Consider the following 57,671-nt stretch of genomic DNA (forward strand, 5'->3'; position numbering starts at 1 on the left):
GTGCCTTATATGGTAAAACAGGGAAAGGGAAAGATCATCAATACCTCTTCCGTAAGCGGAGTGTATGGAAATGTTGGTCAAACCAATTATGCTGCTTCAAAAGCAGCTGTCGTTGGAATGACCAAGACATGGGCAAAAGAATTGGGTGGCAAAGGCATAAATGTGAATGCAGTGGTTCCGGGCTTTACTGAAACAACTATGGTTGCGGCAGTGCCAGAGAAAGTAATCGAAAAAATGGTTGCGATGGTGCCTGTAAAGCGACTTGGTAAACCAGAGGACATCGCAAATGCATATTTGTTTCTAGCAAGTGAAGAAGCGGATTACATTAATGGAACGGCGCTTCACGTAGATGGTGGTATTATGATGTAATGTCTCATGCTTACGGTTGGGAGGGATGAAACGAAGTGGAATTGGATTGGATGGAACGACGAGCGAATCTATTCCCAAATGATTGCGCGTTAATCGATGGTGTTTCACGTGAAGAATGGACGTATAAGCAGTTGAATGATAAAGCTATACAGTTAGCGGCGTTTTTACAAAAGAACGATGTAGGGAAAGGTGATCGGGTTCTGGTGCTCGCTCATAATTCTCTCGACATGTTTGCATTGTTATTTGCGTGTAAAAAAACTGGCTCGGTAATTGTTCCAATAAACTGGCGTCTTTCTAATAAGGAAATAGCTGAGTTGGTCGAGGATTCTGACCCTTCCCTACTTATTTTTGATCGTCATACGAATGAACTTGCAAAGATATGTGTAGATCATATGCTGCTATGCGTCTCATTTGAGCAAGCGATGGTAAAGGATGGAATATGCCCCTTATCTCTCACAGAAGTGACTGAAGATGACCCGTGGATGATGATCTATACAGGTGGAACCACAGGAAAGTCAAAAGGTGCTGTCTTATCATATCGGTCGGTTAACTGGAATGCATTCAATACCGTGATGAGTTGGGGGTTAACGCAAAAAGAAACGACGTTAACCTATCTGCCTATGTTTCATACAGGAGGACTGAACGCACTCTCGATCCCGATATTAATGGCAGGAGGCACCGTGATCGTTGCAGACAAGTTTTCACCAGATGCTGCAATAACCTTATTGCATGACTTCAAGTGCACGATTGTTCTATTTGTTCCTACTATGTACCATATGATCGTGACAGATCCTATATTTGATCGTGTATCTTTTGATTCAGTCGATGTCTTCTTGTCAGGTGGAGCTCCTTGCCCGGAGTATATTTACGAAAAGTTTTCTGAGCGGGGACTCGCGTTTAAAGAAGGCTACGGATTAACGGAAGCAGGTCCTAACAACTTTTATATTCATCCAAGAGATTCTGCTGCTAAAAGAGGTTCAGTTGGAAAACCGATGTTATTTAACGAAGTGAAAATCGTTACTGAAAAAGGTGAGGAAGCCGGCTTTGGAGAAGTCGGAGAATTACTTATAAGGGGAAACCATATGTTTAAAGAGTATTTTCGTAATGAAGATGCTACGAGAAAAGCGGTACAAAATGGTTGGCTTCATACTGGAGATATGGCGAAGCGGGATCAAGATGGCGATTATTACATTGTTGGCAGAAAAAAAGAAATGATCATTTCAGGTGGTGAAAACATCTATCCAGTTGAAATCGAGAATGCCTTGCTTCGATACCCAGCAGTCGATGAAGCCGCAGTCATAGGCATAGAAGATGAAAAATGGGGACAAAAATCAGTTGCCTATATTTCATCACATTCACTAGTAGATATCGATCTTCTAAAGGCATTCTTAAAGCAATCACTCGCTGCCTATAAAGTTCCTATGGATATTCACGTGACAAAAGAGCTGCCTAAAACGTCTGTAGGTAAGATCGATCGAGTTAAGCTCGTGCAACAAGCCTGTAATCAAGTGAACGTCACAAACATGGACGTGTGATAAATAACATATATGAAGCGGACCCAAATTGGGTTCGTTTTCTTTGGTTGACTGCATAGACTCGTATAGCGAAAGGAGGAGAAGCGTGAAGAAAATAGCGTTTTTAATCATGATGCTCGGTTTACTTATGAATCTAGTTCCTGAAAACACTGCATTTGCATGTTCTTGTGCAAAGCCCAGTGTGGAAGAAGTTTTGGAAGACCCTAATACCGTCATTTTTTCTGGAGTGGTGAAAGGAATTGATGAAAGCAAAGGGTTGTTTACGGCGTCCACTGCAGATCCGGTTTCAGTTTCATTTCAAGTAGAAAAAACGTATAAAAATCTCGATCGATCGAGGGTACTCGTCTCAACAGCAAGAAGTTCGGCAAGCTGCGGATATGAGTTTGAAGAGGGGAAAGGATATTTAGTATACGGATATGAACGAGAAGGGTCCATCGAAACGAATTTCTGCACTCGGACAGTATCGTTATCTGAAGCAGGGGAAGATCTATTGGCTATAGGTGGAGGAGCCAATTCATCAGTCAAGGTTGAAGAGCCATTGGGCGAGAAAGACAGCGATTGGATCATCTGGATGATTTCTACACTCATCGTTATCATACTTGTGTTATACATACTAAAACGACGCATAAATCGAAAATAATTATCTACTAAAAAGTAATCTCTACCATGCATAGAGTTGCTTTTTTTTTATGGAAAAACCCTAGTTTCCCGGGTGGTTTTTATGTTTTCTTTCCTATGATATAGTTTGTGAGGTTTGATAGTTTGATAACGAAATTGAAAGGAGGAACCCTCATGCGTGAGCGATTGATAAGGTGGAGCTTTTTCTTTATAGGATTAGCTATTCTTGGGTTAGGGATTGCGATGACGATCAAAGGGAAAGCTTTTGGCATTGGTCCATGGGACGTTTTCCATTATGGGTTATATACGCAATTTGGATTAACGATTGGAACATGGTCCATCATCACAGGGTTCATCCTATTAGGCTTCACTTCTTTATATACGAGGAAATTACCAAAGTCAGGCGCTTTACTCAATATGCTTCTTCTAGGTATCTTTATAGACCTTTTCCTATTCATATTACCTGATCCTGTATCTCTTCTTTCTCAAGCAATATTCTTCTTGATTGGTTTACTTGTGCTTGGCTATGGAATTGGAGTTTATGTTGCGTCTGGATTAGGTGCCGGTCCAAGGGATGGAATCATGCTGCTTCTTGTTGAAAAAACAGGATGGCGAATTGACTGGGTACGAAATGGAATAGAAGTGACTGTCCTATTAGCAGGTTGGGCATTAGGTGGACCTGTGGGGATTGGAAGTATTGTGATCGCCCTATTATTGGGTAAAGTCATCGGCTATGCATTGCCACAATGTAAGTGGCTTCTCGCGGCTATCCTTTCATACGACAGTAATAGAGGAACACCATTCGTAAAGGAATCATCGCATTAACATGAAACTAGAATTCTTAATTGGATTCTAGTTTTTTTGATAGTGTTAAATCTGAATATTCTTTACTTTTGTAATCGTGCTTACAGTTATCGATTTCTAATTGTTTTATGATAAAAGTATCAAATGAAAGGATGTGAGGTTCAATGTCTGAAGTAGCAACGGCTAAAACTGTCTCCGAAGTCAGACCAACTTTCGCAAAATCATTAAAAGCATCATTGGTCGGTGGAATTGTAGCTGGAATTATTTTCGGTCTTCTTATGCAAATGATGGGTCGTATGGGCATGGTCGCAGGATTGATGGGAAGTGAGAGTGTAGCAGTGGGTTGGATCGTTCACATGGCGATCAGTATCGTCTTTGCCCTAGGATTTGGTGCAGCTGCAGTATTCACTTCGAAAACCTATCTTCTCGGTGTTGTTCATGGTATTGCGATTTGGATTATTGGTCCTCTTCTCGTAATGCCAGCGATGATGGGAATGGGAACGATGATCGGACAGGCGTTTACATCCGGGCAAATGATGAATCTAGGAACACATCTTATGTTTTCGCTTATTCTCGCATTCGTTTATAAGAAGGCTAGATAAGTTAAAAAATGTATTTAAGATCAAGCTAAGAAATCACACCTCATTCACAGGTGTGATTTTTTCGTGTCTAACCTTTTTGATAGTGTGTTTAAAGTGATTTTATTAAGTTAGTGTAAATTCTAAGGGGTGAAATTGCTTATTCAAAGTGGATGATTTATAATGATTCCGAAAATCAATATCGATTTTCGATATTGGGATTCTTGATGAGGAGGTATTACTTGGATAATAAAGTATTGAGAAAACTTTTCTTAGGCTTCATACAAATTCATATCTTGCACCATGCGAAAGAAGAAGCGATTTATGGGTCTTGGATGTTGGAAGAGCTGCATGAACACGGGTATGAAATTAGTGCTGGCACCCTATATCCTATCCTGCACAATATGGAAAAGGACCTGCTGCTGGATCGGGAAGATGTCAACGTGAATGGAAAGATTAGAAAGTACTATCGGATTACTGACAAGGGAGATTCTGTCCTTCAGGAAGCTCGAGCTAAAGCCTTTGAACTCTTTAAAGAAATTAAATGATTAGGAGAGAACGAATTGAGTCAAAAGAAGAATAAGATACAAACTCTTATAGAAATCTTATTTACATCTACAAAACTAGGATTAACTTCATTTGGTGGGCCGGTCGCGCACCTTGCTTATTTTAAGGATGAATATATCGATCGACGAAAGTGGTTAAATGAGAAAACCTATGCAGACTTGATCGCGTTATGTCAATTCCTTCCTGGTCCCGCAAGTAGTCAGGTTGGAATTTCTATAGGAATATTACGTGGGGGAATCCTTGGTGGAATTACTTCCTTTTTAGGTTTTACGCTTCCTTCCGTTATTGTTCTTGTCATTTTCGCATTACTATATCAAAACTTCACTTTGGCTGATGCGGGCTTTATTCATAGTCTTAAAATAGTAGCAGCCGCTGTTGTCCTACATGCCCTAATTGGCTTAGGTAAAAAACTTACACCAGATAAAAGCAGAATGGCCATTGCACTTGCTGCTGCCCTCATTATGTTGCTGTATCCTTCTGCATGGATTCAGATCATCATCATCCTATCAGCTGGAATGGTAGGCTTGACTTTGTTTAAAAATAAAGCAGAATCAAAGATTGAGCCTTTCCCCGTTAATATCTCGAAGAAGACAGGTATTATTTCGTTAACTGTTTTAGCAATTTCTCTTATTTCACTGCCTATCCTTGCAAAAGCAGTTAACAATCCGTTACTGGATATTTTTGATATCTTCTTCAGAGTAGGTTCCTTAGTCTTTGGTGGCGGTCATGTAGTATTGCCTATGATCGAACGAGAGCTTGTCCCTCATGGCCTTCTGTCTCCAGATGAGTTCTTAGCGGGATATGGTATGGCACAGGCCGTTCCGGGCCCATTGTTTACTTTTTCTAGTTATCTCGGGACGATGATGGAAGGGGTAACGGGAGCAGTTGTCGCTACCATAGCTATTTTCCTACCATCTTTTCTACTTATTATTGGAGCATTACCGTTCTTAAGTGAATTACGTAAGCGGGCTTCTTTCCAAGGCATATTAATGGGAGTTAACGCCAGTGTGGTAGGGATTCTATTGGCGGCTTTCTATGATCCAGTCATTGAAAGTTCCATCTTTGACGGTTCTGATTTTGCTTTAGGTGCTATCCTATTTGCTTTGTTAACGATTTGGAAAGTGCCAGCGTGGCTTATCGTTATTTTAGGTGTAGTTGGAGGAGTTATTCTGAATTTATTAGGTTTCTAAATAGATCAAAAAGTCGAGCCCTCATCTTTTTAGTGAGGGCGTTTATCTTTATAGGGGTATATATTGATGAAGGAGGAAAACAGAATGAATGAACTACTGTTAGTCTCCCTTTTTGTGTTTATATTATCTATTTTCTATAAGTCTCTCGTTTCCTTTTATTTATGGAGTACCCTGGATAGCTTGATAAAGATAAAATAACTCATCGTTCTTCAAAAGTTTTGGTACAGGGTATAAAGGAATTGTTTCAGCTTGTGCATGCTTTATCATTTTAGGAAAATCTTGATCTAGAATTCCCTCAATTTTATTCGGAATATCCATCTTCGCATTCATTTCTTCAATCGCTTCAATAAACAAGTTGGCTTTTCGCTGTAAGGATTCTCCTTTACCGATTCCGACTACATCTGCAAGCTCTGCTAACGAATGTTGCACTGCTTCTCCATAATATCTAAGCACATGTGGCATAATGACTGCGTTAGCTAATCCATGTGGTACATCGTAAAATCCACTTAGCGTATGTGCGATGGAGTGAACATACCCTACATAAGAGCGCGTAAATGCGAGGCCAGCAAAATAAGATGCTTGCTGCATTTGTTTACGTGCTTCTACATTGCTTCCATTCTCGTACGCTTCATATAAATTCTCGAAAATCAGCTTCACTGCTTTTGTGCAATAGCTACGCGTTTCAGCTGTTGTACTTTTCCCAATATACGCTTCAACAGCGTGCGTCAATGCATCCATCCCAGTCATAGATGTTATATGTTTTGGCAGTCCAATCGTTAACAGCGGATCTAACACGGCTACGTGTGGAATGAGGGAATGATCATTAATCGCAAACTTCTCTTGTGTTTTTTTATTTGAGATGACAGCCGCTAACGTTCCTTCACTACCTGTACCTGAAGTCGTTGGTACTGCATATAATGGAGGAATTTTCTTTCGTACTTTAAGGACGCCTTTAAGTTGTGTGACTGACTTATTTGGACGTGAAATACGCGCAGCAATGGCTTTTGCACAATCAATAGGAGAACCACCACCAAAGGCAATTATGCCTTCACATCCTTTAATTTCATAAACTTCGCGTGCTTCTTCCACATTTTCTATCGTTGGATTTGGGACGGTTTTGTCATAGATTGTATAAAGAATGCCTGCTTCATTCAACTTTTGTAGTAGAGGCTCCATCAAACCAATTTTTGTAATTCCAGCATCCGTTACAATGAGTACATTTTTAACCCCTTTTTCTGTTAACTTAGGAGGAAGGTCAAGTACACTATCTTCTCCTTCTAATAGATCCGGTACTCGCCAGGGCATAGCAGGTGATAGGATTCGAAGAACTCGTTGATAACTACGAGCATAAAGTTTTATCATTTGAAAAACCCCTCTTCATTGTTTTCCTTTTGATTTTAGCTCTTTCTTCTTATAATAGAATTCTTTTAGAGATATCTGAGAATTACTGCTGTAGTTGAAGAATAAACGAAACTATTGGTCTTTTTCATACTTGAGCCAATTAATACGATAGATGAGATACTGAACGGTAGCTTAGGTATTTAATAGAGTAAGTTTAGTACATGGCAGTTTACTTATAAAATATAAGGGGTTTTTGCATTGAAGAAGTTGGTGAAATCTGATGTTGTAAGCTTGATTGCCGCACTTTTGTTTTTGGTGAGCTTGTTTATTTATGAACGATCGTAATCAGCAGTTCGTTAGAAGTCCTTTGAAGGGAATCATCCAGTATTACTTCTTACATTGCTCATAGCGACTTTTAAGGATTTATTCAAAGAAAGAAGATAGATCCTAACTGAATTTTTCCTGCACTTCTAAGTAAACATTAATCCCTCTATATTCGTTTAACAAGAGAACGGTTGATCTATGATGAAAAACTAACAAGTTTGTTTTAAATAGGGAGGTAAAGTGTTTATGGTCTACATTATACAGTACATTTTCTCAGTTTTTATGGTTTTCTTTTCTGGTTTTGTAACGTGGTATGAAGGTAGCGAACTTAGGGATAAGCCATGGGAATGGGGTTATTCAGCAATTTTTTCGAAAATAATGAATGGCAAAGTAACAGTGGAAAATGATATTTCAGGTTTAGATCATTTTATTTATGCTGCTAAATTTAAACCAGTGTTTCCATTACTATTTACTATAAGTCTTCTTTACTTATTGATAGTAATCGCTTGGAATTTACTCCGATCTAATATGAATTTATTGGTAATCTTTCATAGTGCTCTAGGTGGAAGTTTATTAGTGTTGAGTCTGTTAATCGTTGAATCGCCAACAATGGGGCTTAACTTGTTTACATGGTTTTTTGTCGTGACTGGAATCTTAAACTTTTTTATTGCAGTTATTCTAAGGGTGAGAGTAAATTATGTCTCAATGGCCTAATTGCAACTTTGGTTAGAAACTAGTTCAAAAGAATTAGTTAGAGGGAATTTTTTATCTGTATCGAAAATATAAGAATAAGTGTATTTCACAGGTAAACCTTTTGGCTTAATCAGGTTCTATTAAAAAGATTCTAGTTTAACAAAAGGTGCTACTCATTAAGGAGAGGAAGGTAAACAGCAGGAGTAAACATCTCAACATTCATACATCGCTTCCTCTTTTGGAAATCAAAATTAATCGAGGAGGAGATGCTAAATGCAAGCGCTCACATATAAAGATTCATTTCAATTCCTAGATTTCTTTGAAGCAAACAGTCAATCCTTCACAGAAACGCTACTCCAAGAAGCGGTTAATGTTAAAGATAAAATTAATGAAATACTTAGAGTAGGCAATATTGACCTTGTTTCAAATGCTCACACACTCGTTGTTTATATCATTGAGCAAAATGATCAGGATCTTCATGCTTTTGCGGTAAAAGAAGGAATTGCCTGGGCAACGCATTCTCTTGCGATCTCGTTTAAATTAGAATGGGTGCAAGCAATACGACGAACATTATGGGTGTATTTTCAAAAGTATACGGAATTAGAACGTAATGATACTGGCATTCATTTTTTTGAAATGGAGAAACAAATAAACAACCGAGTGGACCATTTTCTGAATTCCTTCTTTATTAGTTATACAGAATACAAAGATTCACTTATAAGGGCACAAAAGGAACAAGTTGAAAATCTATCAGTGCCAATCATTCCGATCAACGATTCAGTAAGCATTCTCCCTTTAATCGGAACAATGGATGCGCAGCGAACCGAAATCCTTGAGGAGAAAGTATTAACTGCAATAAGCGAGATGCGTATCCACACATTGATTATGGACTTATCTGGAATTGCTGATATCAATCGTGATGATATTTACCGTTTGGTTCAAATTGTTGATGGAGCTTCACTGATGGGATGTACCACTGTTATAACCGGATTAAGAAAGCTAGTTGTAATGAAAATAACAGAGCTTGGGATTAAGTTAAATGAGGAAATTAAAACATTAGGAACTTTACAGCAGGCATTGAGACAATATTTTACTGCTTAATGGTAGCTTTAAGGTCTGATTTGATACAGGCGAATTCTTATGTAATCCTACTTTTCCAAGAGGTTGAAATGGTAGTCTTCAAGCACTAGTGGAGCAAAAAATCATGCTTGTTTAATTTTTACGTTAATGTAGTTAATTCGTTGTAATCAATAAAAATCCTATATGGAGAGTCATTAAATTGGAAAATATCATTCGTGAATTTAGTTGGGTTGGAAGTCAGTCTAATTTTGTAGATAACATTACTGTTAGTAGTATTGAGCACATATCCTTAGGGCGTTTTGGTGGAAATTCTGAAGCAGGTCAGTATAAGAACGAAGATGGTTGTTTGATCTGGGTAGATAAAGAAGCTGGGTGGGAGTTTACTGTCATTTTAGATGCGCATAATTCAGCCGAAAGTGCAGAATTAGTAGTAGAGCAATTTTTGAAGTGGAAGGCAGAACTACAGCAGATTTTATCGCTTCCATCCGAACAAACTATGAAAAGGCTACATGATACAATGCTAAATCTATTCCAAGAGGAAACGTTTCTAAAGGATTGTAAAAACGTGCAAGGTGAAACAGCCTGTTTGATCGTTTTAAGAAAAGAAAAGTATGTATGGTGGTTTTCAATCGGTGATTGCCTTTCGTTTGTGTTTCATCCTGAACTTGCTCGTCTTGGTCAGTATCAACTAAACCAACGTCAATTTTATGAGTGGATTGGCCAGGTTAATACATTTGATCAAGTTATTCCTTGTTATAGTAGCGGTGTAAGAGAATTAAGAAAAGGTGTAAATCGTATATTCTTAACAACTGACGGTCTGCTTGAATGCCCTAACGAACCATTCTCTGTTCCTAAAAATATTTATGATATGATGAGCGATTCACAGGTTGATGAGGGAATGACAAGATTATTGGAAGTCATCAAGAAGAATCATGTTAGAGATAGTACAACCATTATTTCTTGGGATGTAAAGATTACTGATGAAGTAACAAATCCAAGTGATCTGTGAACACCTTTATCTTGTAGATAACGAGAGCTCATTCTTTAATAGGAGGAGCTCTCTTACTTATGAATTCACAGGTTAATAAAAAGACTAATCGTAGTGAGTGAAAGGATACGCTTTAGAGCTTTACTTAGAATCAATACAAAATTTTGGAACCACTCCCAATCTCAAACGTAAGTATTGTAAAAGGTCAAGTATTGGGAGGCATATGTATGAGTCAGCTTTATATTAAACAGAAGGTATTCAGTCTTGGAGGGGAATTTACAGTAAAAGATCAACAGGAGAGGGATGTTTATTACGTGGAGGGAAGTTTTATGCAAGTTCCAAAAACTTTCTCCATTATGAATACTGAAAGGGATGAAGTAGCACTCATTACAAAAGAAGTGTTCAGCTTTCTACCAAAGTTCTTAGTAGAGGTGTATGGGCAAGAGGTAGTAACAATTAAAAAGGAATTGTCCTTTTTAAAGTCACGATATTCGATTGACTCGGGAGGTATTGACGTCCAAGGTGATTGGTGGAATATGGACTTTCACGTTTTACGACATGGTGAAATCATAGGAGAAGTGAGCAAAGAATGGTTCACTTGGGGTGATAGCTACAAGGTTAAAGTAATAGATGGAGAGATGGAAACCATTATGATTGCACTCGTTGTAGCGATCGATTGTGTGAAGGCAGATCAAGCAGCTGCTTCAGGAGCATCGATTTAAAAAGCATAAGATTATTACATACTACGAAAAACGTCAACTGAACAGTGGTGCAAATACACTGAAACACTCGATTTCCAAACTTATTCTTCGACTATAGGAAGAGTATATGGACTTTCATATTAAAATGATGATGTAGTAGATTCAGAAGATAGTGAAGCGGATCATCTATTCATCATAAAACATGATGAAGTTGCCTCTGTCATCAGAGATATCGTTCGTTCACATCTCTTCAATATAGGTAAGAAGGGCGCATGTATGAGCATGCGTCTTTTGGTACTTAGTTTCCTTCAGTCTATAAAAGTTTAGTTACAAAACTATTAACTGAAAGAAGGGAAAGTCTATAGATGTATTGAATACTTTTTTAGGTAATACCTTTTCATTTACTGCGCGTGAATGTTTTGTTACTTAAATAAAATACGAGAGAGGAGCCTTTATGATGAATGAGAGTATCCTGTCACGTAACAATGTGAATATTTATGGACAAGGAAAGATTCCCATGCTCTTTGCCCCAGGGTTTGGTTGTGACCAGAATGTGTGGAAGCAAGTAGCGGAATCTTTTGAAAAAGAGTATAAAGTTATACTTTTTGATTACGTTGGATCAGGAAATTCTGATATAGGTGCCTATGATGAGACGAGGTATAGCACTTTGGAAGGCTACGCTCAAGATGTCCTCGATGTTTGTGCTGCACTAGATTTAAGGGATGCGATCTTTGTTGGGCATTCGGTAGGGGGGACGATCGGTATGCTTGCTTCATTAAAACATCCTGAGTATTTTTCCGAACTTATTATGGTAGGGCCATCACCTTGTTATTTAAATGATCCACCTTACTATGGTGGGTTTGAGATGGAAGAGCTGCTAGGTTTAATAGAATTGATGGAAAAAAATTATATAGGATGGGCCAATGCTTTTGCGGTGACTGCTATGAGTAACACCGATCGCCCTGAACTTGCTCGAGATCTCGAATCTCGCTTTTGTTCGACAGACCCAATCATCGCTCTGCAATTTGCCCAAGCTACCTTTTTTACTGATAATCGAAAAGATTTACCGAATGTAAAGGTTCCTTCTCTTATTCTCCAATGTTCAGAAGACATTATTGCCCCAGTGCAAGTTGGAGAATATCTGCACGGACAACTTTCTGCAAGTACTTATAAGCTCATGAAGGCAACTGGCCATTGTCCACATATGAGTTATCCTGAAGAAACCACTCACTACATTCGTGAATACCTGATGGAGAAGTCTGGAAAGATTTCTGAACTCAATCAAATTGGTGAACTACCCTGATGGAAGATCGCTTTAATTATGCACCATGTGGATTTCTTACACTCTCAAATGAAGGAACAATATTAGCTATAAATCAAACCTTACTTCAGCTTCTTGGGTATAAGAGAGAAAAGTTGAAGGGTGAGAATGTGAATTGCATCTTAACAATCCCTGCCCGAGTTTTTTATCAATTTTATTTTGTTCCTATTATTAAAGCGGGCAAACCTGTTGAAGAAATGTACATTTCTCTTAAATCTTTAGATGGTGGAGAGGTTCCCGTTCTCATCAATGCAGTGATAAGAAAAGAAACGAACGAAATTGACTGTGTACTTGTGCCAATGCACAAAAGAGACGAATATGAAAATGAGTTGTTGATTGCACGAAAAAAAGCAGAGACGGCTTTGGTAGAAAAACGAAAGACGAATGAAAAGCTAGAAATTACTCTGAGGGAGCTAGAAAGAAAGCAAGATGAGTTGATTCATCTTAACGATGAAAATCAGACGTTCAAAACAGAAACGAAGAAAGAGTTGCACCTTGCGAAAATAATCCAGGAGGCTTCGCTAACTAGTCCTATTGAGAATGATTTTATACAGATTGAATCTTATTATGAAGCTTCTAGTGACCTGTCAGGTGATATGTATGGATTCTATCAAATTAATCCTCATCAATATGGAGTAATTATACTCGATGTAATGGGCCACGGGATTTCTTCCTCACTCATTACGATGTCTCTTCAATCTGTCTTTCAAAGGTTGATTTCGAAAGGAGTTCCTCCTGATTTATTAATGAAAGAATTAGATACTCATCTGCATGGGCTATTTCACAATAACGAGGAAACATGGCATTATTGTACAGCGATTTATCTGTTGATCGATACCTTTAATCAAACGGTCAACTATATAAATGCAGGACATCCTCCTGCAGTCTGGCAGCATAATACAGTTGAACAATATGAACTCTCATCTACATGTCCCCCGATTGGAACGTTTCCAAACATGAACTTTGATTATGAGACTTTCAATTATGAGAAAGGGGATCGAATTCTTCTCTATACGGATGGCGTGATCGATCCTTATGATTCACACTATCTTACCACTATATTGAAAAGGTATCCTACTGTTCCTTTAATTATATTGAAAGAGAAATTCTTACAGTTAATACAAGAAAAATCGATAAATGAACAACACGATGATAAATGTTTTCTTTTGATCGACTTGAAGGACGGAGTAACGAATGAAGCTGGTCACAAAAGTAGATAAAAAATTCCCCTCCAAAAAGGAGAGGAACTGTTGTTAGGCTTTGACTAAATCCATTTCGATCTCATGGTCTTTAATATAGGCAATAGGCAGAAGCGTGCTTTCAAAGTCAAATAACTTTAATTCTTCACCTTTAGCCAAACGGTTAGGGTAATCTGGATTTGCAAGTGCGCTAGTACCTAGACTCACAAAGTCCGCGTCTTTCTCTGCGATCAGTTTGCTCGCCTTTTCTGGATCACCAAGCTGGCCATTTGCGATGATCGGAAGGTCAGAGAAAGCTTTCGCTGCAGCAGTTAAGGTTTTCGTTCCTTCACCGAAAGCTGGTTGAACAGCATTACCATCAGTAACGTGGATGTAGTCAAGATCAGTCTCGTTTAGGGTAGAGAAGATCAGTTGAGCTGAGCTTTCTCCATCTGGCCATTTATAAGCAGGATCCGCAACTTTTATTTGAGAAATACGAATACCTACAGTGAAATCTTCACTTACAGCTTCTTTCACATCTTTGATTACTTCTGTTATTAGTTTCAAACGGTTTTCTAATGAACCGCCATATTCATCCGTGCGGTGGTTTGTATAATCAGTTAAAAACTGATCAAGAAGATAGCCGTTCGCCCCGTGAATTTCTACTCCATCAAATCCAGCTTCCTCAGCATAGCGAGCAGATTGAACGAAAGATTCACGAATCTGCACAATATCTTCTTTCGTAAGCGATTTTGGTTTTTCAAAGGGACCTGAACCACCGTAAAAACCAAGTTGCTCTCCTTTAGGAGCGATGTCTGAAGGAGCTACAGTAGTATTTGTGTAAACATTCCCCTGGCTTTGTCCACCAGCGTGCATAAGCTGGGCAATGATCGCTGTATCATGGTTATGCACTGTATCCACAATCTCTTTCCAAGCGTTCACATGGTTGTCGTTCGTGAGACCAGGCTGGTTTAAATACCCTTGACTGTAGAGCTGGTCTGTATAAATTCCTTCTGTAATGATTGCACCAAATCCACCTTTAGCATATCGTTCATAGTAATCACGCATTTTATTCGTTGCGCTACCATCATCAGTTGCAGTAATTCTTGTCATTGGAGCGACAATGAATCTGTTCGATAGATGAAGTTTCCCAAGGTTTTGTTCAGTATATAGATTTTCGTAATTCATTTCTTTCATCCTTTCGAATTAAAGATATCTTAATTCATTATAAATGGAGTTCGTTATTTTCTCGAAACATATGCTCACATCAGTAGGCTGTTCATCTCTTCTAAGTTCATACACAAAAAAAGATAACCCCTTGTTAAGGAGTTATCTTTGCTTAAAGGTTTATCGAATTTGACCTGTTCCTGTCATGCAATACTTAATCGTTGTAAGTGCTGGTAGACCCATTGGTCCTCTTGCATGAAGTTTTTGTGTTGAAATTCCGATCTCTGCACCGAAACCAAGAGCTGATCCATCTGTAAAACGAGTAGATGCATTGTGATAGACTGCAGCTGCATCAACAAGGTTACGGAAAAGGGAAGCTGATTCTTTATCTTCTGTGATGATGGCTTCTGAGTGTTTAGTTCCGTAAGTTTCAATATGATCGATCGCTTCTTGCGTACTATCTACTGATTTAATTGCGATTTCAAGTCCAAGGTACTCATTGCTCCAATCGTCTTCATCAGCAAGTACTGCATCTTCAAACGTATTCACGATGTGCTCGTCCCCGTGAATCTTAACATTGTTATCTTTAAGAGCTTTCGCAAGAAGATCTTTGTTTTCATTTAACCATTCTTTGTGCACGATAAGCGTTTCAGCAGCGTTACACACAGCTGGGCGGTCTGTTTTTGCATTGATCAAGATGTTGATCGCTTTTTCAGCGTCAGCGTGCTTATCGAAATAGATGTGGCAGTTACCAACACCTGTTTCAAGCACAGGTACAGTAGCATTGTTTACTACCGTATTGATCAACGCACCACCGCCACGTGGGATCAATACATCGATATGCTCTTTCATCGTAAATAGTTCGCTAGTCGCTTTACGATCTGTTGTAGCGATTAGTTGTACTGCTTCAACAGGGATCTTCGTTTTAGGCAGCGCATCATGAATAACTTTTACGATACCTTTGTTTGAGTTCAGCGCGTTAGAGCCGCCTTTTAGAACAATCGCATTTCCTGACTTAAGAGCAAGTCCAGTTGCATCGACCGTTACGTTTGGGCGAGCTTCATAAATCATGCCGATTACACCAAGAGGTACGCGAACTTGTTCGACTTGCATACCGTTATCTAAATTCCAGTCAGAAAGTACTTCACCAACAGGATCCTCAAGCTGTGCTACTTCACGAAGTCCGTTCGCAAAATCTTTCACACGGTCTTCCGTTAAGCGTAAGCGATCCATAAATGCATCTGTAAATTCTTTTTCTTTCCCTCGTTCAAGGTCTTTATTATTCTCTTGTAGGATATAATCCGTATTTTGTTCAAGCACGTCCGCAATAATGTTGAGCGCTTCGTTTTTCTCTTCCGTCGTAAGCAGCGAAAGCTTTTTAGAAGCTTTCTGTGCTAGCTTCGCCTGTTCTTTTACATTTACTTCTACCGTTGTATTTAGAGTAGTCATCAAACGCCTCCTGTGAAATTAATGTTCTCGTGTTGGTTGTTCAAGTTATCTTTTATGAGCCTAGTGGAATTGCAAGCTGATCTTGTGATACAAAATCATTGATATGAACAGCTTCTTTTACAGATACATCGATCAATTCTGAAATCTCATCAGATGTGAGACCCTTAATCATCTTAAGGTGTTTAGAAGAGTAGTTTGTCACACCAAGACCGATTTCTTCGCCATCCATGTCCGTTACCTTAACGACTGCACCAGGCTTAAAGTGACCGTGTACATAATGAACGCCAATAGGCTGTAGGCTTCGTTCTTGATCTGAAATTTCATCTCTTGCTTTGTCTGTAACGATTACTTCACCTTCAGGGCCTGAGTTAAATGCGATCCATTGCTTCTTATTGTCAAGCTCTGCGTCGCCCTCTGGTTCGAAATAAGTTCCTCTTGCTGTTTCTTGAACAGCGTTATAAATAATGCCTTTCGTTGAAGCATTACCAAGGAATGAATTTGTTCCTGAAGCCATAGCAATTTTCACAGCATCGATCTTAGATCTCATTCCACCTGTTCCAACAGAGCTCGATGGCTCTCCAGCAGATTCTTCGATTTCAGGTGTGATTTCTGTAACATGCTCAAGAAGTTCAGCGTCTGGGTTCTTTCTTGGGTCGTCACTGAACAGTCCATCTATATCTGAAAGGATAATAAGTTGATCTGCATCGACTAAAGCACCAACTTTAGCTGATAGCGTATCGTTATCACCAAACTTCAATCGTTCAACTGTTACTGTGTCATTTTCATTTACGATCGGTACAATACCGCGTTCTAACAATACATTGATGGTATTGCGTGCGTTGTTATATCTTTTTCGATCGGAAAAGTCACTTCTCGTAATCAAGATCTGTGAAGCTGTATAGCCATGGGAGATGAAACGCTCTGAGTAAGCTTCCATTAATAGTCCCTGGCCAATCGACGCGGCCGCCTGTTTTTCAGAAAGAGATGTAGGACGCTCAAGGCAACCGAGTCTGCGATAGCCAGCAGCTACTGCACCTGAAGATACGAGAAGTACTTCGTGTCCTTCATCTTTTAACATTACGATGTCATCAACTAATCGTTCTAGTTTTCTGCGGCTGATGTCTCCGAGTCTGCTCGTTAATGAGCTGCTTCCAATTTTTATTACGATTCGCTTTTTTCCATCGTCTAGATTCATCATTTCACTCCTATTAACTTGCCGTTAAATGTGTTTTTTTCTTCTGTGACTGGACAATTTGCTGTGATCAATTCGACTATTCGAGTATAACAAACCGTCATTTCCTTACAATACCAGCTTCCCAAATAGTGCGGATAAATGGAGAATAACTAAGAAAATGGACGATAGACGTTCTAATCTCCTCTTATATTCTCTTAGAAGATGAGACGCTGTCACAACCTTATATATAACTACTATCCGCGACGACTAATTACCAAATAACCCCAAATTATGCGGAAAGGTGTATATAAGCATCCCTCCAATTTTGCTTAATGTAAGGGCTTACATTTACTCAGGTGTATAAATTCCCGGAATTATACATTTATAAACCTTTGGTTCATTTGTACCCTTCAAACTCTGGTATACTGCTTATAACAAGTCTAGAAAAGGGGGCTGAGGAAATGAATGTATGGGAAATAATCTTTTTCATTTTGACCGCTTTTTGGATTGGGGAATTCGTATTAAAGCGTGGAAAGGACCAAAACAAACCGACGAATATTGAGAAGAAATCGTTCCGACTAATCCTCATCATGACGTTATCAACGATTCTTTTGACGGTTATTTTTAGTGGTTTAAACTTATTTAATTTTGAAGAGTCCGCTTGGTCAAAAAGTATTGGAATAGTAATTTACGGAGGAGGTATATTACTACGGTACTGGGGAATTAGAGAGCTTGGACAGTTTTTTTCTAGAGATGTAATCGTTGAAGAGGAGCTTGAGTTAGTCAGCTCAGGTCCTTATCGTAAACTAAGACATCCGCTTTATACTGGATTATTATTGATTACGATTGGTTTTCCCATCTATATGGGAGTGTGGATCGGTGTGTTCGTAGCGTTGTTGTTACTCATACCGTCATTGTTGTACCGGATAAAAATTGAAGAAGAGCTATTATCAAAGTCGATTGGAATAGGGTATGAGGAGTGGGGGAGAACACGTAATCGTCTGATCCCTTATATATATTAACGGTTTATTCATACCAATAACCGTAGAAAGAGGTACCTGATGAATGACTCTAAAACAATGATTAAATTACGTAACAGCTTTTGGTTTTTACCCGTTATTTACGGAATTCTTTCTGTAGTCGTAGTTGGTATAAGTACTTGGATCGATATCGCTTATATGTCACAGCTTGATGGTACATATTCGAAGCTATTCTTAGCTTCTGAGAAAATAGCACAGTCCCTGTATGGACCTCTCATTACTGCGATCTTAACGATGACTACCATTTCTTTTTCTTCTATTATGGTTGTGTTAACGACTTATTCTTCACAGTTTTCACCTAGAACACTGCAGGATTTTATATCTGATCGTTTCACTCAACATGTACTAGGTATTTTCGTGGCTGGCTTTGTTTTTGCTTTGTTCAACATGCTGTTCTTGACAGGGAAAGACGAAAGGCTCTTGTTATCCCCAGTTCTAACGGTAGTGATCGCTGTTGTTTGCTTATTGTTCTTTGTTTTATTTATTCATCACTCTTCTTCTTTTGTACAAGTTAGCAACTTGATCGAGAAAATCACAAGAGAAACGTTGGCATTGCTCGATACGAAAGAAGAATTGATTGCAGGAGAGAAGTTCGAGGATTGGGATGGTTGGGAGAAGCTTGAACTTAGAGAAGGTGATGGCATTCCGATCTATAGTGAGAAAATGGGGTACATCCAACAGATTCAATATGAAAATCTTGTTGAACAGTCAAAACAAGATGACCTCATCATTAGGTTGAATGCCGTAGTAGGTCAATATGTGAGACGAGGCTCTTTACTTGGGACGGTATGGGTGAATGGTAATGATACTTTTAAAAAGAATACTGTATTAAATGTAATAAAAATCGGTTCAGAGCGGATCAACACTCAAGATCTTGAGTTTTCAATTCAAAAACTTGTTGAAATCTCATTACGAGCAATTTCTCCTTCTGTTAATGATCCTCATACTGCAATCAACTGTACTAATCGTCTTGGATCGATCTTACATCGTATAGGTGAAGTATATCGACCGAAAGAAGTCTTTTTTGATTCAAATAGAAATTTGCGGGTTATGACCTCTCCAAAATCTTTTTTTCACTATCTCTATAAGTCCTTTTATTTAATAAGACATTATGGCAAAGGTGATGTTTCGGTTATAAACGGTGTTCTCGAAGCGTTGATCTTAACAGCTGAAGGACAAAGAGAAGAAATCAAAAGTGATATACGTAAATTTCATGCTTATATTATGGAAGGAATCGATTTCGAACAATATCCTGAGCTAGATAAAGAATTGATAACAACTACCTCAGACTATTTAACAGAGATTTGTAAGAAGTGATAGAGAAGAGCGCTAGAAAGGATGAAAATATGGGGAAAGAACTAGCACCCGTTTCGGGAAGCGAGAGGATCCATTCAATAGATGCGATGAGGGGATTTGCACTGTTGGGCATTTTTTTAGTGAATATGATTGATTTTCACTCTCCCTATATCTATATCGACAACCTTAATTATTGGGGAAATCAGCTTAATCAATGGTCTATGATCTTTGTTGATTTCTTCGCTCAAGCAAGCTTTTACCCACTTTTTTCATTTTTGTTCGGGTACGGCTTCATTCTATTCCGAAGTCGTGTACTGGAGAGAAGTGCTGCATTTTATCCATTGATGCTAAGACGCCTCCTGTTCTTAATGTTGTTAGGAGTCATTCATTTCACTCTTATTTGGCATGGTGATATTTTATTTACATACAGTTTATGCGGTTTAGTCCTTCTTTTATTTATCCGATTGAGAGGGACGAGACTACTCCAAATCGGAATTGTTCTTTGGCTTATCTATGCCATTTTCTTGTTTTTATTGATGTTACCACTAAGTGCTGTTGAATTTTCGAGTCATCAGCCAATTGCGATCCAGCAATCGATCGAAGTATATGGATCTGGTAGTTTAGTAGAAATCATGCAACAAAGAATCGAGGACTGGGCTTATGTGAACGGGGGCTGGAACGCACTCTTTCTATTATTTGTGATTTTGCCTTTCTTCTTATTCGGCGCAGGGTTTGCGAAAAAGGGATGGCTGAACAGTGATGTTGCTAACTCTCCACTTATAAAAAAACTACTCATGGTGGGTTCTGTTGGGTTTGTTATAAAGTTTCTTCCATATGTAACGAGTTCATATGCGTTTTTACACCTTCAAGATTCGCTCGGAGGCCCTCTTGTATCACTATTTTATGTAGCCCTTTTTGTTTTGCTCTACCAGAGAGGTAAGAAGATGATCGTTTTCGAATGGGTAGGAAAACTTGCACTAAGTAATTATTTGTTCCAGTCCATCGTTTGCACACTGATCTTTTATAATTATGGATTGGGTTTTTATGGGGAAGTTGGAGTAAGTACCGGTATTCTCCTATTGGTAGTCATCTATATCGTTCAAATCGTACTGAGCAAAATATGGCTGAATTCATTCAAGTATGGTCCGCTAGAATGGGTCTGGAGACTAGTAACCTATCAAAAAAGATTTTCGATAAAAAGAGATGAGGGGTAGCGATGAAGGTCATTGAAAAAGCGGTTGAATATGCTGCGTATGCACATGATAAACAGTATAGAAAAAAATCAAACCTTCCTTATGTTTCACATCCTATTACAGTTGGCTTTTACTTACTTAAACATGGAGTAAGGGAGGAAGTTGTCGCTGCTTCTATTCTTCATGATGTGTTAGAAGATACGGCGACGACTTATTCAGAACTCGAAGAAGCATTCGGTGTTGAAATTGCAAGGTTAGTTGAAGGATGTTCTGAACCAGAGAAAAGCATGGTGTGGGAAGAACGTAAAAAGCATACGATCGATTATTTAGAAGGTGCTTCTTTTGAGATTAAGCAAATTGCTTGTGCTGATAAACTACACAATTTGCGAACCATCCTCATCGAGTTACAAAACGATGGGGACCTCGTTTGGGAGAAGTTTAGCAGGGGCAGAGAGAAGCAGGGTTGGTATTATAGATCTGTCCTAGCGAGCTTGCTAGCAAACCTAACTGACGAACAACGAGAATGGGAGTTGTTTAAGGAATTAGAAGAAACCATCGATAAGGTCTTTATGAAAGAATCATAAATTATGTGATTAGCTTTCTTATTCAAGGGTAATGGTAACCATACCCAAATTCAGTTGGTAGGAGGCTCTATATGGAAATTATTCTCTATTTGGCAGTTGCAGTCATAGCGCTAGCTTTTGCTATCTTAAGTATTTTTCTGATTAAAGTATTGAAATCTACGAATGCTACCCTTTCTAAAACTGCTGAGACGATTGATTCTGTGCAAGGTCAGATTGATGGGTTAACGAAAGAAACGACTATTCTGCTCCATAAAACGAATGTTTTGACTGACGAAATTCAAGAAAATGCAGCAAAGTTCAGTCCAGCGTTCGATGCTGTGAAGGATACTGGTGAATCTTTGAAGAAACTCAACAACTCTTTTGCAAAAATCAGTCATTCTTTTGAAAAAGGTGTAGAATCAAAGCAGGGAAACACGGTTAAAGTAGCGAATTGGGGTAGTACTATCTTAGGATTATGGGAACAGTATCGTCTTAAGAAGTCGTACACTCAATCTGTTAAGGAGGATGGTTAATCATGAAGAAAACGGATTCTGAACACAAAGTCGATGTGAAACACGAACCTGCCCCACAAGGTCAAGACTCTGGTGAAAGAGAAGTGATTCGAATCAATAAGTCTCCTAAAAAACAGGATATTCAGAAGAAAGGGCCAGCAATTGCTGCTCTTGCTGGAACAGTTGTCGGCGCTGCTGCGGGTGTACTTTTAGCTCCTAAGTCAGGGAAGGAACTTCGTACTGATATTAGTGAAGGGGTTACCAAGGCAAAAGACAAAAGCGTTGAGGTAACTGGGAATGTGAAAGAAAAGTCGACTACATTCGCTCAGTCTGTTAAAACAAAATCCAATGATCTTGTCGATAAAGTGAAAAGTCGAAAGAAGAATAGTGAGGCTGCTAAGAAAGAAGAAGCCATTGTCCCTAACGGATACACGAAGAGAAAAGCTTCCGAACTCGATGAAACAGAAGTCCCAGTCTCAGCAATGGTAGATCACGATGTCGAAAAGATGATCGTCGAAACGTCAGGTGCTGAAACGATGGATGATGTGATTCAACAAGATGTTGAACGAACGCTCGAGAGAGATCCTGATTCTCCAGAAACTTTGGATGAAGCAGCAAAGCTTGAACTCGAACGAACATATCGTAAATAAATGATTGATATAAACAATCACACCTGGTTCGCAGGTGTGATTTTTATTTTTTCTATTTGATTAAGATGTCTAACTCAATCGTTATGGTAACGTATAAGAATGAAGAAGTTTTTCAGGAAGAAAGGCGAATTATACATAGATTGGATGGATACGATGAATTTAACGATCAAGAAGATGGACATTGAAGGAGCTAAACGAACACTAAGTTGGGTATACGAACCGCCTTATGATTTTTATAATAACGAAGTAAATGAAGAAGAAATAAACGAACGACTAGATGGTTCCTATCGATTACTAGTTGATGAAAATAACAAAGTAGTAGGTTTCTTATGTTCAGGTGAAACAGCTCAAATTCCGGTTGGGCATACCTATGGTGTATATCCTGATAATTTTATAGATATCGGTTTTGGAATGGATCCTAATTATACTGGACAAGGGAATGGATATGAGTTTTGTACAATCATCATGAACTATATAAAAGAACAGTATGTCAGAATGCCGATTAGGTTGTCGGTCGCAACATTTAACAATAGAGCTATTCATTTATACGAGAAATTAGGGTTCAAAAAGAAAGACGCATTCACTACTGACTATGCAGAGTTCATTACGATGATAAAAGAGGATTAACGCGAGCGTTCTTAACGAGGTGAAACTAGATAGTTTTTCACAGCTAAAAAAGCAGGTAGATACCTGCTTTTTATGATGGATGTATAGAATTTACTCGAGTAGCTTTTGACACAACATTACGAGCTTTAATTGCTTCTTCTTGATCTTGTTTTGCTTTGTTTTCAATTTCCTTAATGTGCTGTTTCGAAGGACCAATCATGATCTCATATTACCTCCTATTATATGTTAGTAGGCAATACCCCCTGGTATCGTAAATAAAACTAGAATGACTGATAAAGTAATAAAATGGTAAAAAAGACGGTTATACTTTTATATCATCACACGAATTCTTAATAAGGAACGTCTGAAGGGCGAAAAAGTGCGAGAAATGTAGTCTTATGACTAGTTTCGACGAAGTTATTTCCAGGATTCTAATTTTAGTGCACAATAGTGATAACGAAGGACAAGACGTGAGATTAAATAGCAGAGGTGGCATACGAATGAATAAAATTCTGATTGTTGATGACCAGTATGGAATTCGTATTTTGTTAAGTGAGCTTTTTAGGAAGGAAGGCTTCATAGCGCTGCAGGCACCAAATGGCATTACAGCGATTGAGTTAGTGAAGCAAGAAGATCCTGATCTGATTTTATTAGATTTGAAGATGCCTGGGATGGATGGGTTAGAAGTATTTAAGTCTCTAAAGAAGTTGGACGAAGACGTTCGGGTTATCTTTATGACAGCTTACGGTGAGCTTCAGCTCGTAGAAGAATTCATGAATCTAGGTGCAATCACACACTTTGCTAAACCATTCGATATCGAGGAAGTATGTCGAACAGTTAAAAGGGTCCTTCAAGAAAATCCTAAAAAAATGACGTCATCTAAATAATATGTAAGAAGACCTGCTATTTCAAAGCAGGTCTTTTTTTTGCTTGTGAAGATTTGTCTAGGTATTTTTTCGAAACCTTTACCTTGATGTGCCGTATTAGTTGTTAATGATAAGAAGGGGGAGAATGAGCATGAACGATCATGAAATTGATTTTACGTTATACGGTGATGATATGCAGTTTGTAGAGGTAGAGCTTGACCCCGGTGAAACGGTTATTGCAGAAGCGGGTAGTTTGATGATGATGGAAGATGAAATCGAGATGGAAACGATTTTTGGTGATGGAAGTGGGCAACGTGGAATGATGGGTAAGTTGTTCAGTGCAGGGAAGCGAGTATTGACTGGAGAAAGTCTCTTCATGACAGCCTTCACAAATCAGGGAACCGAGAAGAAACATGCGTCGTTTGCTTCTCCTTATCCAGGAAAAATCATTCCTATGGACTTGAGTGAACTGAATGGAAAGGTGATCTGTCAAAAAGACGCTTTTTTAGCTGCTGCTAAAGGAGTGTCAGTAGGTATAGAATTCCAAAAGAAAATCGGAGCCGGTTTCTTTGGTGGAGAAGGCTTTATCATGCAGAAACTTGAAGGGAATGGGATGGCTTTTGTTCATGCGGGAGGCACTATTCATAAAAAAGAGCTTAAAGCAGGTGAAGTATTGCGTCTGGATACCGGTTGTCTTGTTGCGATGACAGAAGAAGTTGATTACAATATTGAGTTTGTTAAAGGTGTGAAAACAGCTCTGTTTGGAGGAGAAGGATTGTTCTTTGCAACGTTGAAAGGTCCAGGAACAGTTTGGGTGCAATCCCTTCCATTCAGCCGATTAGCAAGCCGTGTTTTCGCTGCTATGCCACAAGCAGGTGGAGCAAAAGGAGAAGGAAGCATGGCAAAAGGCTTGTTCGATATGTTCAATGGTGATTGAGATAAAAGAAAAGCTGGCAATAGGGTGACCCTATTGCCAGCTTTGTTTTATTTACGTTTAACTTTCTTTTTCTGAGACTCATTCTTTCTAGTTACTTCAAGACCTAGCTTATTTTTGATCTTCTCAAGATATTTTTCTTCACCAGGAAGCAGGAGAGTAACAACATGACCTTCGTTACCCATTCTTCCAGTACGACCTGAACGGTGTACGTACGTTCTTGAATCCTCTGGTAAATCATAATGAAACACGTGTGTGATGTTCTCGATATCAAGACCACGAGCACCAAGGTCTGTTGTAATTAACAGTTGAATCTCTCCTTTACGGAATTTATTCAACACGTTTTTTCGTTCCGTTTTGTTTGTAGAGCTGTCCAAAACATCAAAGGAAATTTTCTTCGTAGCAAGGATCTCTTTAAGGCGCAATAGGAATTTACTATTGTTAACAAACGCAAGCGCCTTAACACCATCTTTCTTAGAAAGTTTTCGTAGTAATTCAGGCTTCTCACGTCGATTTGTAACATAGTAGCTATGTGCTACAGCTTCTTTCTCTTCTTTTGATGCTTTGATGGTGAGATGAGATGCATTTTCAGATAGCTTCTTGGCTTGCTGCGTTACTTTTTCAGATAGGGTTGCTGAGAAGAAAAGCAATTGGCAATCACGCTTCGCGGACTGACAGATAAACGAAACGTCATCCATTGTGGATGGGTGAAGCACTTGGTCGGCTTCGTCGCATACGATGGTCTTCACTTCATGCATTTTGAGTTTCTTCATGTCGATTAATTCCGCTACGCGGTTAGGTGTACCTACAATTAGTTTTGGATGCTTCTTCAACTTTTCAACTTGGCGCTTTATTGCAGCTCCTCCAATCATTGAGGCAGCGCTCATACCACTACCTTCTAGAAACTTTTGAGCTACACCGAATACTTGCATCGCAAGTTCACGGGTTGGGGCAAGTATAATTGCTTGAGTGTGTGTGATATCACTTTGTAATTCCTGAATAACAGGTAGAAGGTAGGCTAACGTTTTTCCTGTTCCGGTTGGTGCTTCAACAAGTAGATCCTCACCATTCAGAATACGAGGCATTGCTTGTTCTTGAACAGGTGATAGTTGGTCAAACCCAGCTTCTTTCCAGTTATTCAAGAGAAATGGGTGTTGTTCGAACATAGTCATATGGATACTCCTTTTATTATCAAGTGAACTTATTTTAACATATATTGTCCATCTCAGTATCCTTCGCATATGTACGCTTTATTTACCCAATACTAACGTCATGAATAGTAAGGAGGGCTTCTGAGATGAAAAAAGATAAAACCGACATGCAGTCCCCTGTTTTTGATGAAACGCAACCACATCAAGTTGATGCCCCGTCCTTTAAGGGTACTGGTATAGAAATGAAAGCTCCTTTTGTAAACCGCTATGGCGTCGTTATTGGCGATAGTCTGTATGACTCATCTGATTCCCCTCTTAATAATTGGAGTGATGAGGTCGATCCCTCCATTATGTCTGGAGATGAATGGATTCACCCAACGAATGATATCGGGTGGAATACAGAAGAAAATCATGAAATGTTACATTAAAAACGTGCTGAGAACGGGTTTTTACCTCATGACACTCATGATGCAAGCTATATGAAAGACTAGGATGTTTGAGGGATAAGCATGAGGGAATGAAGATGGCAAGGAGGTCGAGCTCATGAATGGATATTTACTTAGGAAAATGGCCGTTTATATCTTAATTGCAGGTCTTATCGTCGCATTGTTCATCGGAATCACTCTCGGAAATTACTTGCCAGATTATGCTTCGATTCAAGAGCCGCATCCTCTTCGGTGGATATTTGCTTTTGGAGCTTTTGGGGTTAGTGGTATCATTTCATCAATTATGTATACAGGTGGCGTGATTGCTGGAATCATTGAAAGAAAAACTTAGTAAAATGGACAAGGAGCGCATCGATTCGATGCGCTCCTTCTTATGGGTTAATTTAACGATCGTTAATTTATTAACAGTAACTCCTTCATTGCCGCGGTAAACATACCATCGAGATCTGTTGATCTCTCAAACAACGAAAGCCCTACCTCTCTTTCATCCTTACGGCTCCGAAGCCGCGCCAGTGTGAGTGAGCAGGATCAACAGCAATTGTAGTATGGCCATTCACTTGATGTAAGCCAATTTGAAACATGCTGTTCATACCTTTCCAGTTATGAATTTTAGTTCTCCTAATGTTAAAGGAGCTAGTTGTTAATACGGGAATTTCGAGATCCCAATTTCTTATTATACACTCTTGAGGGAAGATGTCAATGTTTGGGCTGTTTATTTTTTCCTATTGAGTGTCCCAGAACGCCGAGTGCAATACCAAGACATGCTCCGCCAGCGACCTCTGCAGGTTGATGTCCGAGAAGTTCGTTAAGCTCTTCTTCTCTCCTTACATGCAGAAGGTCAGGATAATGGCCTGATAATAATTCGATATCTTCATCAAGGTCATTTACTAATTGAGCTATTTCACCAGTATGCCTTCTGATCCCCTGTGCGTCGTACATAACGATGACCCCGAAAACACAAGCTAGCGCAGTTTCGATCGATTCTTTTCCAGTTTGTAATGCAGTATAAGTTGCTAGTGCAGAAACACCTGCTGAATGGGAACTCGGCATTCCACCTGTTTGAAAAAGAGGACGCCAATCCCATTTATTGGCCTGTTTCTTGTGAGTGAGTATTTTCAGGCCTTGCGCTAATGCAATGGCAGATAATGCTGTAATGATTCCTTTATTCAACGTATTCACCTCAATCATAGTCTCCCTTACAAAAGGATGTAATATGTTGAGTCTGTTGTGAAATAATAAATTTAAAACGGAGGGATCGACAGTGAATATTAACCAAAAAGATGCGATGTTGATTCAGAAAGCATTGAGAGCTCTTCAAAACGAAGAAAACGAACCAGAGTATTCAAACGTACTTACTAGACTGACGAACAAGCCTGGAATGAACGCCGATCTAGAATCGTTTATGAATGATGCTACAGATTACAATAAGCTGATGAATTAGAAATACTGCCGGGGTCCTTTAGGCCCTGGCCCTTTTTATGTAAATGGGAACGATAACTAGTCCTCCTCTCAGTAGTTCCACATACCATATTTAGGAAGAGTGTGGCACATTAAAAGGAGTGAGGAAAATGGCAGAAAACCTTAAGTATGCCATTACTAGGGATTATATAAGTAAGGGGAAATCTAGGCCACAAGAAAAAAATAACGGAATAACATTCATTGTTGCGCACGATACAGGCAATGCTGGTTCCACTGCATATGCGAATCGCGCATATTTTGCAAAAAACGTTGTTTCAGCTTCAGCACATACGTTTATTGATGATGATGTTATCTTAGAAATTATTCCATTAGATGAAAAAGCATGGCATGTGCGCTATGTTGTAAACACGGATAATGTTTTATTTAATGGTGATGCGAATGATCATGCGATCGGAGTGGAACTTTGTTGGGGAGGAAGCATTACGTTTCGAGAAGCGTATAGTCGGTACGTTTGGTACATCGCCTATCTATGTGACAAATTTAAGTTAGACCCAGAGTCTGATGTTGTTGCACACTCCACATTAGATCCTACACGAAGAACAGATCCACAGAACGCTTTGAATCGTTACGGCGTAACATGGGCAGAATTCATTCGTGACGTGACAGCTTCCTATCATTTGCTCGATGGTTCTGATGTTATAGACGTCATTCTAACACCGCCTCCTAAAAACGTTTTACTTATCAGCTATGGAGATCGCGGGGACGAAGTGAAACGAATTCAAAACTATCTGATCAATGCGGGTATGAATCTGCAGGAATATGGTGCAGACGGGATTTTTGGGAGAGAAACGGAATTGGCTGTTAAGAAGTTTCAGCGATTGTATGGTCTTAGTGAAGATGGAATTGTAGGTCCGATCACGCTAGCTGCTCTAAAGAAAGCTCCAAAGAGACCTTCATCTCAAGCTCCTGTAAGACCTTATCCAGGTCACTATGTCATGATAGGGGATCGTGGAAAAGATGTTGAGGCAATCCAGCGAGCAGTCAATGTTAAGCCAGATGGCATTTTCGGCCCCATTACGAGAGACGCAGTAAGGAGTTATCAATCTAGAAAAGGATTACTTGTAGATGGTATCGTAGGACCAAAAACATGGAACGTAATGTTCTAATCGCTAAAACGCCGCCCCTCATTTGAAGGGGCGGCGTTATTTTTATTTCGGAACGTTTAATTCAGGAACCCATTGACTCATGTGTTGATTTATTTCATCAAGTAACTCAGGTTTAGATTCATTTAGCGGTTTTACAATGTAACCTTTCTCTACAAAAGTTGGGAAGAATGATGGAGAGGTCACGTGAACGCTCGTCTCACCTCTAAATTTCTTCTTTTCGATATCCAAGGTAAGGATACCACCTATATCTTTATAGTTATTTTTCTGGCCAGATAAGAAGTTGCCTAGAGAGTAGGCTACAAAAACCTTGCGATCATCTGTCGTATTGATCCATTCTACCGGTTGAAGAACGTGAGGGTGATGACCTAGGATAATGTCGGCACCTGATTCTGCTATAAATGAAGACAATTCTAGCTGAAAGTTATTCGGGAGCCTTTCGTATTCATTTCCAAAATGCATGCTGACAACCACAGCGTCTGAAATGGATTCAGCTTCTTGAATATCTTTCGCAATCTTTTGTTTGTCGATGTAATTGACCAGATATGGCTTGTTTGCAGGGGGGCGAATGCCGTTTGTACCATATGTATAAGCAAGAAAAGCTACTGTGATATCATCTTTTTTTATCGTTCTGATCTTCGATTGATCTTCTGGTGAAAGGTAACTTCCTGTATAAAGCATTCCGATCTCATTCCAGTGCTTAAAGGCATTTTGTAATGCTTTTTCACCACGGTCAAGCGTATGGTTATTTGCCATAGAGACGATATCGACACCGCTTTCTTTTAGAGCGTCCCCTACTTCTTGTGGGCTATTGAAACTTGGATAAGAAGATAAACCAATCGAAGTTCCACCGATGACTGTTTCCTGATTAGCAAACGTAATATCTGCCTTCTCCATCTCAGATTTCACAGCTTCAAGCATCGGCATAAAGTCATAGCCGTTGTTCGTTTCAGCATTTTCATAGACCCTGTCGTGAATCAGAATATCTCCAACTGCTGAAAGACTTATTGAAGAAAGAGATACGGTATTGTTTTCCGCTACAGCAAGATCGTCACGGTACGATGACATGTTTTTTGGTTCTGAAAGTGATTCCCCTCCAGTAGAAAGTAAAAGAAACGTCACACTAGTAGCGAGAAAAACAACTAGCGCACAAATAACGATAAATTTAGTTTTCATTGAGTTCACCTTTGTTATAGATTTAAAACGATACACTTATTATATGGTATCTCTACAAATAGTCCTAATTCTTTTCAAAAAAAAAGACGCGACTAGTCGAATTGTGACTATTGTCGTGTCTTTTATTCGTTACAATACAAAATTGAGGTCATCGAATTTCCTTGTCGCCTTGCTTGGGTGTTCAAGGTATTCAGACAGTACTGGTACGATCGATTTGTTGTAGATTCCGTTTATCTTTGATTTCTCAAAAAGGATCAGGTCAGGATTTGTTTTTGAGAATTCTTCAATCGGGGGTTGAAGCTCTAGTTCATGAAATGATGTTTCGTAATCAACCACAATATTGGCCTGATAACTTGATAGTGAAAGGCCAGCATGCAGCTGTCCCAAAATGCCTGAATGCTTATAGTACTCCGTCACGATACGTATGTCTCGTGGTGTGTAAGGTAAGATAGTTTTAGGGTGATTAGAGACGATTATGATTTCCTCTGTGAAAGGTCTTGTGATCATGAGGAACTCATCTAACTTCTCTTTATAATGAGCAGTGTTTAGGAGTTCACTATTTTTGTCATCGATTAGTAATAAGCCAGTGACCATTTTTTAACCTCCTATGGTTTATTTTCATTTAGTTTAATCGCTTTATCCCTTTCAAGATGTGTATTTCGTCACACCCTGATTGAAAGGTGTGATTATTGTCACACCTTAAATTCAAGGTTGCTGGTATACTAAACTTAAGATGAATTGGAACGAAAGGAGTTCGGATAATGGAGTGCCCAATGATTTCAAAAAACACGGCTGGCTACAATACTCAGTCCTTTGCTTCTGAAAATTTCTCAAAACTAAAAGGTGTTATGTATGAGAGGCATGTGCCTCGTGGTGAGAAGATTTATTGGGAAGGTGAAGAGTGCCAACATATTTACTTTCTTAAACAAGGTGCGGTGAAATTAACAAAAAGCTCAGATGAAGGAAAAGACCTTGTACTGTATTATTTCCAATCTGGAGATTTGTTCGGTGATTTAAAAGATGATGTTCACATAACGAATAGTTATACTGCAGAAGCAATAAGCGATTGTACTCTTGGTGTTATTCAACAAAAGGATCTTGAAACGCTCCTCTGGCAAAATGGTGATTTAGCGATCGATTTCATGAAGTGGCTTGGTTACATGCAGCGTTTTTTACAAACAAAACTTCGAGACCTCTTGTTCTTTGGTAAAAATGGCGCTCTTGCCTCTACGCTGATCCGTATGTCGAATACGTATGGCGTATCGGAAGGCAACAAAGTGCGGTTCACAAATCGCTTAACAAATTCAGAACTAGGAGACTTAATCGGCTCGACGAGAGAAACAGTCAATCGAATGTTAAACCAGTTAAAAAGAGAAGAGATCATCGACTATGAAGGTGGCGTCATTACGATAAGAGATATTGACCGGTTAAAGGCTATTTGTCACTGTGAAGGATGTCCTAGCAGCATATGTCGATTGTAAGGGTGTAAGAGATCCATGATCTCTTATACCCTCTTTTTTTTGTGTGAAATTCACCATGTTTGTGATATATGTCACAGATGCTACTCCTTCCATCTCCTAAACTAAGAGTAGACATTGAGTTAGGGGGGAGAGAATTGAAACTTGTTGATAGTAAAAGTGAAGCTCACCGTTCAGTAAAGGTTGAGAAAAGTGAAGAAGATCTTAAAGGAACAATTATTTCTGTCTTTATGGTAGGTGGTTTTATCGTTCTATCATGGGGAGCTGTTTACTGCTTATATGTAGCGAGGTTTTAATCAGGAGGGAAGCATATGCACATTCATAAGTTTGAGAAAATCTGGTTAATTGTCGGAAGTGGAACATTAGTCGTCTTTTTACTGATTATCGGTATCAATGCATTTGCAATGGGTCACACACCGCCGAGTGATGATGAAATTTTAGATCCTCAAGAAGTCGATATTACGGCTCCATTCGACGAACCAGGCTTAAAAAAGATTGGAGAAAACGAATACGAATTGGTAATGATTGCTCAAGCGTTCACATTTCAGTCTGTTCAAGACTTGAAAATTCCGAAAGGAGCGACTGTTCATTTTACGGTAACGAGTAAAGACGTTGTGCATGGATTTCAAATTCCAAAGACAAACGTGAATATGATGGTCACTCCTGGTCACGTAAATAAAATTACTCATACGTTTGACGATGTGGGTCAATTTTTAATTTTATGCAATGAATATTGCGGAGTCGGACACCAGGCGATGGGTGTGCCTCTGGAGGTGATCGAATGATAAGTCAAGTTGTTGATCGTGCAGATGCAAAGCTTAGTATGGCACACATTTATGTTGCATTTGCAGCGGTACTACTAGGAGGTATTGCTGGACTGCTTCAAACTCTTGTAAGAAGTGGAACGGTTCAGCTTCCTGCAGGGATAGGCTATTATCAATTACTCACAGCTCATGGAATCTTACTCGCACTTGTTTTTACAACCTATTTTATTATTGGATTCTTTTACGCTGGTCTAAGCAGAACGTTAGGAAAGTTTTACGATCAACCGTTTAGAATGGCATGGCTGGGATTTGTCGTCATGACGATCGGAACAGTCTTAACGACCGTTATGATTTTATTAAATGAAGGTACTGTGCTTTACACATTTTATGCCCCATTGAAGGCTTCTCCCTTGTTTTATATTGGATTAACGTTCTTTATTATTGGCACTTGGTTAGCTGGCGGGGCAATGTGTAGTCACTATTATATTTGTAAAAAGGTATCAAAGAAAAAACTCTCTCCACTGTTTGCTTTTATGGCTGTCATGACGATGGTTTTATGGTTTGTCGCTACAATAGGTGTCGCTGCATCAGTACTCTTTCAATTTATTCCTTGGTCATTTGGATGGGTAGATGGCATCAACATCTTACTTAGTCGTACGCTGTTTTGGTATTTTGGTCATCCTCTCGTTTATTTTTGGTTACTTCCTGCGTACGTGTGTTGGTATGTCATTATTCCTGAAATCATCGGAGGGAAAATATTTAGTGACGCTCTAGCACGTTTATCATTCGTTTTATTTCTACTGTTCTCAATTCCAGTAGGCTTTCACCATCAGTTACTAGAGTCAGGGATTTCTCCGTTCTGGAAATTCTTACAGGTAGTCTTAACTTTTATGGTTATCGTTCCTTCTTTGATGACAGCATTCTCATTGTTCGCTACGTTTGAAATCTCTGGACGTAAAAAGGGAGCATCTGGGTTGTTCGGGTGGTTTAAGAAGCTTCCATGGAGAGATGCACGATTCTTTGCTCCTATGGTCGGTATGCTGATTTTCGTTCCTGCAGGCGCAGGAGGAATCATCAATGCAAGTAACCAGATGAACCAAATCGTTCATAACACGTTATGGGTAACTGGACACTTCCATCTTACAGTTGCTTCTAGTGTTGCATTGACGTTCTTTGGAATTGCGTATTGGTTGATTCCGCACCTTACAGGCAGAGTACTAACAGGAAGAATGCACAGTCTTGCAAACTTACAAACGATTCTTTGGGCAGTTGGAATGTTCTTCATGTCAGGTGCGATGCATACTGTTGGGTTACTCGGTGCTCCTAGAAGAACAGCTTACACAACCTATCAAGATCACCCGGATGCTCTAGGATGGATTCCATATGAAGTGACGATGGCACTTGGGGGCTCGATATTATTTATTGCTATTTTATTATTGATGTTTATTCTGACTGATCTTGCATTTTTTGCTCCAAAAGGAAAAGAAGACTTCCCAATCGGAACAGTTGCCGATCGAGCTGAAAGAACACCAGTTATCCTTGAAAATTGGAGGCTTTGGCTGACAGTAGCTACGATTCTCATTCTCGTAGCATACACGGTTCCGGTGGTGCACATGATCGAACACGCACCGCCAAGTTCCCCAGGATTTAAGTTTTGGTAACTAAAAGCGCTGGTTATAACATCATTAGAGTGTTGAAACAGTTTTGGTATTGCAGAGTAGTCCATTATTTCCGCTCCAATTAAGGTTAAGGAATATATGGATGGTCAGAATCTCCTTCCAAATTCATCTGTTAAACCATTGGGACGGAATGTTCGTTTTGGATTTATTCCCTTCAAGTAGGAGAGACGTTCGTATGCGGAGCATGCGATCGTCATCGGCTACGGCATTGGGAGAACAGAATAACGACATCGTTTTCTCTACAAACTGACGCTGGTTTATACCAGCGTTTTTATCTTTGATCATAGTTTTGATATAGTATAGAAGAAAATGTGGAAGGAGGACTATATGAAGAAACCTAACATTCTATTTATTGGCGCTGGTCGTATGGCAGAAGCCATTTTTTCTGGACTTAAACAATCAGATCACATTGGCACCGTCACGATCTCTAATCGATCAGATAGCGGAAGACTAGCTCATCTAAAAGATACATATCATGTTGAAACTGCAAAATGGCAGGATGTTGTTTCAAATCACGACGTTGTTATTCTCGCAGTACCTCCTGCAAGTCACCCTGCTGTATTGAAAGAGTTATCGGGCTTTGTGACGAGTCAGCTCATTATTACTGTAGCTGCAGGTATTGGACCAACTCAACTTGAAGAAGCATTACCTCAAAGTCCTGTGGCATGGATCATGCCAAATACTGCAGCTGATGTGAAGGAGTCTATGTCAATCTTTGCTTGTGGAAAACATGTTACTGATGATGACCGAGCCTCCCTTCAACTCATTTTGGACGCAATCGGGGAATCTGAAGAACTGTCTGAAGAACAAATCCATCAGTTGACCGCTGTCACAGGAAGTGCACCTGCATTTGTTTATCAATTCGCAGAAGCTCTCCAACAAACAGCGAAAACATATGGATTAACGTCAGAGCAAGCAACGAAACTTGTGGTACAAATGATGTACGGATCCGTAGCGATGTTAAAAGACGGTAGGGAGGCAAGTGCTCTCCGCGATCAAGTAACAACGCCAGGAGGAGCGACTGCAGCAGGTTTGGATGTTCTTAAAGAAGCTCATTTTGATGAGTTACTTAATGAAGCTGTGCTAGCGGTTAATCGAAAAGCAAAAGAACAAGCAAAATAAAACTTGCTCGGACTAGTCCGAGCAAGTTTTATTGTTAAAGGATATATGGTCCTAACAAAAGGACGACGATTCCGAGGTTAATTCCAAGTTGGTAAGATGTTTTTTGTAAAATCGTCCATTCGTGGTCTTGACCAAGTCTACTGATCATATAGGATATTCCAAAAATTACGAGTGGCCATACATAGCCAGCACCTGGGAATATTAAGTAACTCGGTGCAAGATATTGAAATGGTCCATCAAGGATGGATGGTAAAAAGGCAATTTGTGACCCTACGAAAAGCAGTACGATTGTCCATTCAACCCAAGGCTTATCCTGTTCGAGTGCAGCAGTGTTTGAAAAATATAGGTACATAAGAGCGAATGCTGGCAGGATAAGAAATCCAAAAGAGAATGCAAGCATCGCAAACATACCCACGATTGCTGAGAATGTGTCGAAAATAGCTAGTTTGATATCTTGGCCACTGGTTTTCGTGCTTTCCTCAATGACTGTTTCTGATGTAGAAGCACCATGCAATTCGTAACCGGATTTTTCTCTGTCTAACCAAACGATCGCATCTCCTGTTAAACTGATCGGTCTGATCGAAAGTTCATCGCTCGTACTCCTGCGAGAAGCTACCCACTCTCCTTCTTCATCCATCTTTGCTTCATAAATGCTTACAACAGATTTTTTTGGAGAGATGTTATCGTTTGCGCTGAAGAAGACCGTTGGTTCACCGTCTTTAATGCCGAGTGTAAAATAACTTGGCTTAGAAAATGTATTCCCTGTTTCAGAATTATAGATTTTGAGAAGTTTTGAGTCGGTTTCTCCTTCCCCTGAACTTTCGGCGTAATATGTATTGATAATTTTAGATCCGTTTCTTGTAGCAAAAACGGTATACGTGAAGGCAGTCGTTTCTTCTTTCTCTACAGCTTGAAAATTACTGTAGTGGTCGCCTGCAACAAGTTTGGTTTCCATTATGAGTTCAGGTGATTTATCTGGTTTAACATAGTAGATTCTGTTTGTAGTGCCCGTTAAAGCATGTAGGATAACATTATCATCTTCTGTTATCACTGCATTTCGAACTTGCTCTTCCTGATCAAATCCCACTTCATTTTTTATTTGTCCGTTAGGGCTAATAAGGTAAAGCGTGTGCTTTGACCATGCTATGGCACCATTGGGTGAGGCGTTTATGCCTTCGACAGCGTTCAAGATCGAATTTTTAGTTCCTCCCTTTGAATAGATGAGCTGATCCCCTTCTTTATAGATGGCTTGATCCTCATCAATATAAAAAGAATAGCCTTCAGGAATGCTGAAATTTAAATTCGAGGATGACGCCTCGAGCTGTTCATCAACATTAATTTTCCTTACCGGATCTCCAGGAACATAAATATCTGTGGATTTTTCTTCGTTTGTAACAAATACCTCATTATCTTCAATCGATAGTCCCAATTCCATCGTTCTGCTCCAGCCGTCGTCAGGTTGCTGTTGAATGGTGTTCAGCTGGTGAAGAAAAACAAACAATAAGATGATAAGACCGGCACCGATAGGTAATGCTAATTTTTTCATTTTTTCCTCCCCCCTCATTCCCTCTCTTTGTACATACGTATGAATTTTACACAAGTTTCAAAAAATTTACAATACATGATAAATGAACGTTCGAATAAATTTTGAATAAGATGCGTTAACTCTATGGTTCACAGGAGGAGCAATCTTATGAGGAAACGTCGAGTAGAGAAACGAATAGAAGAGTTTATTCGGTTGGCGCACTCTTCTCAAGGGGAGGATGGCGCGTTTCGCTATTGCTTTGAAAATAGTCTCCTAACGGATGCAGCCATGATTGTTTTAATCAAAACCCTGGAGTTACAGGAAGAAGAATTACTGCAAGCACTAGTAGAGCGTCTTTTAGAACAGCAAGATCCTTCGGGGTGCTGGAAACTCTACCATGATGAAGAAGAGGGAAATCTCTCTGCGACTGTACAGGCCTATCACAGCTTGTTATTTTCTGGTAAGGTATCGAGCGAAAGGTTAGAAAGCGCGCGGTACTACATTCTAAAGAGTGGTGGGCTAAGTAGAACGGACTCGTTAACGAAAGTGTTTTTGGCTATACATGGTCATATCCCTTGGCCAAATTTATTTCACTTTCCTATGCTCTTCATGCTCATACCAGAATCATTTCCGATTTCGTTTTATGACTTAAGTTCGTATGCTCGCATTCATTTTGCTCCAATCATTATTATGCAAGATAAAAAATATACCCTTCAAACGAAGTGGACACCAGATCTTACAGAGCTTGTAAGTAGAGAACGGCACGAGGTTAGAGAGTCCGTACTCAATTTACCTGCTAACTTACTATTTCTTGCAAGAAAAAGAGTGGAACAATACATGCTGCAGCGTATAGAATCTGATGGAACGTTGTTCAATTACGCTACAGCTACGTTTTTCATGATCTATGCGATGCTTGCACTTGGGTATGATCGCCACTCACCAACCATTATGAATGCAATGAATGGATTAAAGAAGATGGTGTGGAAGTCTGAGTCACATCTTCAGAATTCCCCTTCGACGATGTGGGACACGGCTTTAATGTCGTATGTTCTTGATGAAGCAGGTGTTTCATATGAGTCTCCAATGAGAATAAATTCGGCTAACTACCTTCTACATCATCAGCAAGACCGAAAAGGTGATTGGGCAATAACGAGACCAAACATCGAGCCAGGTGGATGGGGGTTTTCTGAAGGGAACACCTTTCATCCAGACATCGATGATACTTCTGCAGCTTTAAGGGCAATCAAAAGATATATACCTTTTGATGAAGGTATACACTCTGCTTGGCAAAAGGGAACGAACTGGTTGATCAGCATGCAGAATAACGATGGAGGGTGGCCTGCGTTTGAACCTGACCGAAAAGCACTTTTATTAAAAGATATCCCTATCGATGGAGCTGACTCCTCTTTCCCTGATAACTCGACAGCGGATCTAACGGGTAGAACAGTCGAATTCCTATGCAATAGTGCAGGGTTGGAACGAACTCACCCAGTCATAAAAAGGGCGATCGATTGGCTTGTGAAAAATCAGAAAGTTGATGGCTCATGGTATGGCAGATGGGGGATTTACTATATTTACGGTACGTGGGCAGCACTCACAGGATTAAAAGCTGCTGAAGTAAGAGAAGATCATCCCACAGTAAGAAAAGGCTTAGAGTTTCTTAAGAGGATACAGCGTGATGATGGAGGGTGGGGAGAGTCTTGTTCTAGCAATGTGAAAAAATCATACGTTGCACTCGCTCATAGCACACCTTCTCAAACTGCTTGGGCTGTTGAGGCGTTGATGGGTTTCGAAGGAGATACCATCGAAGTTAAGAGGGGAATCGATTATCTTCTTAGGAATCACACAGAAAAAGAACGAACGTATCCTACCGGTGCGGGGTTAGCGGGTAGCTTCTATATTCAATACCATAGCTATGAGTTGATTTGGCCGCTCCTTACACTCTCGAAATACTACAAACTACTTGGAAAATAAAACAAAGTGCGTAAACCGCACTTTGTTTGTTATTCTAATCCTTTTTTCTCAAGTTCCCTAACTCTAATTTCTCCCGTTCCTCGAGGGATTTTGACGGAATGCACAGTGCTCGCCTCAAGCTCTTTTGCGATCATATCCGTCGCTTCTGAAGGATCGATCTTATCACCACAAGTATAAACGTCGATCGAGGCATACCCATGCTCAGGGAAGCTATGAATCGTGAGGTGAGATTCAGCAATAATGACAGCACCGCTAATTCCCTGTGGTTCAAAAGGGTGAAAAACGACTTCACGGATTTCCGCTCCAGAATCGAGTGCAGCTTTAGCGAATGTTTCTTCTATAAAAACCAAATCGTTCAATTTCTCTTTATTACAATTCCACATTTCAGCTATGATATGATGGCCAAGTGTTTCGATGATTCTTGCCTCCCTTGATTTACTCATTATAGTTTCTATAATAAGAAATCTATTTATACAACGTTTCTCCCCTCTGAAAAGAAATGTTAAACTGATTTTGCATAGCTTTCTTCACTTGAAGGTTATCATTTGACACCTTATGTTTAAGTGTTTAAACTTAAGAACAAAAAGAGAGTTAAAGGAGTAACCGCTATGACATCGATACCTACTTTGGTTGGAAACCATAAAGATTATTTTCATACCGGCGAGACAAAGGAGTTTAGCTTTAGAAAGCAGCAGCTTGAAAAATTAAGGGACGCGATCAAGGAGTATGAGGAAGAGGTACTACACGCATTGAAAACGGATTTACATAAATCAGAGTGGGAAGCTTATACGACGGAAATCGGATTTCTTCTTGAGGAAATCAAGTTCACGATCAAGCATTTGAAGGAATGGATGAAGCCAGAAAGTGTTAAAACACCCATGACGCACATTGGATCAAAGAGCCATATTCATTCAGAACCTTTCGGCGTTACGCTCATAATCGCACCTTGGAACTATCCGTTTCAGCTTCAACTTGCTCCACTTGTTGGAGCGATCGCTGCAGGTAATTGTGCAGTTTTGAAACCTTCTGAACTTACCCCAACAGTATCACATGTTCTTGCCAAGTTGATTCGAGAGAACTTTGAGGAGAAGTATATTTCGATCGTCGAAGGTGGGGTTCAAGTAAGTACGGAACTGCTAAAGCAACCGTTCGACCATATCTTTTTCACTGGCAGCGTCCCTGTTGGAAAAATTGTCATGGAAGCAGCAGCGAAACAGCTCATTCCCGTTACCCTTGAGTTAGGTGGTAAAAGCCCTGCTATTGTAGAGAAGGATGCAAATCTGACCCTCGCTGCCAAGAGAATCATGTGGGGGAAATTTACGAATGCAGGTCAAACATGCATAGCTCCTGACTATCTCTACGTTCATCGCGACGTTAAGAGTGATTTACTTAAGAAGATGCAGGACGTACTATACGAATTCTATGGTGATGATCCAATATCAGATGAGAAATATGCGCATATTGTAAGTGATAAGCATTTTGAAAGACTAAAGAGTTTTCTTAGCGATGGCGATGTGATAATCGGTGGTCAACATAAAGCAGAAGAGAGGGTTATCGCTCCAACGCTACTCGACAATATCTCATGGGAAGATCCCATCATGCAAGATGAGATCTTTGGGCCGTTGCTACCGATCCTTGAATTTGACGACCTTCAGGACGTCGTCACGGAAGTGCGTAAACGACCGAAGCCACTAGCTCTTTATTTCTTCTCTGAAAGTGATGAGAAACAGGATTACATTACAGATAACCTCTCTTTCGGTGGAGGGTGTATGAACGATACCCTTATGCACATTGTTTCACCATATCTCCCGTTTGGAGGAGTTGGAACGAGCGGAACAGGTAGTTACCATGGAAAGGCGAGTTTTGATGCATTTTCTAATACGAAGAGTATCGTAAAACAAACGACCAAATTTGATTTCTCTTTCCGCTACCCATCTGCTAAAAACGGGTTGAAAATAATAAAGAAAATAATGGGGTAAGAAGCCCTTACTCCTTTACAATTTCTATAGAAATGGATAACGCTTTTTTTCTTTAGTATCTTAAACTATCGTGATATGATAACGAGAAAGCTACTCCCATCTTTTAAAGGTAGGGTTACTTTTGATAGGAGGATACAAATGAGTCTTAATAAAGGAATTATTAGTCTTGGGGAAGCGCTGATCGATTTTATCCCTCTAGATATGGAAAATACAACGTATCAAAAAAGTCCAGGTGGTGCGCCTGCAAATGTCTCTGTAGGGTTGTCACGTCTTGGAGCAAAATCTACGTTTCTAGGCAAAGTCGGCGATGACGTACTAGGACGTTTTCTTAGAGACACCTTACGCGATTATGGTGTAGATGTCTCAACGATGATTTTGACTGAAGCTGAGCGAACGGGTGTTGTATTCGTTACGAATGCTGAGGATGGTGAGCGAAGTTTTGACTTCTACATAAACCCAAGTGCAGATCGCTTTCTACATGCAGAGGAAATTGTAGCTGAGGTGTTTGATCAGCATCGGGTTCTTCACTTCGGTTCGATTTCGATGATCAGTGAACCGTCGAGAAGTGCAACAAGGAAAGCAGTTGAGATCGCAAAAGAGAAAGGTCTCCTCATTTCGTATGATCCAAACCTTCGTCTTGGTCTTTGGGAAAGTGAAGAACGTGCGAAAGAAATTATCGTGTCGATGCTTTCTGAAGCGGATATCTTAAAGTTATCTGATGAAGAGCTGACGTTCATAACCGGAGAAGATGATATTGAGGCTGGGATCAAAAAGCTCTCACACTATCAGATTCCAGTGGTATTCATTACGAGGGGTGGAGAAGGAAGTCTTGTTTTCACACCTGATTATTCCCTGCAGGTTCCGGCGATGAAGATAGAGGCAGTAGATACAACAGGCGCAGGAGATGCATTCGTATCTGGAATCTTATACTGCTTTAATGAGTATGAAGGTGATCTTTCAAACTTACCGAAAGAAGAACTTAGGAAGATGACGCAGTTCGCAAGTGTATCAGGTGCCCTTGCAGCATCAACCAAAGGGGCTATGACAGCTCTGCCAACTTTATCTGAAGTTCAAGAGCTTTTAAAGGCTGTGTAACCATCTCGCTTAGCGAGATGGTTTTTTAGTGCAAGTGGAGTGAGCTAGCTTGTGAGAGAATGGTACGGTACAATCGTAGTGGATGACTTAACGGAGGTGTTAATGAAATGAACAAAGACTTTTTACTAGAACTACTTGCAACGCCGTCTCCTTCTGGAGCGGAAATGGAGATCCAGCATAAATGGATGAACTATGTGAGTGAGTTTGCTGATGAAATGCGTACAGATCATGCAGGAAATGTTATCGGCATTTTAAACCCTGACGCAGAGTTTAAGGTGTTGCTTGCCGGCCATTCCGATGAAATAGGCTTTATGGTTAAAAAGATAGATGATAAGGGCTTTATTCGCGTTGAAAAGCTAGGTGGTATCAGTCATAAGCCAGCGATCGGGATGAAGGTTACGATCTTTGGAACGCATGGAAAATTGAACGGTGTGTTTGGGGTTAACGCAGAACATCATGGTGGCGCTAAAGGCGAATTTACGTTCGATGATCTGTATATCGATTGTGGAGCAACTTCTAAAGAAGAAGTAGAGAAATATATTGAAATTGGTGATTTAGCTGTATATAAAAGGGATGTTGAGTTCCTTCTAAACGATCGAATCAGTGGTAGAGGACTCGATAACCGAACAGGTTCTTTCATCGTTGCTGAAGTATTGAAGGAAGTAGCGAAGCGAAATCCGAAGGTCGGTGTTTATGCAGTAAGTACCGTTAACGAAGAAACCAATATGGGTGGGGCTTATTTCGCTGGAGCAGGAATCAAACCAACGATGGCGATCGCATGCGATGTAACGTTCGCATCTGATTATCCTGGTATCGATTCAAGTAAACACACAGATGTAAAGATTGGTGGAGGACCAGTTATCGCGAAAGGTGCGCCGATTAATATTAAGATTAATCAGATGTTACTTGACGCTGCAAAGAAATTAGATATGAAAGTACAATATGAGCTAACTCCTAGAATGACGGGTACAGATGCGGATAAGCTGCGTTTAACTGGAGAAGGCGTTCCGGTTTCCCTGTTGTCTCTTCCTCTTCGGTACATGCATGCTCCTGTGGAAACTGTGAGCTTGAAAGACATGGAAGAAGAAATCGCTCTACTTGTTGAAATGATTGCAACGTTAACGGGAGAAGAAAGTGTCAATCCTTTAACGAAATAATATTGACAATTTTGTGAAAATAGTGCTAAGCTAACAGAGTGAAAAAATTCGAAAGGGAGTGTGTGTGATGGAGCATGTTAAAAGAATGGCCTTATTAATTTCATGTGAAAGAGACGCACATTGCCCAGGTGTAATGATTTAATTGCTACAAGGGGTGAGAAGCGTCTTAGACGTGCGCCCTATTTAATGTCTAACGTATATCAGGCATAACCGCGTGCGGTTATGCCTTTTTTTGTTGGGCAATTTTATCGTCATTCACTTGGGTGGTATTGCTGAAAGGATTGGGGGGAAATGGATGTTTGCAATTTTAGGAAAGTTAAGCTGGTTTTTTAAACAGCATTGGAAGCGATATACGATTGCAATATTTTTACTTGTGTTCGCGGGGATACTCGAAATGATCCCACCGAAATTAATCGGTATGGCGATCGATGAAATTAATATCGGAACGTTAACTTGGGATCGGTTACAAAATTACCTGCTCACCTATGGAGCATTGTTGATCGCAGTGTATTTTATTACGTACATTTGGATGTATCAGTTATTTGGTGGGGCGTTTTTAGTTGAGAGAATGTTACGTTCGAGGTACATGAAGCACTTATTGAAAATGACTTCGACATTTTATGAGAGAAATAGAACTGGTGATCTTATGGCGCGAGCTACGAACGACCTCAAAGCAGTCTCCATGACGGCAGGCTTCGGTATCTTAACCCTGGTAGACTCAACCGCATTTATGATAATCGTTCTTGCGACGATGAGCATACTCATCAGCTGGAAATTAACGTTAGCAGCTATCATCCCTCTACCTCTCATGGCGCTTGCTATGAACAAGTATGGAAAAATCATACACAGACGATTCACCGCTGCACAGGATTCGTTTGGAGAGATGAACGACCAGGTATTAGAATCGATTGCAGGTGTTCGCGTTACAAGGGCTTATGTTCAAGAACGTGCGGATCAAAACAAGTTTCGCCGTTTAACAGAAGACGTATTTAAGAAAAATATCGATGTAGCAAAAATCGATGTATTATTTGAACCTACGATCAAAGTACTCGTTGGAATCAGTTATTTGATCGGTCTTGGGTATGGGGCATACCTTGTCTTTCATAATGAGTTAACGCTTGGTGAGCTTGTCTCGTTTAACGTTTATTTAGGAATGCTCATATGGCCGATGATTGCAGTAGGCGAGCTCATCAATGTCATGCAAAGAGGAAATGCATCGTTAGATCGTGTGAATAAGATCTTAACCTATGAAGAGGACGTAAAAGAACACAAATCACCTAAGACTCTTAAAAGTCCAGGTGAGGTCACATTTGAGCATGTGACGTTCACTTATCCTTCTTCTGAAGTAAAGAACCTTGAAAATGTATCGTTTACTCTATCAAAGGGTGAAACACTTGGGATTGTAGGCCGTACCGGAAGCGGGAAGACGACACTTCTGAAGCAATTGTTAAGAGAGTACCCTCCTGGCGAGGGAGAAGTAAAGATTTCAGGAATCCCCATTCAAGACCTTTCGCAAGAAGCACTTCAAGGGTGGATCGGCTATGTTCCACAAGAACAAATCCTTTTTTCTAGAACGGTAAGAGAAAACATACTTTTTGGAAGAAGCGATGGTACGGAGCATGATGTGAACCGTGTCCTAAGATTAGCTGACATTCAAAAGGACATTACGACCTTTCCTTCAGGACTCGATACGCTTGTTGGCGAAAAAGGGGTCGCTTTGTCAGGAGGACAAAAGCAGCGTGTTTCCATTGCAAGAGCATTAATGATTGACCCTGAAATATTGATCTTAGATGATGCGATGTCAGCGGTGGATGGTAAAACAGAAGCACAGATCATCTCCAATATTCGAAACGAACGAGCGGGGAAAACGACGCTCATCGCAACACATCGGTTATCAGGTGTTCAGCATGCAGATAAGATCATCGTACTTGATAATGGAAAAGTGTCTGAACTTGGCACTCATCACGAGTTGATCCAACACAACGGTTGGTATAAAGAACAGTTTGACAGACAGCAGCTTGAAGATAATTTGAAGGAGGTGCTGTAAGTGAATCGACACGTTGGGAAACGCTTAGTTCAGTATGCACTCCGCTTTAAGAAGACGATCCTCATCGCGCTTCTACTGCTTACTGTTGCTGTAGCCGCTGAGCTATCTGGACCGCTGATTGCAAAACGGATGATCGACAAACACATCCTTGGGATAGAGAACCCATGGTTTGAAACTGACCAAAGAGAAGAAGCGGTTAAGTATAAAGGGGAATGGTATAAGCGAAGTGATCATTTCTCAAGCGGTGAAGAAAAAGGAAAAGAAGTTAGAATTCTTCAAGTAGGAAGAGATTATTATTTTGTTGATGAGCCTATTCCATTCGATGGAGAGAGGACTGTTGAAGACGGGGCCATCATGATATCAAAGGACAGTAATACGGTTACCTTGGAAGCAGAGAAGCTTACGAATAATGAACTTCTCAGCTTTTACAAGCCGGAGTTTGAGCCGCTTATTTGGTTGATTGTTCTTTACTTCGGATTGCTGATATTCGCATCGTTCTTTGAATATGGGCAAGGGCTGTTGTTACAGACATCTGCTAACAGAATCATTCAGAATATGCGTACAGATGTCTATGCTCAAATTCAAAGGCTTCATATTAACTATTTTGATAACCTCCCGGCTGGGAAAGTTGTATCGAGAATCACGAATGATACTGAAGCGATCCGTGAGCTTTATGTCACTGTACTCGCTACGTTTTTCACTAGTATCATTTATATGACAGGTATCTTTGTTGCTTTATTCTTTTTAGATGTGAAACTGGCGTTCATCACCTTAGCAATTGTACCGATTTTAGTTATTTGGGTGATCGTCTATCGCCGTTTTGCTTCTAAATATAACAAGGTCATTCGTACTCGAATCAGTGATATCAATGGGATGATAAACGAATCGATTCAAGGCATATCGATCATTCGAGCATTTAAACGAAGCTCGCAAACTGAAAAAGAATTTGAAACGCTTAATGAAAGTCACTTTACTTATCAGAACAAGCTTTTGAACTTAAATTCACTCATGTCTTACAATCTGGTAAACATCTTGAGAAATATTACGTTCGTTGCCCTCATCTGGTATTTTGGAGGTGCATCATTGACCGCTGCTTCAGTCGTTAGCCTAGGCGTGCTCTATGCATTTGTCGATTACTTGAATAGACTATTCCAGCCTGTTACAAACATGGTGAACCAATTGGCGAACCTTGAACAAGCGCTCGTTGCGGCAGATCGTGTATTTGAACTCCTCGATGAAAAAGGGGAAGATGTTGCAGACGGAGAGCTTAAACCATATGAAGGAAATGTTGCTTTTAACAATGTATCGTTTGCATACAAAGAAGAGGAGTATGTTCTTAAGGACCTATCCTTCACTGCCAAAAAAGGTGAAACCGTTGCGCTGGTGGGCCATACTGGTTCAGGAAAGAGTTCGATCATGAACCTTCTATTCCGGTTCTATGACAATCAAAAAGGCACGATCACAATCGATGGTAAAGACATTCAATCGATACCAAAGCAACATTTAAGACAGCATATGGCGATTGTATTGCAAGATCCTTTTCTATTCACTGGCACAATCGCATCAAATGTGAGCTTAGATGATCCTTCGATCTCAAGAGAGAAGGTAGAAAAAGCATTGAACGATGTTGGAGCAGAGGAATTATTGAAAACTCTACCGAAAGGCTACGATGAGCCTGTCATTGAAAAAGGTAGTACGCTTTCTTCAGGACAACGTCAATTGATTTCATTTGCTCGTGCACTAGCATTTGATCCAGCCGTTCTCATCCTGGATGAAGCGACATCTAACGTAGATACTGAAACAGAAATCGTGATACAAAATGCATTGGATACGCTGAAGAAAGGGCGGACCACATTCATTATCGCACATAGACTTTCGACGATTCGAGAAGCCGATCAGATCCTTGTTCTCCACCAAGGGGAGATTGCTGAAAGAGGAAGTCATGAAGAGCTAATGCAAAAACAAGGTAGGTATTACCAAATGTATCAGCTCCAACAAGGAAAAACGATTGAGCGGGCAGTATAAACGAAGCCGGGTCCCTACTTACGGGACCCGGCTTTCTATACATAGAATCTACCTAGAAGATGGGCGAAACCCGGCTGCTTTTGCATCTTCCTCCGAGCAAAACATTTCTTCTGCTTTTGTTATATCGTAATAAGCACCATCTTGAACATGGTAAATCTTCTCACCTTTAGAATTAATGTTTCCTTTGATTTTACACTCTTCATTAGGTTGCCCCGAAGGAGCTTCTCCTTGAAAGCCGTCCTCACGCACATAGTCTTCAATGCTCCAAATCCCGACTCCTTCTTTTTGGGCAGTTCTTTGAAGGGATTGGAAATCTTCCAAGTACTTCACATTAGGCTGATAAATATAGGCGACTCTAGCCAGTCCTTTTTCTAGTAGCATCTCATTAAACATCTTTTCATCGATCCATACATAAGCGAGTAAGCGTCCGTACTTATCTCTTTCTGAGATTCCTATTTCTAAGTCGATTTCTTCACCTTCGAGCGTTTCTTCTGCGAAAGAAGAAGCTTCTGGTCCGAAGGGTTGAACGGGTTTTGAAGGATGTTTCGTTTCGGGCGTGTCTACAAGTAAGAGTCGAACAGTTTCAGCCTTGCCATCAAGTGATACTTTAATCGTGTCACCATCAACGACTTTCGTTACTTCTGCGGAGATTGTCTTCGGGTTTTGTCCTGTTTCAGTTGCACAAGCACTCATAAAAAAGAGTAATATCAACAGGAATGTAATATTTTTCACGTAAAACTCCCTTTGGTTCTTGATTTAAAAATACCTACATAAACTAAATGGGGGTGATGCGGATGGGTCACGTGTGCCTTTACTGTGAGAAAGAATTACTCTTTCCTTGGGAAAGAAGAAGAATCGTGTGTGACGGATGTCATTATGCTATTTCGGATAGTTATCATGAAGATTATCGTACGATTAGTAAAAGAAACACTGAACAAAAATCCCGTTAGACTCAGCGGGATTTTTTTGTTGGTTTAATACCTTTTAACAGCTAACGTACAGCGGGAGATACAAATTAGATCATCCTGCTCATCCACAATCTTGATTTCCCAAACCATTGTTCTTCTTCCGATATGTACTGGTTCTGCAATCGCAGTGACAATACCATCTTTCTTGCTTTTTAAGTGATTAGCATTGATTTCCATACCAAAAGCGGCTTCGTTTTCTCCGTTTAGATGTAAGGATCCTCCGATGCTTGCTGCAGATTCAGCAAGTGCAACCGAAGCGCCGCCATGAAGAAAACCAAGCGGCTGATGAGTATTGGGTCCAACAGGCATTTGAAGAACGACTTTTTCACGGGTCAACGTAACAGCTTCTATTCCGAGCGCTTCTAATAACGTGTTTTTAAATTCCATGTCATCTCCTCCTTTTACTACTTATCAGTATACAATACTATTGCAATAAAAAAGACAAAAGCCCTTCGGGGCTTTTGCCTAAATGATCGTTGCTAGAAACAATCCGATTGCCATAAGTAGGCCGAATTGGGTATGCATTTGTGCAGTGGCCTTCATTGCAGGCATCATCTGGATCGCTTCCGTTTTGCCATCAAAAAGCTTAATCGCTTTAAACGCCTTCGGAAGGCTGAGTAACACTAATAATAACCATAGTGAAGCGTCGATCGTGATGATCATGACCACAATCCAAAGGAAAGAAAAGATAAACATCCATTCCAATGATAGGACAGCTTTCTCATGGCCTAATAATATCGCTAATGTTTTTCTCCCTTTTTCTTTATCTCCTATCCGATCCCGGATGTTGTTAGCCATTAAGATTCCACCAACAAGCACGGAGATAGGCAGTGATAGTAATACGCTATCGAGTGTAATGACTTCAGCTTGAACATAAAAAGAAAGAAGTACTAAGATAAGTCCCATAAACAGTCCGGCTGCTATCTCACCGAACGGTGTATAGGCGATCGGGTATGGACCACCTGTATAATAATAACCTGCAGCCATACATACAACTCCGATGACTGCGATCCACCATGTTGTTAGTATACAAATATAGACCCCTAGAACGATTGCAATTCCAAAAAAGATAAAAGCAAGTTTTAGTACTGTTTCAGCGCCAACGCCATCTCGAACGATTGCTCCACCGATACCAACACTTCCAGCATGATCGAGACCGCGTTTGAAATCGTAGTATTCATTAAACATATTCGTTGCGGACTGAATCAAAATAGAAGCAACCATCATTGCCATGAATAATCCAAAATGAAACGGGTTATCTTGAACGGCTAGCATTGTGCCGATAATAACTGGAACGAAGGCAGCTGTTAATGTGTGTGGACGAAGCAAACGCCACCACACCTGCCAAGTTGGTTTCGAAGGCGAGTCTTTACCCAGCTTATTTGTGCTGTTTGTTAAACGCTCTTCCATAATAATGTGTCTCTCCCTCAATCTGTAACTTCAATAAAATGACCCCTATAACCATTATAGTGTAAAAAAACGGATAAGGGGTGTCAATGTTTAGTTGAGGTATGAATAAAAAATGATCACCTTTGCGCTAGCAAGGTGATCCAGTAAATTCTAATAATACGGGTAAGGATATGGTCTGAAGAACGCGATTCTTCCTAACCCAACCCCTACTAGTCCTCCGAGCAATCCACCAGCAAATGCTCCAAAAAAATACATTCCGGGTCCTCCAGGTTGCTCTGGTCCGCAACAGTTATCTCGCAATGGACGGATATAAACGAATTCATCATCTACTTCTTCAATGTGGCCACGATGTAGTTCACCATCGTGACAACGAATTTCGACACATTGTCCGACGTGTTGACGACAAACTCCGTGATAATAATGCCTGGACAAATTAGACCCTCCTTTGTTGACTTTTTATAGACGCTGTGAAATGTCTACATTAACTATCCTATGCTCGTTATTTTTTTTGCTAAGGGCATTAGCGGAGTATCGATATGATTTTTTTCTTGAAGGATAGGGAAACTAATAATAGAATATTCGAATGGTAAAAACCGCTTCGTTGACAGTTTTAGTGGGACAGGTGTATCCTTTAATTAACTGTGGCCGAGGCTGACTCGGTCTGCTTTTGCATGGAAAGAAAGTTGGGGGGAGAAGTCAGTGTCTATCATACAGCATCAAGAACTATATAGCCTGCTTCATCAAGGTGTAAGTGAGGCGAACAAACGGGGAACGTCTGTACTTGTTAGCCAGGTGCTACAAGTAGGTGCTGTCGATCCCCTCTCCTTTTATGCAGCTGGTTCGTCTTTATATAATAACGATCGAACGTTTTGGGCAGACCCTGAAAATGATACAACGATCGTAGGGCTCGGAACGTTAAAAGCCTTTCAAGCTAATGAGGAACGATTCCAAACGATTGAACGTGATTGGAAGAAATTCTTGGAGAACTTTTTAATAGAAGGCGCACCTTCAAGGCCAGGAGTTGGTCCTGTATTACTCGGTGGGTTTTCATTTGATCCTGATGCAGCAAATACTGAGAATTGGTCGGGATTCCCTGAAGGCGGAATGGTCATTCCAAAGCTGATGTTAACAAAAGCTGGAGACGATCTATGGCTAACGCTGAATGCGGTTGTAGATGAGAGTGATCAAGCCGATGAGCTATCTGATCAGCTTCTTCATCACTATAATCGAATTTTGGATATGATGCCTTCCGAACAGGGTGATTCAACTACAAACTTCACTGTTGAAGAAATCGAACCAGAGCAATGGAAAAACACGGTACGCAGTGCTGCAGCGAATATAAGAGATGGCAAGTTAGAAAAAGTAGTACTTGCGAGAGAAATAAAGCTTCGTTCAGAAGAGCCATTCTCTTCTTCTAAAACGCTGCTTAAGCTGAAAGAACAACAAAGCGATAGTTACTTGTTCGCTTTTAATTACAATGATAAATGCTTTATCGGTGCATCACCTGAACGCCTCGTTAAGCGAGATGGACAGCAAGTCTATTCAGCATGCCTTGCTGGTTCGATCGACAGAGGAGATACAGATAGTGAAGATAAGGAACTTGGAAACGAATTATTGCATGATAATAAAAATCGAATCGAACATGATCTTGTAGTCCGAATGATTCGTACAGCAATGGAAGAAGAATGTGAGTTTGTACAAGTCCCATCTACTCCGGAGTTATACAAAACGCCTCACATTCAACATCTATTCACACCTGTCGTTGCGCGGGCTCGTAAAGGGACAAGCTTATTACGAATGTTAGAACGCCTACATCCAACCCCTGCTCTTGGAGGATATCCGCAGCATCAGGCAGTTAAGGAAATACGACGAGTAGAAGGAATGGATCGAGGCTGGTATGCTGGTCCGGTTGGCTGGATCGATTATCAAGATAATGGTGAGTTTGCTGTCGCTATCCGTTCTGGTTTATTAAAAGGACGGGATGCATCGTTGTTCGCAGGATGTGGAATTGTCGGAGACTCAGACCCACATAGTGAATATGAAGAAACAAAGATGAAGTTTAAACCGATGTTAGCAGCGCTTGGAGGCAGCCAATATGAATGATCAACGCATCCTTTCAAAGTATGTAGGAGCATTTGTTGATGAACTTTCTCGTTCCGGGATTAATGATGTTGTCATTAGTCCTGGTTCGCGCTCTACACCATTAGCTATGGTTATAGCAAATCATCCTACGATCACTTCTTGGGTTCATGTAGATGAACGGTCAGCAGGCTTCTTTGCGCTGGGTATTGCAAAAGCCCAAAAGAAGCCTGTTGCACTTTTGTGCTCTTCTGGTACAGCAGGTGCGAATTACTATCCTGCAGTCATTGAAGCAGCTCAATCAAAAATACCATTGATCATCTTAACGGCAGATCGACCTCCTGAGTTAAGAGATAATGGTGCACCACAGGCGATCGACCAAAATCAACTGTTTGGCAGTTTTCCAAAATGGTATATGGAAGCGTCGATGCCAGATGCTTCTCAATCTTTAATTCGATACATAAGAACAGTGGCTTCACGAGCTTCGGCGATTTCTTTACAAGCTCCATCGGGCCCAGTTCACTTGAATTTTCCTTTCAGAGATCCACTCGTTCCTGATTTATCAGATGAAACGATCTATCAAGAAGGAAGAGCTAACGACGAGCCATGGGTGACTGTTCCAGGAAATAGTATAAAGATTAATGATCTTGAGATTGCTTCTTATGTTGAGATGTTGATGAAGAAGAAAGGATTGATCGTAGTCGGCCCACAAGAAGATAAGGGACTCTCAGATGCGGTTCGAAAGCTTTCGGAAGCAACTGGCTTTCCTATTTTTGCAGATCCTTTATCTAACTGTCGAGATATGAATAATCCTATGGTGATCGAAAGTTACGATGCACTATTAAAAGGTGAAAGTAAAACACTGAAGCCTGAAGTGGTCATTCGTTTCGGAGCGATGCCCATCTCAAAAGCATATATGCAGTACATCGATAAATTAGAGGACGTGCATCAGATCGTGGTCGATGAAGCGGGATGGAGAGACCCAACCCTTAACAGTTCGCACATGGTCGTTGCGTCACCTTTCTCATTCTGTCAGGAGCTTCTTGAAAATCTTGATAAAGATTCGAAGCGCGTAGACTATGAGTGGAGTGAACTTTGGCAAACGATCAATAAGAAAGCAACCGATGTTCTTCTTGCTGATCAGAGTGAAATGTTTGAAGGGCACATCTTTAAAGAACTCGCTAATCTCTTATCAGAAGAATCCTTGCTTTTCGTTGGAAACAGTATGCCGATAAGAGATCTCGATAATTTCTTCTTACCAAAGCATGGTTCTCCTACCATAATGGGTAATAGAGGTGCGAATGGAATAGACGGCGTGGTTTCGACAGCGTTAGGCGCGAGCGTTTCATTCGATTATTCGGTATTGATAATAGGAGATTTATCTTTTTATCATGATATGAACGGCTTGTTATTAGGAAAGCTATACGGCTTGAATTTAACAATCATCGTAATGAATAACGATGGCGGGGGCATCTTTTCATTTCTCCCACAGGCAGAGAAAGAACATGAAAAGCATTTTGAACGTCTATTCGGAACGCCAATAGGTCTCGACTATCGACATGCAGCTGCTTTATATGGAGCTACATTTGAACGAGCATCTTCGTGGGAAGAATTTAATGAATTGTTTCATGCTTCTAAGAATCATAAAGGATTAAATATTATCGAAATACCTACTGATCGAAATCTTAACAAGGTATTGCATAGAGACGTGTTCTCGAAGGTTTCAGAAACAACAAGTGCAGTGTTAAAGGAGTTTAAGCTATGATGATTTCTACCCATGGCTTACAATTTCATGCTGATGACAGGGGGAAAGGAGAAGCGATCGTGTTCCTACATGGATTTACTGGTGCGGTCGATAACTGGACTCCCTTCACTGAAGATTGGTCTGACCGATATCGCTGTATAGCAATCGATCTCATCGGACATGGTAAAAGCAGCAAGCCAGAGGACCCTGCTTATTATTCGATGGAAGCTATGTCACAGTATTTGAAAGATATCTTAGATCAGTTGAACGTAGAAAATGCTAATGTAATCGGTTACTCTATGGGTGGTAGACTTGCTCTTTCTTTTGCAGCGCATCATCCTTCATATGTGAAGAGCCTCATTCTTGAAAGCAGTTCCCCTGGGCTAGAAACGATTGAAGAGCGAGAAGAAAGAATTTTGAAAGACGATGCACTTGCGAAACGTATTGCGGAAGATGGCGTGGAAAGCTTCGTTACTTTTTGGGAGGAAGTCCCATTGTTCAGAACGCAAAAACGTCTACCACAATCTCTAAAAAGGGAGCTTAGGAAGCAGCGTCTTACTAACTCAACAACAGGACTAGTAAATAGTTTAAAGGGTATGGGGACAGGTGCGCAGCCTTCCAATTGGGATAAGTTAAAAGCCATTTCGATTCCAACTTTACTACTAGTTGGTGAATACGATAAAAAATTTGTATCGATCGCAAATCGCATGAACGAAAGGCTTCCTAATGGTCAAATTGAGGAGATTATTGACGCAGGACATACAATTCATTTAGAACAACCGCAAATCTTTGATAAAATGGTAATAGGTTTTCTAGGAAAACTAAAAGTAAGACAAAATTAATCTACATATGAAAGGAGTATTTCATCTTGATTGAATGGACTACTGAAAGAGAATACGACGATATTCTTTACGAAACACATGATGGGATTGCGAAGATTACAATTAACCGACCAGAGGTACGAAACGCATTTCGTCCAAAAACCGTTAATGAATTGATCGATGCTTTTGCATATGCAAGAGATGATTCTAATATCGGAGTCATCGTTCTAGCAGGTGCTGGAGATAAGGCGTTCTGTTCTGGTGGAGACCAAAGTGTAAGAGGACACGGTGGGTATGTTGGAGACGACGAAATCCCTCGTTTGAACGTTCTAGATTTGCAAAGACTGATCCGTGTTATTCCAAAGCCAGTTATCGCAATGGTATCAGGATATGCAATCGGTGGCGGTCATGTATTACACGTTGTATGTGACCTTACGATAGCTGCTGATAATGCTATTTTCGGTCAAACAGGTCCTAAAGTAGGAAGCTTTGATGCTGGTTATGGTGCTGGTTACTTGGCACGTATCGTTGGTCATAAGAAAGCTCGTGAAATCTGGTACCTATGCCGCCAGTACAATGCAGAAGAAGCAAAAGAGATGGGACTAGTTAACACTGTCGTGCCTCTAGAGCAATTAGAAGCGGAAACAGTACAGTGGGCACAAGAAATGCTTGAAAAGTCACCAACAGCACTTCGTTTCTTAAAAGCATCATTGAACGCTGATACCGACGGTCTAGCTGGTCTACAGCAAATGGGCGGAGATGCAACGCTATTGTATTACACGACTGATGAAGCGAAAGAAGGTCGTGATTCATTTAAGGAAAAGCGCAAGCCGGACTTCAAACAGTTCCCTCGCTTTCCATAAAAAGTACTCGACAGCTTGATGGGTTTCCATCAAGCTGTTTTTAACGATAAAGAAAGGAGAGGTACTGATGGAGACGATGCCAAATTGGCTGCATAAGCGTGCTTATATGACCCCTGATAGGATAGCCGTTATCGATGAAGACAAGACGGCATGGACGTATAGAGAACTGCAGAGAAAGTCCGTTCAAATGGCAAATGCATTAAAAAAGATCGGGATAAAAAAAGGCGATCATGTGGGTTTTTTAATGGGAAATGGGATTGAAACAGTAGTATGTATGCACACGCTGATGTATTTAGGAGCAATCATCGTTCCATTGAACTTTCGCTTAACAGACTCTGAGCTTTCCTATCAACTAACAGATGCTGAAATATCCTATTTGATTTCAGATATAACCTATGAAGAAAAGGCGATAAAAGCCGCTGGCTCACAGGCTACTATTATTTCTTGGGAAACGCTTCAACCAGGTGCAGACCTCGAAGAAGGGCTGCAAGTGACGATCTCTTTAAATCAGCTCCATACAATCATGTACACGTCCGGAACAACTGGAAAACCTAAGGGCGTCATGCTTACTTATGGGAATCATTGGTGGAGTGCTATCAGTTCAAGTTTGAACCTTGGATTACATATAAATGATCGGTGGTTAACCGCTGTTCCTATGTATCACATGAGTGGATTATCCATCTTGATACGTAGTGTTATTTATGGCATCACTACCGTCATTCATTCCCAGTTTGACCCCCTTGCCGTAAATGAATCGATCCGGAAAGACGGCGTTACGATCGTATCCGTCGTAAGTACTATGTTGAAACGAATGTTAGATGACCTTGGGGACACAATTTATCCTGATACGTTTCGATGTATGCTTCTAGGTGGTGGACCAGCTCCTTATCCTCTTCTTTCAACTTGTCAGGAAAAGAACATACCCGTGTATCAAACTTTTGGAATGACAGAAACAGCGTCACAAATCATTACACTCTCACCAGAATATATGTTGAGTAAACAAGGATCAGCAGGTAAAGCGCTTTTTCCTTCAGAGTTAAGGATTCTTGAAGATGAAAAGGTAGCAGGTCCTTACCAACATGGTGAGATCCTCGTAAAGGGGCCGACTGTTACATCAGGATATTACAATCGTGAACGTGCTACGAAAGCTTCGTTAGTAGACGGTTGGCTGCATACTGGAGATCAGGGCTATATCGATGATGAAGGCTTCTTATTTGTTTTAGACAGACGAAAAGATCTCATCATATCGGGTGGAGAGAACGTTTATCCTGCCGAAATAGAAGCGGCACTTTTAGAACATAGCGCCATCATCGATGCCGGGGTGACAAGTGTACCCGATGAAGAATGGGGCGAAGTACCAGTCGCTTTTGTTGTATGTCGAACGAAACAGGTAACTGAAAAAGACCTACTCAGCTTTCTGTCTGAAAAACTAGCTCGATACAAGCAGCCTAAGAGCATAACGTTTCTTGATGAACTTCCTAGAAATGGGGCAAATAAATTACAGCGCCGCTTATTGGGGGTAAAACGATGAAACTCAAAAAAGTCATTCTTCGCCATGTGAAGATGAAATTGAAATCTCCATTTGAAAATAGTTTGGAGAAAGTAGATGATCGGCACCTGATCATCGTTGAAGCGATCGATGAGAATGGCATATCCGGATTTGGTGAGGGAGTTGCCTTCACAACACCCTGGTATACTGAAGAGACGTTGACCACTTCCTGGCATATGCTGAAAGACATAATCGTCCCAAAGTTGAAGAAGCTTACTTTCCATCACCCCTCTGAAGTGTCAAAGGTTCTTAATGTTATCAGACGGAATACGATGGCGAAATCAGCCATCGAAGGAGCAGTATGGGATCTATATGCAAAGAGGGAGAATATAAGTTTAGCTGAGGCCTTAGGGTCATCTGAAAAGCGTATCAAAGCGGGGGTAGCGGTTGGAGCGTCCTCACAAGAGCATATGCTCGATGAAATCGGACAGAGAGTAGCAGAAGGATATGAGAGAATAAAAATTAAGATCAAGCCTTCTCAAGATATCGAGCTGATCTGTGCGATTCGAGAGAAATTTCCTTTGATCAATTTGATGGCTGATGCCAATTCCGCTTATCGTCTACATGATTTGCCTAAGCTACAGAAACTTGATGAGTATGAGCTTATGATGATTGAACAACCACTAGCGGCTGACGATATTGTGGACCATGCTTTACTGCAAAAACACCTCACGACTCCGGTTTGTTTAGATGAAAGTATCACGTCTTACAACGATGCGAGAAAAGCGCTTCAGCTTAAGAGTTGTAAGATTATTAACATCAAACCTGGTCGGGTCGGCGGCTTACAAGTTAGCAAAGAAATCCATGATTTATGTTTTGAACAACACATCCCAGTTTGGTGTGGTGGGATGCTTGAGTCAGGTATCGGGAGAGCTCATAATATAGCGCTTGCTAGCTTACCAGGGTTTACAATACCAGGTGATCTATCTGCCTCTTCTAGGTATTGGGAAAAAGACATCATTAAGCCAGAAGTAACGGTAGAAGATGGCTGCATAACCGTCCCAGATGGACCTGGAATAGGGTATGAAGTAGATCGAAGGGAACTCAGTCGTCTCACGTTGAATGCATTGACTTTATAAGATTTGTAGCATAATAGGTCGTAAAGTTCTAGTAGGAGAGAAGACCTCTGACTCCCGTGGTCCAACGGGCGTTCGTCCATAGGAAAGCAAGAGGTGTTCAAACTCCTGCGGCATAGGGGCCACAATATTTTAGATTTCCCAAAAAAGCTGAAAAGGAAGGACCGGTTTGGTCCTTCCTTTTGATTAAGATTCTGATTGATTGATGAGTTTGGCGTCGAAAA

Annotated in this window: 59 protein-coding genes and 1 pseudogene (2 of these 60 running past the window's edge); 44 read left to right on the forward strand and 16 right to left on the reverse strand. The window is 40.3% G+C overall.

Annotated elements, in window-relative coordinates; translation table 11 throughout:
* The 7 genes from fabG to chrA all read left to right on the forward strand — a co-directional run.
* Positions 1–369, forward strand: partial view of a 3-oxoacyl-ACP reductase FabG gene (gene fabG / locus ACXAEY_RS05045; protein WP_474810759.1) — the 3' end only. The gene continues 372 nt to the left of window position 1, outside the view; the window shows 369 of its 741 coding nt (coding positions 373–741); the start codon falls outside the window, past its left edge; it ends in the stop codon at positions 367–369.
* Between the two features lie 35 nt (positions 370–404).
* Entirely contained in the window at positions 405–1,904 is a 1,500-nt protein-coding gene (locus ACXAEY_RS05050) for a class I adenylate-forming enzyme family protein (RefSeq protein ID WP_474810760.1), read from the forward strand.
* 85 nt (positions 1,905–1,989) lie between these two features.
* A complete protein-coding gene (locus tag ACXAEY_RS05055) occupies positions 1,990–2,544 on the forward strand; it encodes a hypothetical protein (RefSeq protein ID WP_474810761.1) in 555 nt (184 codons plus the stop codon).
* Positions 2,545–2,696: 152 nt separating this feature from the next.
* A complete protein-coding gene (locus ACXAEY_RS05060; RefSeq protein ID WP_270179724.1) occupies positions 2,697–3,347 on the forward strand; it encodes a YczE/YyaS/YitT family protein in 651 nt (216 codons plus the stop codon).
* A gap of 143 nt (positions 3,348–3,490) precedes the next feature.
* Positions 3,491–3,928 carry a hypothetical protein gene (locus ACXAEY_RS05065; RefSeq protein ID WP_474810762.1) on the forward strand — a complete coding sequence of 146 codons (438 nt, stop codon included), beginning with the start codon at positions 3,491–3,493 and terminating at the stop codon, positions 3,926–3,928.
* A 218-nt stretch (positions 3,929–4,146) separates the two neighbouring features.
* Complete coding sequence (locus ACXAEY_RS05070; protein ID WP_270179722.1) at positions 4,147–4,452, forward strand: PadR family transcriptional regulator; 306 nt, start codon at positions 4,147–4,149, stop codon at positions 4,450–4,452.
* Positions 4,453–4,467: 15 nt separating this feature from the next.
* Positions 4,468–5,661, forward strand: coding sequence for a chromate efflux transporter (gene chrA / locus ACXAEY_RS05075; protein ID WP_474810763.1), 1,194 nt, complete (start codon positions 4,468–4,470; stop codon positions 5,659–5,661).
* A gap of 159 nt (positions 5,662–5,820) precedes the next feature.
* Here chrA and ACXAEY_RS05080 read toward each other — a convergent pair whose 3' ends face one another.
* Entirely contained in the window at positions 5,821–7,023 is a 1,203-nt protein-coding gene (locus tag ACXAEY_RS05080) for an iron-containing alcohol dehydrogenase (protein WP_474810764.1), read from the reverse strand.
* 549 nt (positions 7,024–7,572) lie between these two features.
* Here ACXAEY_RS05080 and ACXAEY_RS05085 point away from each other — a divergent pair.
* From ACXAEY_RS05085 to ACXAEY_RS05110, 6 genes are all read left to right on the forward strand, one after another.
* Positions 7,573–8,040, forward strand: a complete 468-nt coding sequence (locus ACXAEY_RS05085; protein WP_474810765.1) for a DUF4306 domain-containing protein — start codon at positions 7,573–7,575, stop codon at positions 8,038–8,040.
* 252 nt (positions 8,041–8,292) lie between these two features.
* The gene (locus tag ACXAEY_RS05090; RefSeq protein WP_270179717.1) at positions 8,293–9,120 is read left to right on the forward strand and encodes an STAS domain-containing protein; all 828 of its coding nucleotides are present in this window, start codon (positions 8,293–8,295) and stop codon (positions 9,118–9,120) included.
* A 178-nt stretch (positions 9,121–9,298) separates the two neighbouring features.
* Positions 9,299–10,108: a protein phosphatase 2C domain-containing protein gene (locus ACXAEY_RS05095; RefSeq protein ID WP_474810766.1), complete on the forward strand. Its 810-nt coding sequence runs from the start codon at positions 9,299–9,301 to the stop codon at positions 10,106–10,108.
* 206 nt (positions 10,109–10,314) lie between these two features.
* Entirely contained in the window at positions 10,315–10,809 is a 495-nt protein-coding gene (locus ACXAEY_RS05100; protein ID WP_474810768.1) for an LURP-one-related/scramblase family protein, read from the forward strand.
* A gap of 436 nt (positions 10,810–11,245) precedes the next feature.
* Entirely contained in the window at positions 11,246–12,091 is an 846-nt protein-coding gene (locus ACXAEY_RS05105; protein ID WP_474810769.1) for an alpha/beta fold hydrolase, read from the forward strand.
* The gene (locus tag ACXAEY_RS05110; RefSeq protein WP_474810770.1) at positions 12,091–13,329 is read left to right on the forward strand and encodes a PP2C family protein-serine/threonine phosphatase; all 1,239 of its coding nucleotides are present in this window, start codon (positions 12,091–12,093) and stop codon (positions 13,327–13,329) included. Before ACXAEY_RS05105 ends, ACXAEY_RS05110 begins: the two co-directional genes overlap by 1 nt.
* Before the next feature lie 33 nt (positions 13,330–13,362).
* Here ACXAEY_RS05110 and ACXAEY_RS05115 read toward each other — a convergent pair whose 3' ends face one another.
* The 3 genes from ACXAEY_RS05115 to proB form a co-directional block, all read right to left on the reverse strand.
* The gene (locus tag ACXAEY_RS05115; RefSeq protein ID WP_474810771.1) at positions 13,363–14,475 is read right to left on the reverse strand and encodes an oxidoreductase; all 1,113 of its coding nucleotides are present in this window, start codon (positions 14,473–14,475) and stop codon (positions 13,363–13,365) included.
* Positions 14,476–14,634: 159 nt separating this feature from the next.
* Positions 14,635–15,903 (reverse strand): glutamate-5-semialdehyde dehydrogenase, encoded by a 1,269-nt coding sequence (locus ACXAEY_RS05120; RefSeq protein WP_474810772.1) that lies wholly within the window; start codon positions 15,901–15,903, stop codon positions 14,635–14,637.
* Positions 15,904–15,955: 52 nt separating this feature from the next.
* Positions 15,956–17,098 carry a glutamate 5-kinase gene (gene proB, locus ACXAEY_RS05125; RefSeq protein WP_224880073.1) on the reverse strand — a complete coding sequence of 381 codons (1,143 nt, stop codon included), beginning with the start codon at positions 17,096–17,098 and terminating at the stop codon, positions 15,956–15,958.
* A 440-nt stretch (positions 17,099–17,538) separates the two neighbouring features.
* On the opposite strand from proB, the gene ACXAEY_RS05130 reads away from it, so the two are divergent.
* From ACXAEY_RS05130 to ACXAEY_RS05160, 7 genes are all read left to right on the forward strand, one after another.
* Positions 17,539–18,099 (forward strand): methyltransferase family protein, encoded by a 561-nt coding sequence (locus ACXAEY_RS05130; RefSeq protein ID WP_474810773.1) that lies wholly within the window; start codon positions 17,539–17,541, stop codon positions 18,097–18,099.
* Between the two features lie 39 nt (positions 18,100–18,138).
* Positions 18,139–19,434 carry a DUF2254 domain-containing protein gene (locus ACXAEY_RS05135; RefSeq protein ID WP_474810774.1) on the forward strand — a complete coding sequence of 432 codons (1,296 nt, stop codon included), beginning with the start codon at positions 18,139–18,141 and terminating at the stop codon, positions 19,432–19,434.
* 29 nt (positions 19,435–19,463) lie between these two features.
* The gene (locus ACXAEY_RS05140) at positions 19,464–20,627 is read left to right on the forward strand and encodes a DUF418 domain-containing protein (RefSeq protein WP_474810775.1); all 1,164 of its coding nucleotides are present in this window, start codon (positions 19,464–19,466) and stop codon (positions 20,625–20,627) included.
* 2 nt (positions 20,628–20,629) lie between these two features.
* Positions 20,630–21,190 (forward strand): HD domain-containing protein, encoded by a 561-nt coding sequence (locus ACXAEY_RS05145; protein WP_474810776.1) that lies wholly within the window; start codon positions 20,630–20,632, stop codon positions 21,188–21,190.
* Between the two features lie 71 nt (positions 21,191–21,261).
* Positions 21,262–21,702 (forward strand): DUF948 domain-containing protein, encoded by a 441-nt coding sequence (locus tag ACXAEY_RS05150; protein ID WP_270179707.1) that lies wholly within the window; start codon positions 21,262–21,264, stop codon positions 21,700–21,702.
* A gap of 2 nt (positions 21,703–21,704) precedes the next feature.
* A complete protein-coding gene (locus tag ACXAEY_RS05155) occupies positions 21,705–22,331 on the forward strand; it encodes a YtxH domain-containing protein (RefSeq protein ID WP_270179706.1) in 627 nt (208 codons plus the stop codon).
* A gap of 153 nt (positions 22,332–22,484) precedes the next feature.
* Entirely contained in the window at positions 22,485–22,958 is a 474-nt protein-coding gene (locus ACXAEY_RS05160) for a GNAT family N-acetyltransferase (RefSeq protein ID WP_270179705.1), read from the forward strand.
* A gap of 70 nt (positions 22,959–23,028) precedes the next feature.
* On the opposite strand, the gene ACXAEY_RS05165 is transcribed toward ACXAEY_RS05160, so the two are convergent.
* Positions 23,029–23,157: a hypothetical protein gene (locus tag ACXAEY_RS05165; protein ID WP_474810777.1), complete on the reverse strand. Its 129-nt coding sequence runs from the start codon at positions 23,155–23,157 to the stop codon at positions 23,029–23,031.
* Positions 23,158–23,437: 280 nt separating this feature from the next.
* Between ACXAEY_RS05165 and ACXAEY_RS05170 the strand changes: the two genes are divergently transcribed.
* Positions 23,438–23,824, forward strand: a complete 387-nt coding sequence (locus tag ACXAEY_RS05170) for a response regulator (protein ID WP_474810778.1) — start codon at positions 23,438–23,440, stop codon at positions 23,822–23,824.
* A 130-nt stretch (positions 23,825–23,954) separates the two neighbouring features.
* The gene (locus tag ACXAEY_RS05175; protein WP_474810779.1) at positions 23,955–24,740 is read left to right on the forward strand and encodes a TIGR00266 family protein; all 786 of its coding nucleotides are present in this window, start codon (positions 23,955–23,957) and stop codon (positions 24,738–24,740) included.
* A 47-nt stretch (positions 24,741–24,787) separates the two neighbouring features.
* On the opposite strand, the gene ACXAEY_RS05180 is transcribed toward ACXAEY_RS05175, so the two are convergent.
* Positions 24,788–25,909 carry a DEAD/DEAH box helicase gene (locus ACXAEY_RS05180; protein WP_474810780.1) on the reverse strand — a complete coding sequence of 374 codons (1,122 nt, stop codon included), beginning with the start codon at positions 25,907–25,909 and terminating at the stop codon, positions 24,788–24,790.
* A gap of 125 nt (positions 25,910–26,034) precedes the next feature.
* Between ACXAEY_RS05180 and ACXAEY_RS05185 the strand changes: the two genes are divergently transcribed.
* Complete coding sequence (locus tag ACXAEY_RS05185) at positions 26,035–26,316, forward strand: DUF3905 domain-containing protein (protein ID WP_474810781.1); 282 nt, start codon at positions 26,035–26,037, stop codon at positions 26,314–26,316.
* Positions 26,317–26,431: 115 nt separating this feature from the next.
* A complete protein-coding gene (locus ACXAEY_RS05190) occupies positions 26,432–26,665 on the forward strand; it encodes a hypothetical protein (protein ID WP_270179701.1) in 234 nt (77 codons plus the stop codon).
* A 365-nt stretch (positions 26,666–27,030) separates the two neighbouring features.
* On the opposite strand, the gene ACXAEY_RS05195 is transcribed toward ACXAEY_RS05190, so the two are convergent.
* Positions 27,031–27,513, reverse strand: coding sequence for a divergent PAP2 family protein (locus tag ACXAEY_RS05195; RefSeq protein WP_474810782.1), 483 nt, complete (start codon positions 27,511–27,513; stop codon positions 27,031–27,033).
* 82 nt (positions 27,514–27,595) lie between these two features.
* Between ACXAEY_RS05195 and ACXAEY_RS05200 the strand changes: the two genes are divergently transcribed.
* The 3 genes and pseudogenes from ACXAEY_RS05200 (at position 27,596) to ACXAEY_RS05210 (ending at position 28,919) form a co-directional block, all read left to right on the forward strand.
* Positions 27,596–27,775, forward strand: coding sequence for a hypothetical protein (locus ACXAEY_RS05200; RefSeq protein WP_270179699.1), 180 nt, complete (start codon positions 27,596–27,598; stop codon positions 27,773–27,775).
* Positions 27,776–27,902: 127 nt separating this feature from the next.
* Positions 27,903–28,427 (forward strand): annotated as a pseudogene (locus ACXAEY_RS05205) (peptidoglycan recognition protein family protein); the annotation flags it as partial.
* 93 nt (positions 28,428–28,520) lie between these two features.
* Positions 28,521–28,919, forward strand: coding sequence for a peptidoglycan-binding domain-containing protein (locus tag ACXAEY_RS05210; protein ID WP_474814736.1), 399 nt, complete (start codon positions 28,521–28,523; stop codon positions 28,917–28,919).
* Between the two features lie 42 nt (positions 28,920–28,961).
* Here the strand turns inward: ACXAEY_RS05210 and ACXAEY_RS05215 are convergent, their stop codons facing one another.
* Both ACXAEY_RS05215 and ACXAEY_RS05220 read right to left on the reverse strand, forming a co-directional pair.
* Positions 28,962–30,092, reverse strand: coding sequence for a CapA family protein (locus tag ACXAEY_RS05215; RefSeq protein ID WP_474810784.1), 1,131 nt, complete (start codon positions 30,090–30,092; stop codon positions 28,962–28,964).
* 129 nt (positions 30,093–30,221) lie between these two features.
* Entirely contained in the window at positions 30,222–30,686 is a 465-nt protein-coding gene (locus tag ACXAEY_RS05220; RefSeq protein ID WP_474810785.1) for a hypothetical protein, read from the reverse strand.
* 179 nt (positions 30,687–30,865) lie between these two features.
* Here ACXAEY_RS05220 and ACXAEY_RS05225 point away from each other — a divergent pair, with 179 nt between their 5' ends.
* From ACXAEY_RS05225 to proC, 5 genes are all read left to right on the forward strand, one after another.
* On the forward strand, positions 30,866–31,573 hold the full coding sequence (locus ACXAEY_RS05225; protein WP_474810786.1) for a Crp/Fnr family transcriptional regulator: 708 nt from the start codon (positions 30,866–30,868) through the stop codon (positions 31,571–31,573).
* Positions 31,574–31,707: 134 nt separating this feature from the next.
* On the forward strand, positions 31,708–31,866 hold the full coding sequence (locus ACXAEY_RS05230) for a cytochrome c oxidase subunit 2A (RefSeq protein ID WP_270179695.1): 159 nt from the start codon (positions 31,708–31,710) through the stop codon (positions 31,864–31,866).
* Between the two features lie 15 nt (positions 31,867–31,881).
* Positions 31,882–32,355, forward strand: coding sequence for a cytochrome c oxidase subunit II (locus tag ACXAEY_RS05235; RefSeq protein WP_270179694.1), 474 nt, complete (start codon positions 31,882–31,884; stop codon positions 32,353–32,355).
* Entirely contained in the window at positions 32,352–33,995 is a 1,644-nt protein-coding gene (locus ACXAEY_RS05240) for a b(o/a)3-type cytochrome-c oxidase subunit 1 (protein ID WP_270179693.1), read from the forward strand. The genes ACXAEY_RS05235 and ACXAEY_RS05240 overlap by 4 nt, the downstream gene beginning before the upstream one ends.
* Before the next feature lie 345 nt (positions 33,996–34,340).
* Positions 34,341–35,135 (forward strand): pyrroline-5-carboxylate reductase, encoded by a 795-nt coding sequence (gene proC / locus ACXAEY_RS05245; protein ID WP_474810787.1) that lies wholly within the window; start codon positions 34,341–34,343, stop codon positions 35,133–35,135.
* A gap of 34 nt (positions 35,136–35,169) precedes the next feature.
* On the opposite strand, the gene ACXAEY_RS05250 is transcribed toward proC, so the two are convergent.
* A complete protein-coding gene (locus ACXAEY_RS05250) occupies positions 35,170–36,681 on the reverse strand; it encodes a hypothetical protein (RefSeq protein ID WP_474810788.1) in 1,512 nt (503 codons plus the stop codon).
* 147 nt (positions 36,682–36,828) lie between these two features.
* On the opposite strand from ACXAEY_RS05250, the gene ACXAEY_RS05255 reads away from it, so the two are divergent.
* Positions 36,829–38,634: a terpene cyclase/mutase family protein gene (locus ACXAEY_RS05255; RefSeq protein ID WP_474810789.1), complete on the forward strand. Its 1,806-nt coding sequence runs from the start codon at positions 36,829–36,831 to the stop codon at positions 38,632–38,634.
* Between the two features lie 29 nt (positions 38,635–38,663).
* Here ACXAEY_RS05255 and speD read toward each other — a convergent pair whose 3' ends face one another.
* Complete coding sequence (gene speD, locus ACXAEY_RS05260; protein ID WP_270180610.1) at positions 38,664–39,050, reverse strand: adenosylmethionine decarboxylase; 387 nt, start codon at positions 39,048–39,050, stop codon at positions 38,664–38,666.
* Between the two features lie 192 nt (positions 39,051–39,242).
* Between speD and ACXAEY_RS05265 the strand changes: the two genes are divergently transcribed.
* The 5 genes from ACXAEY_RS05265 to ACXAEY_RS05285 all read left to right on the forward strand — a co-directional run bounded on the left by ACXAEY_RS05265 (position 39,243) and on the right by ACXAEY_RS05285 (position 46,937).
* Complete coding sequence (locus ACXAEY_RS05265) at positions 39,243–40,613, forward strand: aldehyde dehydrogenase (protein WP_270179689.1); 1,371 nt, start codon at positions 39,243–39,245, stop codon at positions 40,611–40,613.
* 138 nt (positions 40,614–40,751) lie between these two features.
* A complete protein-coding gene (locus ACXAEY_RS05270; protein WP_474810792.1) occupies positions 40,752–41,708 on the forward strand; it encodes an aminoimidazole riboside kinase in 957 nt (318 codons plus the stop codon).
* A gap of 107 nt (positions 41,709–41,815) precedes the next feature.
* Positions 41,816–42,865, forward strand: coding sequence for a M20/M25/M40 family metallo-hydrolase (locus tag ACXAEY_RS05275; RefSeq protein ID WP_474810794.1), 1,050 nt, complete (start codon positions 41,816–41,818; stop codon positions 42,863–42,865).
* Between the two features lie 295 nt (positions 42,866–43,160).
* Entirely contained in the window at positions 43,161–44,912 is a 1,752-nt protein-coding gene (locus ACXAEY_RS05280; RefSeq protein ID WP_474810795.1) for an ABC transporter ATP-binding protein, read from the forward strand.
* Positions 44,913–46,937: an ABC transporter ATP-binding protein gene (locus ACXAEY_RS05285; protein ID WP_474810796.1), complete on the forward strand. Its 2,025-nt coding sequence runs from the start codon at positions 44,913–44,915 to the stop codon at positions 46,935–46,937.
* Positions 46,938–46,985: 48 nt separating this feature from the next.
* Here ACXAEY_RS05285 and ACXAEY_RS05290 read toward each other — a convergent pair whose 3' ends face one another.
* From ACXAEY_RS05290 to ACXAEY_RS05305, 4 genes are all read right to left on the reverse strand, one after another.
* Entirely contained in the window at positions 46,986–47,669 is a 684-nt protein-coding gene (locus tag ACXAEY_RS05290) for a thermonuclease family protein (RefSeq protein ID WP_474810797.1), read from the reverse strand.
* Positions 47,670–47,911: 242 nt separating this feature from the next.
* Entirely contained in the window at positions 47,912–48,292 is a 381-nt protein-coding gene (locus ACXAEY_RS05295) for a hotdog fold thioesterase (RefSeq protein WP_474810798.1), read from the reverse strand.
* 78 nt (positions 48,293–48,370) lie between these two features.
* The gene (locus ACXAEY_RS05300) at positions 48,371–49,315 is read right to left on the reverse strand and encodes a 1,4-dihydroxy-2-naphthoate polyprenyltransferase (protein WP_474810799.1); all 945 of its coding nucleotides are present in this window, start codon (positions 49,313–49,315) and stop codon (positions 48,371–48,373) included.
* Positions 49,316–49,465: 150 nt separating this feature from the next.
* The gene (locus tag ACXAEY_RS05305) at positions 49,466–49,747 is read right to left on the reverse strand and encodes a hypothetical protein (RefSeq protein ID WP_270179681.1); all 282 of its coding nucleotides are present in this window, start codon (positions 49,745–49,747) and stop codon (positions 49,466–49,468) included.
* A gap of 267 nt (positions 49,748–50,014) precedes the next feature.
* Between ACXAEY_RS05305 and ACXAEY_RS05310 the strand changes: the two genes are divergently transcribed.
* The 6 genes from ACXAEY_RS05310 (at position 50,015) to menC (ending at position 57,450) form a co-directional block, all read left to right on the forward strand.
* The gene (locus ACXAEY_RS05310) at positions 50,015–51,418 is read left to right on the forward strand and encodes an isochorismate synthase (RefSeq protein WP_474810801.1); all 1,404 of its coding nucleotides are present in this window, start codon (positions 50,015–50,017) and stop codon (positions 51,416–51,418) included.
* Entirely contained in the window at positions 51,411–53,159 is a 1,749-nt protein-coding gene (menD, locus tag ACXAEY_RS05315) for a 2-succinyl-5-enolpyruvyl-6-hydroxy-3-cyclohexene-1-carboxylic-acid synthase (RefSeq protein ID WP_474810803.1), read from the forward strand. Before ACXAEY_RS05310 ends, menD begins: the two co-directional genes overlap by 8 nt.
* The gene (gene menH, locus ACXAEY_RS05320) at positions 53,156–53,980 is read left to right on the forward strand and encodes a 2-succinyl-6-hydroxy-2,4-cyclohexadiene-1-carboxylate synthase (RefSeq protein ID WP_474810804.1); all 825 of its coding nucleotides are present in this window, start codon (positions 53,156–53,158) and stop codon (positions 53,978–53,980) included. Before menD ends, menH begins: the two co-directional genes overlap by 4 nt.
* 26 nt (positions 53,981–54,006) lie before the next feature.
* Positions 54,007–54,822 (forward strand): 1,4-dihydroxy-2-naphthoyl-CoA synthase, encoded by an 816-nt coding sequence (gene menB, locus ACXAEY_RS05325; protein WP_270179677.1) that lies wholly within the window; start codon positions 54,007–54,009, stop codon positions 54,820–54,822.
* A gap of 67 nt (positions 54,823–54,889) precedes the next feature.
* Positions 54,890–56,353 (forward strand): o-succinylbenzoate--CoA ligase, encoded by a 1,464-nt coding sequence (locus ACXAEY_RS05330; RefSeq protein ID WP_474810805.1) that lies wholly within the window; start codon positions 54,890–54,892, stop codon positions 56,351–56,353.
* A complete protein-coding gene (menC, locus tag ACXAEY_RS05335) occupies positions 56,350–57,450 on the forward strand; it encodes an o-succinylbenzoate synthase (protein WP_474810806.1) in 1,101 nt (366 codons plus the stop codon). The genes ACXAEY_RS05330 and menC overlap by 4 nt, the downstream gene beginning before the upstream one ends.
* A gap of 183 nt (positions 57,451–57,633) precedes the next feature.
* On the opposite strand, the gene ACXAEY_RS05340 is transcribed toward menC, so the two are convergent.
* Positions 57,634–57,671: the end of a DUF3817 domain-containing protein gene (locus ACXAEY_RS05340; RefSeq protein WP_270179674.1), read on the reverse strand. It continues 259 nt past the right edge of the window; 38 of the gene's 297 nt are visible here — the last part of the coding sequence; the start codon falls outside the window, past its right edge; the stop codon is at positions 57,634–57,636.

Source organism: Anaerobacillus sp. ABA4_114 (genome assembly GCF_056159065.1).

Coding starts and splice junctions, on each gene's coding strand:
- ACXAEY_RS05060 (WP_270179724.1), top strand. CDS start 2,697: ATGCGTGAGCGATTGATAAGGTGGAGCTTTTTCTTTATAGGATTAGCT.
- ACXAEY_RS05065 (WP_474810762.1), top strand. CDS start 3,491: ATGTCTGAAGTAGCAACGGCTAAAACTGTCTCCGAAGTCAGACCAACT.
- ACXAEY_RS05080 (WP_474810764.1), bottom strand. CDS start 7,023: ATGATAAAACTTTATGCTCGTAGTTATCAACGAGTTCTTCGAATCCTA.
- ACXAEY_RS05085 (WP_474810765.1), top strand. CDS start 7,573: ATGGTCTACATTATACAGTACATTTTCTCAGTTTTTATGGTTTTCTTT.
- ACXAEY_RS05090 (WP_270179717.1), top strand. CDS start 8,293: ATGCAAGCGCTCACATATAAAGATTCATTTCAATTCCTAGATTTCTTT.
- ACXAEY_RS05100 (WP_474810768.1), top strand. CDS start 10,315: ATGAGTCAGCTTTATATTAAACAGAAGGTATTCAGTCTTGGAGGGGAA.
- ACXAEY_RS05105 (WP_474810769.1), top strand. CDS start 11,246: ATGAATGAGAGTATCCTGTCACGTAACAATGTGAATATTTATGGACAA.
- ACXAEY_RS05110 (WP_474810770.1), top strand. CDS start 12,091: ATGGAAGATCGCTTTAATTATGCACCATGTGGATTTCTTACACTCTCA.
- ACXAEY_RS05115 (WP_474810771.1), bottom strand. CDS start 14,475: ATGAATTACGAAAATCTATATACTGAACAAAACCTTGGGAAACTTCAT.
- ACXAEY_RS05120 (WP_474810772.1), bottom strand. CDS start 15,903: ATGACTACTCTAAATACAACGGTAGAAGTAAATGTAAAAGAACAGGCG.
- proB (WP_224880073.1), bottom strand. CDS start 17,098: ATGAATCTAGACGATGGAAAAAAGCGAATCGTAATAAAAATTGGAAGC.
- ACXAEY_RS05130 (WP_474810773.1), top strand. CDS start 17,539: ATGAATGTATGGGAAATAATCTTTTTCATTTTGACCGCTTTTTGGATT.
- ACXAEY_RS05135 (WP_474810774.1), top strand. CDS start 18,139: ATGAATGACTCTAAAACAATGATTAAATTACGTAACAGCTTTTGGTTT.
- ACXAEY_RS05140 (WP_474810775.1), top strand. CDS start 19,464: ATGGGGAAAGAACTAGCACCCGTTTCGGGAAGCGAGAGGATCCATTCA.
- ACXAEY_RS05145 (WP_474810776.1), top strand. CDS start 20,630: ATGAAGGTCATTGAAAAAGCGGTTGAATATGCTGCGTATGCACATGAT.
- ACXAEY_RS05150 (WP_270179707.1), top strand. CDS start 21,262: ATGGAAATTATTCTCTATTTGGCAGTTGCAGTCATAGCGCTAGCTTTT.
- ACXAEY_RS05155 (WP_270179706.1), top strand. CDS start 21,705: ATGAAGAAAACGGATTCTGAACACAAAGTCGATGTGAAACACGAACCT.
- ACXAEY_RS05160 (WP_270179705.1), top strand. CDS start 22,485: ATGAATTTAACGATCAAGAAGATGGACATTGAAGGAGCTAAACGAACA.
- ACXAEY_RS05165 (WP_474810777.1), bottom strand. CDS start 23,157: ATGATTGGTCCTTCGAAACAGCACATTAAGGAAATTGAAAACAAAGCA.
- ACXAEY_RS05170 (WP_474810778.1), top strand. CDS start 23,438: ATGAATAAAATTCTGATTGTTGATGACCAGTATGGAATTCGTATTTTG.
- ACXAEY_RS05175 (WP_474810779.1), top strand. CDS start 23,955: ATGAACGATCATGAAATTGATTTTACGTTATACGGTGATGATATGCAG.
- ACXAEY_RS05180 (WP_474810780.1), bottom strand. CDS start 25,909: ATGACTATGTTCGAACAACACCCATTTCTCTTGAATAACTGGAAAGAA.
- ACXAEY_RS05185 (WP_474810781.1), top strand. CDS start 26,035: ATGAAAAAAGATAAAACCGACATGCAGTCCCCTGTTTTTGATGAAACG.
- ACXAEY_RS05190 (WP_270179701.1), top strand. CDS start 26,432: ATGAATGGATATTTACTTAGGAAAATGGCCGTTTATATCTTAATTGCA.
- ACXAEY_RS05215 (WP_474810784.1), bottom strand. CDS start 30,092: ATGAAAACTAAATTTATCGTTATTTGTGCGCTAGTTGTTTTTCTCGCT.
- ACXAEY_RS05220 (WP_474810785.1), bottom strand. CDS start 30,686: ATGGTCACTGGCTTATTACTAATCGATGACAAAAATAGTGAACTCCTA.
- ACXAEY_RS05225 (WP_474810786.1), top strand. CDS start 30,866: ATGATTTCAAAAAACACGGCTGGCTACAATACTCAGTCCTTTGCTTCT.
- ACXAEY_RS05235 (WP_270179694.1), top strand. CDS start 31,882: ATGCACATTCATAAGTTTGAGAAAATCTGGTTAATTGTCGGAAGTGGA.
- ACXAEY_RS05240 (WP_270179693.1), top strand. CDS start 32,352: ATGATAAGTCAAGTTGTTGATCGTGCAGATGCAAAGCTTAGTATGGCA.
- proC (WP_474810787.1), top strand. CDS start 34,341: ATGAAGAAACCTAACATTCTATTTATTGGCGCTGGTCGTATGGCAGAA.
- ACXAEY_RS05250 (WP_474810788.1), bottom strand. CDS start 36,681: ATGAAAAAATTAGCATTACCTATCGGTGCCGGTCTTATCATCTTATTG.
- ACXAEY_RS05255 (WP_474810789.1), top strand. CDS start 36,829: ATGAGGAAACGTCGAGTAGAGAAACGAATAGAAGAGTTTATTCGGTTG.
- ACXAEY_RS05265 (WP_270179689.1), top strand. CDS start 39,243: ATGACATCGATACCTACTTTGGTTGGAAACCATAAAGATTATTTTCAT.
- ACXAEY_RS05270 (WP_474810792.1), top strand. CDS start 40,752: ATGAGTCTTAATAAAGGAATTATTAGTCTTGGGGAAGCGCTGATCGAT.
- ACXAEY_RS05275 (WP_474810794.1), top strand. CDS start 41,816: ATGAACAAAGACTTTTTACTAGAACTACTTGCAACGCCGTCTCCTTCT.
- ACXAEY_RS05280 (WP_474810795.1), top strand. CDS start 43,161: ATGTTTGCAATTTTAGGAAAGTTAAGCTGGTTTTTTAAACAGCATTGG.
- ACXAEY_RS05295 (WP_474810798.1), bottom strand. CDS start 48,292: ATGGAATTTAAAAACACGTTATTAGAAGCGCTCGGAATAGAAGCTGTT.
- ACXAEY_RS05300 (WP_474810799.1), bottom strand. CDS start 49,315: ATGGAAGAGCGTTTAACAAACAGCACAAATAAGCTGGGTAAAGACTCG.
- menD (WP_474810803.1), top strand. CDS start 51,411: ATGAATGATCAACGCATCCTTTCAAAGTATGTAGGAGCATTTGTTGAT.
- menH (WP_474810804.1), top strand. CDS start 53,156: ATGATGATTTCTACCCATGGCTTACAATTTCATGCTGATGACAGGGGG.
- ACXAEY_RS05330 (WP_474810805.1), top strand. CDS start 54,890: ATGGAGACGATGCCAAATTGGCTGCATAAGCGTGCTTATATGACCCCT.
- menC (WP_474810806.1), top strand. CDS start 56,350: ATGAAACTCAAAAAAGTCATTCTTCGCCATGTGAAGATGAAATTGAAA.